The organism is Adlercreutzia sp. (genome assembly GCF_056795635.1).
Genome location: NZ_JBQIIT010000010.1, coordinates 1 through 57,371, shown reverse-complemented (window position 1 = coordinate 57,371; position 57,371 = coordinate 1). Strand labels below are relative to the sequence as shown.

The 57,371-nt window shown below is 64.4% G+C and carries 51 protein-coding genes and 4 tRNA genes (1 of these 55 running past the window's edge); 11 read left to right on the top strand and 44 right to left on the bottom strand.

Annotated features, from left to right (window positions below; genetic code table 11):
• From ACTOXK_RS07570 to ACTOXK_RS07555, 4 genes are all read right to left on the bottom strand, one after another.
• A protein-coding gene (locus tag ACTOXK_RS07570) for a peptidoglycan D,D-transpeptidase FtsI family protein (RefSeq protein ID WP_482278431.1) crosses the window boundary here: on the bottom strand, positions 1-1,091 show its 5' portion. Its footprint begins 673 nt before the window's first position; 1,091 of the gene's 1,764 nt are visible here — the first part of the coding sequence; the start codon lies at positions 1,089-1,091; the stop codon falls past the left edge of the window.
• Positions 1,092-1,100: 9 nt separating this feature from the next.
• Positions 1,101-1,655, bottom strand: coding sequence for a cell division protein FtsL (locus tag ACTOXK_RS07565; RefSeq protein WP_482278430.1), 555 nt, complete (start codon positions 1,653-1,655; stop codon positions 1,101-1,103).
• A 115-nt stretch (positions 1,656-1,770) separates the two neighbouring features.
• Positions 1,771-2,727 carry a 16S rRNA (cytosine(1402)-N(4))-methyltransferase RsmH gene (gene rsmH, locus ACTOXK_RS07560; protein ID WP_482278429.1) on the bottom strand — a complete coding sequence of 319 codons (957 nt, stop codon included), beginning with the start codon at positions 2,725-2,727 and terminating at the stop codon, positions 1,771-1,773.
• A 24-nt stretch (positions 2,728-2,751) separates the two neighbouring features.
• On the bottom strand, positions 2,752-3,228 hold the full coding sequence (locus ACTOXK_RS07555; RefSeq protein WP_482278428.1) for a division/cell wall cluster transcriptional repressor MraZ: 477 nt from the start codon (positions 3,226-3,228) through the stop codon (positions 2,752-2,754).
• A 485-nt stretch (positions 3,229-3,713) separates the two neighbouring features.
• Here ACTOXK_RS07555 and ACTOXK_RS07550 point away from each other — a divergent pair, with 485 nt between their 5' ends.
• On the top strand, positions 3,714-4,631 hold the full coding sequence (locus ACTOXK_RS07550) for a site-specific tyrosine recombinase (protein ID WP_482278427.1): 918 nt from the start codon (positions 3,714-3,716) through the stop codon (positions 4,629-4,631).
• A 3-nt stretch (positions 4,632-4,634) separates the two neighbouring features.
• Here ACTOXK_RS07550 and ACTOXK_RS07545 read toward each other — a convergent pair whose 3' ends face one another.
• The 4 genes from ACTOXK_RS07545 to ACTOXK_RS07530 all read right to left on the bottom strand — a co-directional run bounded on the left by ACTOXK_RS07545 (position 4,635) and on the right by ACTOXK_RS07530 (position 8,900).
• Complete coding sequence (locus ACTOXK_RS07545) at positions 4,635-5,687, bottom strand: asparaginase (protein ID WP_482278426.1); 1,053 nt, start codon at positions 5,685-5,687, stop codon at positions 4,635-4,637.
• Positions 5,688-5,823: 136 nt separating this feature from the next.
• Positions 5,824-6,588: a trimeric intracellular cation channel family protein gene (locus ACTOXK_RS07540; protein WP_482278425.1), complete on the bottom strand. Its 765-nt coding sequence runs from the start codon at positions 6,586-6,588 to the stop codon at positions 5,824-5,826.
• A gap of 17 nt (positions 6,589-6,605) precedes the next feature.
• Positions 6,606-8,087, bottom strand: a complete 1,482-nt coding sequence (locus ACTOXK_RS07535; RefSeq protein WP_482278424.1) for a DUF1846 domain-containing protein — start codon at positions 8,085-8,087, stop codon at positions 6,606-6,608.
• Between the two features lie 324 nt (positions 8,088-8,411).
• Positions 8,412-8,900: a DUF1269 domain-containing protein gene (locus ACTOXK_RS07530; RefSeq protein ID WP_482278423.1), complete on the bottom strand. Its 489-nt coding sequence runs from the start codon at positions 8,898-8,900 to the stop codon at positions 8,412-8,414.
• Positions 8,901-9,178: 278 nt separating this feature from the next.
• On the opposite strand from ACTOXK_RS07530, the gene pyrG reads away from it, so the two are divergent.
• Complete coding sequence (pyrG, locus tag ACTOXK_RS07525; protein ID WP_482278422.1) at positions 9,179-10,795, top strand: CTP synthase; 1,617 nt, start codon at positions 9,179-9,181, stop codon at positions 10,793-10,795.
• Positions 10,796-10,828: 33 nt separating this feature from the next.
• Here pyrG and map read toward each other — a convergent pair whose 3' ends face one another.
• A complete protein-coding gene (gene map, locus ACTOXK_RS07520) occupies positions 10,829-11,644 on the bottom strand; it encodes a type I methionyl aminopeptidase (RefSeq protein WP_482278434.1) in 816 nt (271 codons plus the stop codon).
• Between the two features lie 54 nt (positions 11,645-11,698).
• Complete coding sequence (murJ, locus tag ACTOXK_RS07515; protein ID WP_482278421.1) at positions 11,699-13,792, bottom strand: murein biosynthesis integral membrane protein MurJ; 2,094 nt, start codon at positions 13,790-13,792, stop codon at positions 11,699-11,701.
• A 66-nt stretch (positions 13,793-13,858) separates the two neighbouring features.
• Between murJ and ACTOXK_RS07510 the strand changes: the two genes are divergently transcribed.
• Positions 13,859-14,863 (top strand): NAD(+)/NADH kinase, encoded by a 1,005-nt coding sequence (locus ACTOXK_RS07510; protein ID WP_482278420.1) that lies wholly within the window; start codon positions 13,859-13,861, stop codon positions 14,861-14,863.
• 117 nt (positions 14,864-14,980) lie between these two features.
• Here ACTOXK_RS07510 and rplA read toward each other — a convergent pair whose 3' ends face one another.
• The 10 genes from rplA to ACTOXK_RS07460 all read right to left on the bottom strand — a co-directional run bounded on the left by rplA (position 14,981) and on the right by ACTOXK_RS07460 (position 19,301).
• Positions 14,981-15,691 (bottom strand): 50S ribosomal protein L1, encoded by a 711-nt coding sequence (gene rplA / locus ACTOXK_RS07505; RefSeq protein WP_482278419.1) that lies wholly within the window; start codon positions 15,689-15,691, stop codon positions 14,981-14,983.
• 82 nt (positions 15,692-15,773) lie between these two features.
• Complete coding sequence (gene rplK / locus ACTOXK_RS07500; RefSeq protein WP_326437330.1) at positions 15,774-16,271, bottom strand: 50S ribosomal protein L11; 498 nt, start codon at positions 16,269-16,271, stop codon at positions 15,774-15,776.
• Positions 16,272-16,386: 115 nt separating this feature from the next.
• Complete coding sequence (gene nusG, locus ACTOXK_RS07495; protein ID WP_135970660.1) at positions 16,387-16,917, bottom strand: transcription termination/antitermination protein NusG; 531 nt, start codon at positions 16,915-16,917, stop codon at positions 16,387-16,389.
• Positions 16,918-16,929: 12 nt separating this feature from the next.
• Positions 16,930-17,334 carry a preprotein translocase subunit SecE gene (gene secE, locus ACTOXK_RS07490; RefSeq protein ID WP_482278418.1) on the bottom strand — a complete coding sequence of 135 codons (405 nt, stop codon included), beginning with the start codon at positions 17,332-17,334 and terminating at the stop codon, positions 16,930-16,932.
• A gap of 73 nt (positions 17,335-17,407) precedes the next feature.
• A tRNA-Trp gene (locus tag ACTOXK_RS07485) sits at positions 17,408-17,484 on the bottom strand.
• 24 nt (positions 17,485-17,508) lie between these two features.
• Positions 17,509-17,658 (bottom strand): 50S ribosomal protein L33, encoded by a 150-nt coding sequence (rpmG, locus tag ACTOXK_RS07480; protein ID WP_016309183.1) that lies wholly within the window; start codon positions 17,656-17,658, stop codon positions 17,509-17,511.
• 119 nt (positions 17,659-17,777) lie between these two features.
• Positions 17,778-18,980 (bottom strand): elongation factor Tu, encoded by a 1,203-nt coding sequence (gene tuf / locus ACTOXK_RS07475; RefSeq protein WP_482278417.1) that lies wholly within the window; start codon positions 18,978-18,980, stop codon positions 17,778-17,780.
• Between the two features lie 76 nt (positions 18,981-19,056).
• A tRNA-Met gene (locus ACTOXK_RS07470) sits at positions 19,057-19,133 on the bottom strand.
• Positions 19,134-19,136: 3 nt separating this feature from the next.
• Positions 19,137-19,212 (bottom strand) — tRNA-Thr (locus ACTOXK_RS07465).
• Positions 19,213-19,216: 4 nt separating this feature from the next.
• Positions 19,217-19,301 (bottom strand) — tRNA-Tyr (locus ACTOXK_RS07460).
• Positions 19,302-19,641: 340 nt separating this feature from the next.
• Here ACTOXK_RS07460 and ACTOXK_RS07455 point away from each other — a divergent pair.
• Positions 19,642-20,805, top strand: coding sequence for a coiled-coil domain-containing protein (locus ACTOXK_RS07455; RefSeq protein ID WP_482278416.1), 1,164 nt, complete (start codon positions 19,642-19,644; stop codon positions 20,803-20,805).
• Positions 20,806-21,116: 311 nt separating this feature from the next.
• Here ACTOXK_RS07455 and ACTOXK_RS07450 read toward each other — a convergent pair whose 3' ends face one another.
• Entirely contained in the window at positions 21,117-22,559 is a 1,443-nt protein-coding gene (locus ACTOXK_RS07450; RefSeq protein ID WP_482278415.1) for a helix-turn-helix transcriptional regulator, read from the bottom strand.
• A gap of 411 nt (positions 22,560-22,970) precedes the next feature.
• On the opposite strand from ACTOXK_RS07450, the gene ACTOXK_RS07445 reads away from it, so the two are divergent.
• Positions 22,971-25,022, top strand: coding sequence for an FAD-binding protein (locus ACTOXK_RS07445; protein WP_482278414.1), 2,052 nt, complete (start codon positions 22,971-22,973; stop codon positions 25,020-25,022).
• Positions 25,023-25,205: 183 nt separating this feature from the next.
• Here ACTOXK_RS07445 and ACTOXK_RS07440 read toward each other — a convergent pair whose 3' ends face one another.
• Both ACTOXK_RS07440 and putP read right to left on the bottom strand, forming a co-directional pair.
• Positions 25,206-26,399 carry an FprA family A-type flavoprotein gene (locus ACTOXK_RS07440; protein ID WP_482278413.1) on the bottom strand — a complete coding sequence of 398 codons (1,194 nt, stop codon included), beginning with the start codon at positions 26,397-26,399 and terminating at the stop codon, positions 25,206-25,208.
• Between the two features lie 156 nt (positions 26,400-26,555).
• Positions 26,556-28,118, bottom strand: coding sequence for a sodium/proline symporter PutP (putP, locus tag ACTOXK_RS07435; protein WP_482278412.1), 1,563 nt, complete (start codon positions 28,116-28,118; stop codon positions 26,556-26,558).
• Between the two features lie 297 nt (positions 28,119-28,415).
• On the opposite strand from putP, the gene ACTOXK_RS07430 reads away from it, so the two are divergent.
• From ACTOXK_RS07430 to asnB, 4 genes are all read left to right on the top strand, one after another.
• A complete protein-coding gene (locus ACTOXK_RS07430; RefSeq protein WP_482278486.1) occupies positions 28,416-29,705 on the top strand; it encodes an aspartate aminotransferase type Ic in 1,290 nt (429 codons plus the stop codon).
• A 149-nt stretch (positions 29,706-29,854) separates the two neighbouring features.
• The gene (locus tag ACTOXK_RS07425; protein ID WP_482278485.1) at positions 29,855-31,285 is read left to right on the top strand and encodes a carboxylate--amine ligase; all 1,431 of its coding nucleotides are present in this window, start codon (positions 29,855-29,857) and stop codon (positions 31,283-31,285) included.
• The gene (cuyB, locus tag ACTOXK_RS07420) at positions 31,282-32,013 is read left to right on the top strand and encodes a cysteate racemase (RefSeq protein ID WP_482278484.1); all 732 of its coding nucleotides are present in this window, start codon (positions 31,282-31,284) and stop codon (positions 32,011-32,013) included. Before ACTOXK_RS07425 ends, cuyB begins: the two co-directional genes overlap by 4 nt.
• A 92-nt stretch (positions 32,014-32,105) precedes the next feature.
• Complete coding sequence (gene asnB / locus ACTOXK_RS07415) at positions 32,106-33,965, top strand: asparagine synthase (glutamine-hydrolyzing) (RefSeq protein WP_482278483.1); 1,860 nt, start codon at positions 32,106-32,108, stop codon at positions 33,963-33,965.
• A 57-nt stretch (positions 33,966-34,022) separates the two neighbouring features.
• Here asnB and ACTOXK_RS07410 read toward each other — a convergent pair whose 3' ends face one another.
• The 6 genes from ACTOXK_RS07410 to ACTOXK_RS07385 form a co-directional block, all read right to left on the bottom strand.
• Positions 34,023-34,982: a slipin family protein gene (locus ACTOXK_RS07410; protein WP_289636327.1), complete on the bottom strand. Its 960-nt coding sequence runs from the start codon at positions 34,980-34,982 to the stop codon at positions 34,023-34,025.
• 24 nt (positions 34,983-35,006) lie between these two features.
• Positions 35,007-35,393: a GntR family transcriptional regulator gene (locus tag ACTOXK_RS07405; protein ID WP_289636325.1), complete on the bottom strand. Its 387-nt coding sequence runs from the start codon at positions 35,391-35,393 to the stop codon at positions 35,007-35,009.
• Between the two features lie 68 nt (positions 35,394-35,461).
• Entirely contained in the window at positions 35,462-36,340 is an 879-nt protein-coding gene (nrfD, locus tag ACTOXK_RS07400) for an NrfD/PsrC family molybdoenzyme membrane anchor subunit (protein WP_369872893.1), read from the bottom strand.
• Positions 36,341-36,366: 26 nt separating this feature from the next.
• Positions 36,367-37,131, bottom strand: a complete 765-nt coding sequence (locus tag ACTOXK_RS07395) for a TorD/DmsD family molecular chaperone (RefSeq protein ID WP_135970817.1) — start codon at positions 37,129-37,131, stop codon at positions 36,367-36,369.
• A gap of 218 nt (positions 37,132-37,349) precedes the next feature.
• Entirely contained in the window at positions 37,350-37,976 is a 627-nt protein-coding gene (locus ACTOXK_RS07390) for a 4Fe-4S dicluster domain-containing protein (RefSeq protein ID WP_482278482.1), read from the bottom strand.
• A 12-nt stretch (positions 37,977-37,988) separates the two neighbouring features.
• Positions 37,989-40,640, bottom strand: coding sequence for a molybdopterin-dependent oxidoreductase (locus tag ACTOXK_RS07385; RefSeq protein WP_135970815.1), 2,652 nt, complete (start codon positions 40,638-40,640; stop codon positions 37,989-37,991).
• A gap of 427 nt (positions 40,641-41,067) precedes the next feature.
• Between ACTOXK_RS07385 and ACTOXK_RS07380 the strand changes: the two genes are divergently transcribed.
• Entirely contained in the window at positions 41,068-41,784 is a 717-nt protein-coding gene (locus ACTOXK_RS07380) for a ferric reductase-like transmembrane domain-containing protein (RefSeq protein WP_482278481.1), read from the top strand.
• Between the two features lie 325 nt (positions 41,785-42,109).
• Here ACTOXK_RS07380 and nifJ read toward each other — a convergent pair whose 3' ends face one another.
• The 6 genes from nifJ to ACTOXK_RS07350 form a co-directional block, all read right to left on the bottom strand.
• On the bottom strand, positions 42,110-45,661 hold the full coding sequence (nifJ, locus tag ACTOXK_RS07375) for a pyruvate:ferredoxin (flavodoxin) oxidoreductase (protein ID WP_482278480.1): 3,552 nt from the start codon (positions 45,659-45,661) through the stop codon (positions 42,110-42,112).
• A 410-nt stretch (positions 45,662-46,071) separates the two neighbouring features.
• On the bottom strand, positions 46,072-46,347 hold the full coding sequence (locus tag ACTOXK_RS07370) for a hypothetical protein (RefSeq protein WP_482278479.1): 276 nt from the start codon (positions 46,345-46,347) through the stop codon (positions 46,072-46,074).
• 8 nt (positions 46,348-46,355) lie between these two features.
• Positions 46,356-47,180, bottom strand: coding sequence for an N-acetylmuramoyl-L-alanine amidase family protein (locus tag ACTOXK_RS07365; RefSeq protein ID WP_482278478.1), 825 nt, complete (start codon positions 47,178-47,180; stop codon positions 46,356-46,358).
• Between the two features lie 317 nt (positions 47,181-47,497).
• On the bottom strand, positions 47,498-47,749 hold the full coding sequence (locus ACTOXK_RS07360; protein WP_482278477.1) for a hypothetical protein: 252 nt from the start codon (positions 47,747-47,749) through the stop codon (positions 47,498-47,500).
• A gap of 19 nt (positions 47,750-47,768) precedes the next feature.
• On the bottom strand, positions 47,769-47,999 hold the full coding sequence (locus ACTOXK_RS07355) for a helix-turn-helix domain-containing protein (protein WP_482278476.1): 231 nt from the start codon (positions 47,997-47,999) through the stop codon (positions 47,769-47,771).
• 6 nt (positions 48,000-48,005) lie between these two features.
• Positions 48,006-48,542: a hypothetical protein gene (locus ACTOXK_RS07350; protein WP_482278475.1), complete on the bottom strand. Its 537-nt coding sequence runs from the start codon at positions 48,540-48,542 to the stop codon at positions 48,006-48,008.
• A 257-nt stretch (positions 48,543-48,799) separates the two neighbouring features.
• Between ACTOXK_RS07350 and ACTOXK_RS07345 the strand changes: the two genes are divergently transcribed.
• Positions 48,800-50,479, top strand: a complete 1,680-nt coding sequence (locus ACTOXK_RS07345; protein WP_482278474.1) for an ABC transporter substrate-binding protein — start codon at positions 48,800-48,802, stop codon at positions 50,477-50,479.
• Between the two features lie 165 nt (positions 50,480-50,644).
• Here the strand turns inward: ACTOXK_RS07345 and ACTOXK_RS07340 are convergent, their stop codons facing one another.
• The 9 genes from ACTOXK_RS07340 to rpsH form a co-directional block, all read right to left on the bottom strand.
• Complete coding sequence (locus ACTOXK_RS07340) at positions 50,645-52,834, bottom strand: cytochrome C oxidase Cbb3 (protein WP_482278473.1); 2,190 nt, start codon at positions 52,832-52,834, stop codon at positions 50,645-50,647.
• A gap of 102 nt (positions 52,835-52,936) precedes the next feature.
• On the bottom strand, positions 52,937-53,563 hold the full coding sequence (locus ACTOXK_RS07335) for an adenylate kinase (RefSeq protein ID WP_135970807.1): 627 nt from the start codon (positions 53,561-53,563) through the stop codon (positions 52,937-52,939).
• A 35-nt stretch (positions 53,564-53,598) separates the two neighbouring features.
• Entirely contained in the window at positions 53,599-54,879 is a 1,281-nt protein-coding gene (gene secY / locus ACTOXK_RS07330) for a preprotein translocase subunit SecY (protein WP_135970806.1), read from the bottom strand.
• A complete protein-coding gene (gene rplO / locus ACTOXK_RS07325) occupies positions 54,873-55,322 on the bottom strand; it encodes a 50S ribosomal protein L15 (RefSeq protein ID WP_135970805.1) in 450 nt (149 codons plus the stop codon). The genes secY and rplO overlap by 7 nt, the downstream gene beginning before the upstream one ends.
• A gap of 154 nt (positions 55,323-55,476) precedes the next feature.
• Positions 55,477-55,668 (bottom strand): 50S ribosomal protein L30, encoded by a 192-nt coding sequence (rpmD, locus tag ACTOXK_RS07320; protein WP_482278472.1) that lies wholly within the window; start codon positions 55,666-55,668, stop codon positions 55,477-55,479.
• Complete coding sequence (gene rpsE / locus ACTOXK_RS07315; RefSeq protein WP_135970803.1) at positions 55,668-56,198, bottom strand: 30S ribosomal protein S5; 531 nt, start codon at positions 56,196-56,198, stop codon at positions 55,668-55,670. The genes rpmD and rpsE overlap by 1 nt, the downstream gene beginning before the upstream one ends.
• 14 nt (positions 56,199-56,212) lie before the next feature.
• Complete coding sequence (gene rplR / locus ACTOXK_RS07310; RefSeq protein ID WP_135970802.1) at positions 56,213-56,581, bottom strand: 50S ribosomal protein L18; 369 nt, start codon at positions 56,579-56,581, stop codon at positions 56,213-56,215.
• A 33-nt stretch (positions 56,582-56,614) separates the two neighbouring features.
• Entirely contained in the window at positions 56,615-57,154 is a 540-nt protein-coding gene (gene rplF, locus ACTOXK_RS07305; protein ID WP_482278471.1) for a 50S ribosomal protein L6, read from the bottom strand.
• A 19-nt stretch (positions 57,155-57,173) separates the two neighbouring features.
• Positions 57,174-57,371, bottom strand: a 198-nt coding sequence (gene rpsH / locus ACTOXK_RS07300; protein ID WP_482279889.1) for a 30S ribosomal protein S8, incomplete at its 5' end; no start/stop codon positions are given.

Here is a 57,371-nt window from a genome sequence, read left to right as displayed (position 1 = left end):
GCCCCCTCGCGCTCATGGGAGTCGGACACGTCGTAGTCGTTGGCCGAGATGGTGCTCGGGCAGAACATGGTGGTCTCGGGCCCCATGGCCTTCGATTCCAGAATGGCCATGGCCGACACCGATTTGAAGGTGGAGCCGGGCTCGTAGGGCTGGGTGATGGCCTTCACGTGCTCGCTGCCCACCTCCGATTCGGCCATGTTGTTGGGATCCATGTAGGGCAGCGAGCAGGCCGCGTACACCTCGCCGGTGGCCGCATCCATCACCAGGGCCGAGCCCTCATCGGTCTCCACTTCCTCCACGCCGTCCACCAGCGCCTGCTCCACGGTGTCCTGGAGCTTGATATCCAGCGAGATCATGATGTCCGTGCCGTCGATGGCGGCCACCTCCTCCTTCACCCCGCCGGGAATGGGGAAGCCCTGCTCGCCGCGCTCGCCGACGTAGCGGCCCGGCGTGCCGCAGAGAATGTCGTTGTACTGGAGTTCCAGGCCCGTGATGCCCTCGCCGTCGGCGTTGCAGAAGCCGATGACCTGGGCGCCCACCGAGCCGTGGGGGTACTCGCGCCGCGTGTCGGCGATGAAGTAGATGCCGTCGAGCTTGAGCTCCTTCACCTTGTCGGCCGCCTCCACGTCGGCCTGGCGCTTGATGTAGACGAAGGTGGTGCTCGGGGTGGAGAGCAGTTCCTGGTAATCGGCCGCCTCTCCCCCGAGGATGCCGGCCAGGGCCTGGGCCTCGGCCGCCGCGTCGGTCACCTCCACGGGGTTCGCGTAGATGGTGGTGGCGTCCACCGAGGTGGCGAGCACGATGCCGTTGCGATCGTAGATGGTGCCGCGGCGCGGCGTGGTGTCGAAACTCACGGTGCGCGATTCCTCGGCCTGGGCCGCGTACTGGTCGGCAACGATCACCTGGAGGAACACGAGCCGGAAGAAGAAGATGGCCACGAGGGCGGCGAAGGCCACGAGGAGCATCTGGGCCCGACTCGTGATGGGGGGCAGCGCCGCACCGATCGCCGCGGCGCCCCGGCGCAGCGGGTCGGAGGCGCTGAGACCGGCGCGCGATGAAGCGTCGCGATGATCGCGGGGAGCGCGGGCCATGGGAGGCGCCTAGCGGGCGGCCGCCGCGGCGGCGACGGAATCGGACAGGGACAGATTGCCCTCGGCGTCCACGGAGACGACGTCGTCGGGCAGGGTGATCTGGTCGGAGTACTCGGCCGTAGGAGCGGCCATGCCGAGAGAGGCGGCCTGGGCCTTGATGCGCGAGGGCTTGGAGAGCACGCTCTGGGCCACTTCCAAATCGCTGCCCTCGGTGCGGGCGGTCTCGATATCGTGCTCGATGGCCTTGGTCTCCAGGGCGCAGGCGGCCGTGGCCGAGGTGATGGCCACGCGGCCCACGGCGATGACGGCGATGACGATGCACACCACGGCGCAGATCTTCGCGAGGGAGAGGGCCGCCGCCGACAGGCCCTCCTCCACCGAGGCGCGGCGGCCGGCGCCGGGCACCACCGAGATGGAGGGGCCCTCCTCGTAGTCGGGCAGGGCCTCGGCGACCGAGGTGGCCACGTAGCGGGCGCCCCGGTAGCGGGAGGCCACCGAATCGGCCCCGCGGGAAGAACGGGAGGAGGGGCGGCCCGCGAGGCGGGACGAGCTTACGGCGCTCATGGGGCTCCTCCTTTCCGTCCTTGGGGCCTCTAGGCTATACAAGCCCGATGACTGCGTCCTCGGGCTTGTCGGTCAATCCATTCGTTTCAGCGGGTCTTCCCAGGTAGCAAGGCCCTTAGCGCTTCCGCGCCACACGCAGCTTCGCGCTGCGGGCCCGCGGATTCCGCTCAATCTCCCCAGCTTGGGGCAACTGGGGCTTTCGGGTGACGAGGTCGAGTATCGGCTCTTTGCCGCAGGCGCACACCGGCAGCTCCGGCGGGCAGGTGCAGCGGTGCGCGAAATGCGCGAACGTGTCCTTCACGATGCGGTCCTCAAGGGAGTGGTAGCTGATCACCACGATCATGCCGCCCGGATTAAGCCAGCGGACCGCCGCGTCCAAACCGCGACGCAGGACGGTCAGCTCCGAGTTGACTTCGATCCGGAGGGCCTGGAACGTGCGCTTGGCGGGGTGTCCGCCAGCGCGCCGGGCCGAGGCCGGGATGGCGGCCTTGATGAGGTCGACCAGCTGCCCACTCTCTTCGATGGGAGCCCCTTCGCGGGCCTTCACGATGAAGTCCGCGATGCGGCTCGCCCATTTCTCGTCCGAGTAGGCGCGAATGATCCGAGCGAGATCTGCTGCGTTGTAGGTGTTGACGATCTCTGCTGCGGTAAGGGTTTGTTTGCCCGGATCCATCCGCATGTCGAGCGGGCCGTTCTCCTTGAAGGAGAAGCCGCGTGATTGCGTGTCGATCTGCACCGAGGAGACACCGAGATCGAACAGAATGGCGTCGATGCCCGGAATCTCGCAGGAGCACAGAAGCTCGTCGAGGTCTCCGAAGTTGCCGCGCAGCAAGGCCAGCTCGGGACGGTCCGTCGCCGGAATCGATTCCAACTTCTCGGTGGCGCTTGCGAGGGCCACCTCGTCCTGGTCGATGCCGATGAGCAGTCCGTCGCGCCCCAGCTTGCGGGCGGCCTCGAAGGAGTGCCCCGCAAAGCCGAGCGTCGCATCGACGAAGACCGGATGATGGTCCAGGTCCAGGTAGTCGATGCACTCGGTCAGAAGAACAGGTATGTGCCGATATTCCCTTGTCATGGTTCTCTCGCCTTACGCCCTCACCTAGGTGAACAGCAGGCCCAGATCGACATCGTCCATCATGGCCTCGTAGCGTTCGGCATCCCAGATCTCGAAGCGCTTGCCGTTGCCCACGAGCACGATGTCCTTGGCGATGCCGCACTTGGCGCGCGTATCGGCCGAGAGCATGATGCGCCCCGCCGAATCCACCTCGACGCTGTCGGCCCGGCTCTTCAACTTGCGGTGGGTGCGCTCCTGCACGCGATCGTTCTCCCGACGCTCGGGGAACGCGCCGTCCATGAGCCGCTCCACCCACTGGTTGAAGTCCGGCGCCTCGAACGCGTAGACGCATTCGTCGGTAGGCTCCAGAGTAACCACGAGATCTTTGGAAAGAACCTTGCGGAACTTCGCGGGAAGGGTGACGCGCCCCTTGCCGTCGACCTTGAGATGAAACTCGCCGTTCAGGTCTACCTCGGTGCGAGGCAGCTCGTCGGCGGCTTCCATGTCGGTAGCTTGGGGCACTCACGTCCTTTCCCGTGCTGCGTTTTGAGTGGGATTTGAATTCGTGTGTGGTGCGTTACGAAATCCCGCTCGGTCGTTTTCCATGGACTGCATATTACCCCACAATGCCCCACATCGCAACATTTTGCTCCACTTTTGCCGTTATTTTGCCCCACTTGTTACCCGCAAGATATAGAGAGTGATCGCACGACATTCTGAATGAAATCAATATCTTGTATTCGTATTAGGGGAAACGAACAATGCACCACTAGATATGCCCAATCGGTGCAAGGACGGTGGATAACTTCGGAGCGAGCCGCTTGTCACGGTGCTGTGGGCGAGATTTGGAGAGGACGTGCAAACCGCGCCGCGAGCGGTGCGGCCCAACGGGTACAATGGCGATGCCGGATCAACCGCCGCCCTGGAAGAGACCCACGGCGGAACCGGAGGGGCTCCGCCGATGGCGGGGCGCCGGCGCAACGGGAGCCACCTTAAAGGAGAGAGCCGTGTTTGAATTCGAGAACGCCCTCGACGAATATATGTCGCACCTGCGCATCGAGCGGGGCGCCTCTCCCCGCACGGCCGAGGCCTACCGGCGCGATCTGGAGGGCTATCTCGCCTTCCTCGATGGCCAGGGCATAGGCTCCTTCGAGGCGGTCACACGGGAGGTCGTCGTCGCCTACGAGGGAAGCCTGGCCGAGGAGGGCCTGGCCGCCACGACGGTGCGGCGGCGCATCTCGGCGGTGCGCGGCTATCACAAGTTCCTCGTGCGGGAAGGGCTGGCCGCGGGCAACCCGGCCGAGGCCGTGGACGCCCCCCGGGCGGCCGAGCGACTGCCCGACGTGCTGTCCATCGAAGAGGTGGGGCGCATGCTGGATACCTACATCGACGAGCGCCCGAGCGGGCTGCGGGACCGCGCCCTGCTGGAGGTGCTCTACGGATGCGGACTGCGGGCCAGCGAGATATGCGGGCTCAACCTGGACAACCTGTACCTGGACGACGGCTTCCTCCGCGTATTCGGCAAGGGGGCCAAGGAGCGCATCGTGCCCATCGCCGGCGCCGCCGAGCGGGCCCTGCGCACCTACCTGGCCGACGGCCGGCCCTCCCTCGCCCGCGGCGCGTCCCGCGGCGACGGGGCCAGCGAGGGGGCGGTGTTCCTCAACCAGCGGGGCGGCCGCCTCGGGCGCCAGAGCGTGTTCAACCTCGTGCGCAAGGCCGGGGCCTCCATCGGCCGCTACAACCTGCACCCCCACACCCTGCGCCACTCCTTCGCCACCCACATGCTGAAGGGCGGCGCCGATCTGCGCGTGCTCCAGGAGATTCTCGGCCACGCCGACATGTCCACCCTACAGGTGTACACCCACTTGGATCGCACCCACCTCCACGAGGAATACGCCCACGCCCATCCCCGCGATAAGATGTAAGGACTACTCCCCCACAGTCATTTCGCCGGCGAGGGGCTTTACCATGGCGGCGGTCACTTCCGCGGCGGTGAGGCCCTGGCCGAACAGGTGCATGAGCTTGGTGAGGGCCGCCTCGCAGGTCATGTCGTAGCCCGACACGACGCCGGCCCGGGCCAGGGCATCGCCGGTGGCGTAGCGCTTCTCCTCCACACCCCCTGCGGGGCACTGGGTCACGTTCACCACCACTTTCCCCGCCTTTACGGCCTCGGCCACCAGATCGGTGAACCAGGTCTCGGTGGGGGCGTTGCCGGCGCCGAAGGTGCGCAGCAGCACGGCTTTGGTACCGGAAGCCAGAAGCTGGGGCCGCAGGGCCGCCTCGGTGATGCCCGGGTACAGGAAGGCCACGGCCACGGCATCGTCCATGGTGTAGAGCGGTGTCAGGGTTGCGCTCGCCGCGGGCCGGGCCAGCAGCCGCTCGCGGTACACGATATGCAGGTCCATGTCGGCCAGGGGCGGGTAGTTGTGTGAGGCGAAGGCGCCGAAGTTCGTGGAGCTCACCTTCATGGCCCGGTTGCCGCGCCACAGATGGCGCCCGAAGGAGATGGCCACCTCCTGCACCATGGGCGCCTCGTCCTCGGTACGGGCCGCAGCGATCTGCAAGGCCGTGATGAGGTTCTCGGTGCCGTCCTCGCGAATCTCGCCGATGGGCAGCTGGCTGCCCGTGAGAATGACCGGCTTGGCCAGGCCGCGCAGCATGAAGGACAGGGCCGAGGCCGTGTAGGCCATGGTATCGGTACCGTGCAGCACCACGAAACCGTCGAAATCGTCGTAGGCATCGGCGATCATCTTCGCCACCTGGGCCCAGTGGGTCGGGTTCATATTCGACGAATCAATGGGCGGGTCAATCTCCACGTGATCCAACGCGTAGCCGAGCCGGCCGATCTTCGGGACGTTCCTCATGAGGTGGTCGAAGCTGAAGGGCACGAGCGCCCCGGTGGCCAGATCCTCGGTCATGCCGATGGTGCCGCCGGTGTACACGATGAGAATGCGCGGCGTGGTAGCGGAATTCGCGGTCATAGTTCGCTCCTCGGAACGGGGTTTTCGCCCAGTATGCCACGATGGCGCGCCTGAGGCGCCGTCGTTGCCGCGCGCGTCACGCTTCCGTAGGGCAAGGGACGCGCCGCGAACGCCGGCCACGCGCGTCGGCAATCCCCTATTCCCCGCGCTTGCGGAAGAAGGGCACCTTTATCGCCGACTCGCGCTTGCGGTGCAGGGTGGCGCGGCGGAACAGCTCGCCGCAGAAGTCCTTGGCCGCGTGGGCCCCGCGGGACACCTTCGGCGTGAGATCGGCCTCGTCGGCCGTCTTCCAATCGAAGTACACCGACAGGTAGCGCAGGAATACCACGGTGAACACGCAGGCCAGGGCCGCCAGTACGAGCGGTGCGCCGGCGAAGGCCATGGCCCCGAACACGAGCGCTCCGCCGAAGCCGGCCACGGCGTAGAAGTTCGAGCGCTGGAACACTCCCGGCGTCTCCCCCACGGCGATGTCGCGCAGGGCGCCGCCGCCCACGCTGGTGAGCGCCCCAAGGATGACCACCATGACGAAACCCTCTCCGCAGGCGAAGGCCTTGTTGGCCCCGGCCAGGGCGAACAGGGCCACCGACAGGGCGTCGGCGAAGAACAGCAGCTGGCCCGAATGGCGGAACAGCCCGCGGAAGTAGAACACGAACACGGCCAGGCCGATGCAGATGAGGATGACGCTCGGATGCTCCATGAAGTACACGCCGTCGTCCTGTAGCAGCAGGTCGCGGATGATGCCGCCGCCGTAGGCGGTCATGAGCCCGAGCACGATGGTGCCCACGATATCCAGCTTGCGGTCGCAGGCGAACATGGCGCCGGTGATCACGCCCACGGCCACCGAGAAGAAGTCGGCGCCGAAGGGCACCGTGAGCGCCCCGTCCGCAAACAACGGCTCCATGGTCGCGTTCCCGCGGCCTATTTGTGGTAGTAGCGGTGCTGCTCGTACTTCGGCTCGCAGCACACGTTGATGCCGAGCGTGCGGTACAACTTCTCGTCGGCCGCCGAGATGATGACCGAGAAGTAGGCATCGCAGCCGCGCAGCTTGTCCGCGTTGTCGATGAGCTCGGCCGCCAGGGGATTGTGCACCGAGGAGATGGACAGAGCCAGCAGCGTCTCGTCGGAGTGCAGGCGCGGATTGTGGCTGCGCAGGTGGGCCGTCTTCAGGTGGCAGATGGGCTCCAGCACCTCGTCGGAGATGACGTAGAGCTCGTCATCCACCCCCGAGACGCCCTTGAGCGCGTTCATGAGCAGGGCCGAGGCAGCGCCCAGAAGGTTACCGGTCTTGCCCGTGACTACGCGCCCGTCGGGCAGCACCATGGCGCCGGCCGGACCGCCCGTGGTCTCCTCTTTCAGCAGCGCCGCCGAACGGGCCGGGGACAGGTTCTGGTTGATACCAGCCTGGTTCATGAGCAGCTCGATCTTCTTCAGGGCCTCTTCGCCGGTACCCGTGCGTTTGATCTCCTCGGCGGTCTGGAAGTAGCGGCGCACGATCTCGTTGTTGCCGGCATCGCGGCAGGCCTCGTCGTCGGAGATGGCCACGCCGGCCATGTTCACGCCCATGTCCGTGGGCGACTGGTAGGGGCACGCCCCCGCGATGCGCTCCATGGTGGCCCGCAGCACAGGGAAGATTTCCACGTCGCGGTTGTAGTTCACCGTGGTCTCGCCGTAGGCTTCCAAATGGAAGGGATCGATGATGTTGTCGTCGTCCAGATCGGCCGTGGCCGCCTCGTAGGCGATGTTCACCGGATGGGTGAGCGGCAGGTTCCAAATGGGGAAGGTCTCGTACTTGGCGTAGCCGGCCGTGACCCCGCGCTTGTGCTCGTGGTACAGCTGCGAGAGGCAGGTGGCCATCTTGCCGGAGCCGGGGCCGGGCGCGGTCACCACCACGAGGGGCCGCTCGGTCTCGATGTAGTCGTTCTTGCCGAAGCCCTCGTCGGACACGATGTGGTCGATGTCGTTGGGGTAACCGGCGATGGGGTAATGCAGGTAGCTCGTGATGCCCATGGCCGTGAGCCGCTTGCGGAACAGATCGGCGTTGGGCTGGTTCGCGTAGCGGGTGATGACGACGGAGCCCACCTTGAAGCCCATGGAGCGGAAGATGTCCATGAGGCGCAGCACGTCCTCATCGTAGGTGATGCCCAAGTCGCCGCGCACCTTCGAGCGCTCGATGTCATTGGCGTTAATGGCGATGACGATCTCCGCCTCGTCCTTCATGGACTGGAGCATCGAGATCTTCGTGTCGGGCTTGAAGCCCGGCAGCACACGGGAGGCGTGGTAGTCGTCGAAGAGCTTGCCGCCGAATTCGAGGTAGAGCTTGCCGCCGAACTGGTCGATGCGCTCGCGAATGCGCTCCGCCTGCAGCTCGATGTACTTGTCGTTGTCGAATCCTTCGCGCATAGGTGGCACTCCTTCGATGGGCGATCGAACTTCGGCAGCGCTGGCGCAGGCCCGCGCTGATAACCGATTCAGTATAGCGCAGGGGCTCGTTTCGCCTCCGTTAAATCATCGCGTTCGCGGCTTCTGCACAGAGCCGTTGCCGCTCCGGGGCCGTCGCCATCGTGCGCCGCCGGAGCTGCAAACCGCTCCAGCAGGGTGCGCTATAACGGTCCGGGAAAGTGGGATCCAGCACAAAAAGGGCGCCGGCCGAAGCCGACGCCCTGAAGTGGCGAGACGAAGGACGGGGCCTCAGGCCCGCACCTATCGAGCGAAGCGCTCAGCGAGCTAGCACTTGCCGAGCTCGCACTTGAGCTCTTCCTCGTCCTTGATGGACAGCGAGGTCTGGAGCACGTCGCCGCCGAAGGGGCGCATGGCGGCCACGAACTTGTCCTCGGTCATCTCGTTGACCACCATGAACACGGCGGCGGAATCCCGGTCGTTCAGCAGACCGCGCACACGGTCCTGGAAGTCCTCGTCCACGCCGCGCTTCACGAAGAAGCCGGTGATGGCGCCCAGGCCCGCGCCCAGGGCAGCGCCCCAGAAGGGGATGAGGAAGATGAGCCCGAAGAGCATGCCCCAGAACAGGCCCCATACCGTGGAGTTGCCGATGGGGGCGCCGGGGGTCACGACGTCGAACTTGCCGTTGTCGCGACGGGCTACCACGGCGACGGACTGGATGTTCACGATGAAATCGTTGCCGAGATTCAGAATCTCGTTGTAGGCGGCCTTGGCCTTATCCTCGGTGGGATAGCCGAGCACGAGCAGCGTAGACATAGGGGGTTCCTTTCTCGGGGTGTAACTGCGTGGCCCCTACTCTAAAGATGACCCTCCCGCAAAGAGCTGGGCACGCCCTATCTGTCACCACGCGATGAATGCCCCGTTGTCGGAATGTCACGCTTCCCACGCGCCTCTGTTTCGAGCCCGTTACATTCCTCGCGCGTTTCCCATTGGAAACATTGGCGGCCCATCATGGAACGACGTTGGAAGAGGGCAGTGCCCACTCCGACGTATTTTTATGCCCGAGCGCGGGCGACACGGCGAAAGGAGCGTTTATGGCCAAGCACATCTTCGTAACCGGAGGCGTCGTCTCGTCGCTGGGCAAGGGCATCACCGCCGCGTCCCTCGGCCAACTGTTGAAGGCGCGCGGCTATAAGGTGACCATGCAGAAGATGGATCCGTACCTGAACGTGGACCCGGGCACCATGAGCCCGTTCCAGCACGGCGAGGTATTCGTCACCGAGGACGGTCATGAGGGAGATTTGGACCTGGGCCACTACGAGCGATTCATCGACGAGAACCTCACCCGCGAGAGCAACTTCACCCAAGGCTCCATCTACCAGACGCTGATCGCCCGCGAGCGGCGCGGCGACTTCCTCGGCGGCACCGTGCAGGTCATCCCGCACGTGACCGAGGCCATCAAGGAGCGCATCCGTCGGGCCGCCGAGCAGTCAGGCGCCGACATCGTCATCTCGGAAATCGGCGGCACCATCGGCGACATCGAGGGCCTGCCCTTCATCGAGGCGGCCCGCCAGTTCAAGAAGGAGGCGGGACCCGGCAACGTGCTCTTCGTGCACGTGACGCTCGTACCCTACATCGCGGCGGCCCACGAGGTGAAGACCAAGCCCACCCAGCACTCGGTGAAAGAGCTGCGCTCCTTAGGCGTGCAGCCCGACTTCATTGTGTGCCGCAGCGATCATGCCATCGAAGACGGCGTGCGCGAGAAGATCGCCCTGTTCTGCGATGTGGATGCCGACGATGTGCTCGCCTGTCCCGATGCGCCCTCCATCTACGAGGTGCCCATCGCCCTATACGAGCAGGGCTTCGACATCTCGGCCCTCGCGAAGATGGGCCTGGCCCCGCGCAAGATAAAGCTGGCGCCGTGGCGGGCCTTCCTGAAAGCGAAGGACGCTTGCTCAGGCGAGCTGGACATCGCCGTGGTGGGCAAGTACGTGAGCCTGCCCGACGCCTACCTGTCGGTGAACGAGGCACTCGGGCACGCCGGCATCGCGGTGGGGCGCAAGGTGAACGTGCACCTCATCGACGGGGAGGAGCTTACCGACAAGAACGCGGAGAAGGTGCTCGGCGCCATGGACGGCATCCTCGTGCCGGGCGGCTTCGGGCAGCGAGCCTTCGAGGGCAAGATCGCCGCGGCCCGCTACGCCCGCGAGCACGGCGTGCCCTTCCTCGGCATCTGCCTGGGGCTGCAGGCGGCCGTCTGCGCATTCGCCCGCGACGTGTGCGGCCTTGAGGGCGCCACCTCGGCCGAGTTCGCCGACGAGGCCGCCGAAGGGGCGCCCTTCGTCATCGACCTCATGCCCGAGCAGGAGGACGTGGAGGACAAGGGCGGCACCATGCGCCTGGGGGCCTACCCCTGCAAGGTGGCGCCCGGCACGCGGGCTGCGGAGGCCTATGGCGAGCCGGTGGTCTACGAGCGGCACCGCCACCGCTACGAGGTGAACAACGCCTACCGCGACCGGCTCGCGGAAGCGGGCCTCGTGGTCTCGGGCCTCTCCCCCGACGAGCGGCTGGTGGAGATGGTAGAGTTGCCCGACCATCCCTTCTTCATGGCCAGCCAGGCCCACCCCGAGTTCAAGAGCCGCCCCGGCAAGCCCCACCCTCTCTTCAAGGCATTCGTAGAAGCCGTGAACGAGCGCAAAAGCGGCGATTAGGAGAGAGCGACACAGCGTCAGGCGTCGGCAGCCCTACACCGGGCGCTCGTGGCCTTCCTCGGTCGTCAGAATGACCGGACCGTCCTCGGTGATGGCGACGGTCTTCTCGAAGTGCACCGAGGGGCGCCCGTCCCGGGTGCGCACGAGCCAGCCGTCGGGGCCCTGCACGGTCTTGCGGGTGCCGGCGTTCACCATGGGCTCGATGGCCAGCACCATGCCGGGCAGCAGCTTCAACCCCGTGCGGCGCCGGCCGAAGTTCGGTACATTGGGATCCTCGTGCATATCCCGGCCGATGCCGTGGCCCACGTACTCGCGCACCACAGAGAACCCGGCCGCCTCGGCCAGGGACTGCACTGTATGCCCGATATCCCCCAGGCGCTTCTTGGGGCACGCCGCCGCGAGCCCCTCCCACAGGCACTGCTCCCCCACGGCCAGAAGCCGCGCCGTCTCGGGCGCCACCTCTCCCACCGGGTAGGTCCAGGCGTTGTCGCCCACCCAGCCGTCCACGATGGCCCCCGTGTCGATGGAGATGATATCGCCCGCGCGCAGGCGCACCTTCTTCGAGGGAATGCCGTGCACCACCGCGTCGTTCACCGAGGCACAGATGGAGCCCGGGAAACCGCCGTAGCCCTTGAAGGCGGGGATGCCGCCCTCGGCGCGGATGACCCGCTCGGCAATGGCGTCCAGCTCGGCCGTGGTGACGCCCGGCTCCACCGCCTCCCCCACCCGGCGCAGGGCCAGGGCCGACACGCGGCCGGCCTCCCTCATGGCCTCGATCTGGGCCGGGGACTTCAACTTCACGGCCACGGGCCGCCTCCTCTCGCATAGGCGCGGCGGCCATCGGGGCATCGCGCTCCATCGGCCGCCGCGCCGCAGGTTTCGGGTCATCGCGCCCTGCTGCTCCTAGCGCCGCAGCCTCCGGGCGACCTTGCGCACGGCTCCGGCAATGAACGATGCCTCGGGCCAGTTCCAGTGCACCGCAGGACCGTAAGTCACGGCCAGGGCCGCCACGCCGCCGACGACGATATAGGCAAAGGCCTGCCCCACACTGCCGTTCAGCGGGCCGAAGCCCAGCGACAGCCCTACGAGCACCCCATAGCCCACGGCCGCCCCGGCCCCGCCGAGGGCCACGGCCAGCAGCAGCGAGCGCACCACGCCCCCCAGGCCCATGGGGCCGTAGTGCCAGCGCAGATAGATGAAGGCCACTCCGTCGCCGATCACGTAGGACACGATGGTCGATGCGGCAATGGCCTCCAGGGTGACGGCGTAGCCGGCCTGGTAGGCCGCCGCGGCCCCCACGGTCACGGCCACCTGGGCCGCCACGGCGACGAAATTGATGACCGAAAACACGCCCATGCGCCGGATGGAGCTGAATATCTTGTTCAGGTAGGCGTTCACCCCGTAGAACGGCAGGGCCACGGCCATGACCGCCAGATAGTGGGCAATCTGGGCGATGGCGTCCTCGGTGAAGGCGCCGATATGGTACAGGGTCACGAGCGGCGTGGCGAACACCATGAGGTACAGCGCCATGGGCACCATGAGGAACAGGATCTGCCGCGTGCCGTCGATGATGCCGGCCACCACGCCCCGCACGTTCCCATCGGCCTGCATCTCCGACAACTCAGTAAACAGCGTGGTGGTCACCGGCACCGCCAGAAACGAGTACGGGAAGGTGAACCACAGCCGCGCGTAGGCGATGACCGACGGACCGTTGTCGGCGAACACATAGGAGGCGGCGTTCTGGGCCGATACCGTGGCAAAGGAGCACACGGTCACGAAGATGGCCGGCGCCCCCAGGCGCAGCGTGTCCACCAAAGCCGGGTCGTGCAGGTCGATGCGCGGGCGCAGGCGAATGCCCACCTTCCTAAGGGCGGGAATCTGGAAGGCCATCTGCACGAACACGCCAAGCGGGTTGCCGATGGCAATGGCGAAGTAGGCCAGGTTCTGGTCATGGGAGGCCAGCACTGCGTACAGGATGAACGAGGCGATGACGATGACGTTGTTGAACACCGGGGCGAACGACGACCAGAAGTACTCCCGGTTGGCGTTCAGCAGCCCCGACACGATGGAAGAGGCCCCATAGAACACCACCTGCACGGCGAAGAACTGGAAGAAGAAGGTAGCGAGCGCCATCTCGTCCTGGTTCGAGTAGAAGCTCTGGGTGTAGATGACCTGCCCGGCGAAGACGATGCAGAGCACCGACACTACGGCGAGCAGGGCCACCACGATGGTGAGCAAATTCGAGGCGTAGGCGTTGCCCCGCTCGTGGCCGAGCTGCTTTTTCACCGACAGGTACACCGGCAGAAACGCCGTGATGAGCATGCCGCCCATGACCAGCTCGTAGAGCATGTTCGGCAGGTTGTTGGCCACCTGGTAGGAACTGGACACGAAGGTGGAGCCCAGCGCGAAGGCCATGGCCCAGGTGCGGGCGAAGCCGGTGATGCGGGAGACGATGACGCAGATGGAGATGAGGGCCGCGCTGGCCCCCACCGATTCGGCTCGGGCCATCTCGTCGGGCACGGCGGTCTCGGCGGCCAGGGCGCCGGGGGCGGCCGCCTCCTCGACGGCCAGCACCTCCTGCTGGCGGATGGACTGTTCCATCACCGCCGAGGGAATGGTACGGTCGAGCCCGGCATGGGCCCCCACCACGGGAATGAGCCCCGTGGCCCCGGGATCGGTCGGCGGGTTCACGAGCGTCTTGTCGGAGCCGCGATGGCGGCCGCGGGCCGGCAGCTCACGGGCCTCTTTCAGCCAACGGGGATTGTTGGTATTGGGCAGGGGCGCTGCGGGCGCGCCCGCCTCCGGGGCGTCGTTCCGAGCTGCGGCCCTGCGCGCATCCGTCGCGGGCCCCACGGCCCCGTCGGCCCCGGCCCCGGGCCGCGCGGCTTCCGCAGCCCCGCCGTTGCGGCGGGACCGCGCCACGGGCGCAGAGGCCCCTGCGGAGGCGGAGACCGGGCGGGACTTGATGTGTCGTGCTCGTTGGAGCTTATCTGGCATGAACGCGCCTTAGGGAACCATCGGGTATAATCGACAATCATAGCAAAGTTGGGAAAGTGAAGCCCTATGCAGATACTTGTTGTGCGCAATAACTCCAATCCGCAGGCCGTGGACGCCTCGCTGCTGCTGACCGCCTACCTGGGCGAGCAGGGCGTGCGGGCCCTCGTGGCCGATTCCGCCTCCCTCGGCAACGACCAGGGCCGCGCCGCCATCCGCGCCCAGTTACCCGAGAACCTCGACATGGCCATCGTGCTCGGCGGCGACGGCACGGTGCTCCACACGGTGCACCTCCTGAACGACCGCCAGGTGCCCATCCTGCCCGTGAACTTCGGCCGCCTGGGCTTTCTCGCCAACGCCGAAGACGGCGGCCTTGTGCCCCTCGTGGCCGAGGCCCTGGCCGGGGAACTGGTGGCCGAGCGCCGCAGCCTCTTGGCCGTGCGCGTGGTCTGCGAGGGCGAGGCCGACCCCTACGGCGACGGCGACGGGGGCCTCTTGGCGCCCCAGGAAATCAGCGAAGAGGCCTATGCCGCCTCCATCGATCCCGACGCGGTCTCCATCGGGGGCACCATGATGCCGCCGGACAAGTTCGGCGTGAACCTGCGCGGCATGGCCGGCATCCGCCACTTCATCGCCTTGAACGAGGTGGCCATCACCCGCGGCGCCCTCGGCCGCATCATCGAGCTGTCCCTCGATATCTCCGGCATCCACGTCGCCCGCATGCGCGGGGACGGCCTCGTCGTCTCCACGGCCACCGGTTCCACCGCCTACGCCCTCTCGGCCGGCGGCCCCCTCGTCTCGCCCCGCTTCACCGGCATGGTGGCTGTGCCCCTGGCCCCCCACACCCTCCATTCCCGGGCCATCGTCACCGATGCCAGCGACGTCATCGAGGTCACCTTCGACGACACCGAGGACTACCGCGACGCCACCCTGTTCGTCGACGGCGAGATCGTCCCCTTCGAGCACTCCCTCGAGAAGCTCTACGTGCAGTGCGCCCCCTATCCGGTCACGCTCCTGCGCGCCGGCGGTGCCACCTTCTACGAGCGCATCTCCCACGACTTCTTCGGCGAATAAGGGCCGCACAGAAGGGAGCGACCGCGCCCTCAGGCCCCTCCCCCATCCCGAAACGCAAAAGAGCCCCGCGACCGGAACAGTCGCGGGGCTCTTCTTACTGATAGAGAAGCGTGTCGGCTACTCGGCAGCCTGGGTGTAGGCGCGGGTCACGGAGGAGTCCACGGCCACGCCCGGGGTCATGGTGCCCGAGACGGTGACGGACTTCACGTACTTGCCCTTGGCCGCGGCCGGCTTCATGCGCAGGATCTCGTCGTAGACGGCGCCGTAGTTCTCGGCCAACTGCTCGGCGGTGAAGGACACCTTGCCGAGGATGACGTGGGCGATGCCGTAACGGTCGGCGCGGTACTCCACGCGGCCGCCCTTCAGCTCGTTGATGGCCTTGGCCACGTCGTTGGTGACGGTGCCCAGCTTCGGGTTCGGCATGAGGCCGCGGGGGCCGAGGATCTTGCCGAGACGGCCGACCTTGCCCATCTGATCCGGGGTAGCCACGGCGGCGTCGAAGTTGAACTCGCCGGCCTGGATCTGCTCCATGAGGATGTCGGTGCCCACGATGTCGGCGCCCGCCTCCTCGGCGGCCTGGGCGGCAGCGCCCTCGGCGAACACGGCCACGCGCACGGTCTTGCCGGAGCCGTTGGGCAGGCTCACGGTGCCGCGCAGCTGCTGGTCGGCCTGACGGGTATCAATGCCCAGGCGGAAGTCGCCGGTCACGGTCTCGTCGAAGTTGGCCGTGGAGATCTCCTTCAGCAGCTCCATGGCCGCCAGCGGGGACACCGGCTCGGCCGGAATCTGCGCCTCAGCGGCAACGTACTTCTTGGACTTCTTGCTCATTGCAATTCCTTTCGTGGTAATGGCGGGCGCTTCTAGCCCTTCCACTGGTTCAGCTTGCACAGAGGCAAGCCCTGCTTACAAACTAGTCGACGGCCTTGCCCTGAAGCATCGCGGCCACCTTGCGGCTGGGCACGTACTTCTTCTTCATCTCGCGGCCCTCGATGCGCACGCCCATGGAGCGGGCGGTGCCGGCCACGATCTCCATGGCGGCCTCAATGGTGTTGGCGTTCAGGTCGGGCATCTTGATCTCGGCGATCTCGCGGAGCTGGTCCTCGGTGAGGGTGCCGGCCACCTGAATCTGCGGAATGGCGGCGCCGCTCTTGATGCCGAGCTTCTCCTTGATGAGCACGGCCGCCGGAGGGGTCTTGCACACGAAGGTGAAGGACTTGTCCTCGTAGACGGTGATCTCAACGGGGATGATGGTGCCGGCCTGGTCCTGCGTCTGGGCGTTGAACGCCTGGCAGAACTGCATGATGTTGACGCCCTGGGCGCCAAGGGCGGGACCAACCGGGGGAGCCGGGTTAGCGGCACCGGCGGGGATTTGCAGCTTTACAAATCCGGTGACTTTCTTGTCAGCCATCTGTGACTACCTTTCAGATGAATCGACTACTACTTCTCTATCACTATAAACTCGAGGTTCGTGAGAAGCCCCGGTCCACGCGGGCACAACCCCTCAAGTCAAAGTGCTTGCACAATTAAATCTTGGCCACCTGGTCGAACGACAGCTCGACGGGGGTTTCGCGACCGAAGATGGAGACCATGACCTTGACCTTGCCGGCCTCGGGCATAACCTCGGACACCGTGCCGTCGAACTCGGCAAGGGGGCCGTGGGTGACCTTCACCGACTGGCCGACCTCCAGGTTGGAGGAGGTCTTCTTCGGAGCCTCGCGGCTCGTGCGCTTCATGATCTTGTTGTACTCCTCACGGGTGAGCGCCTGGGGGTTGCCCTGGCTGCCCACGAAGCCGGTGACGCCGGGAGTGTTGCGCACCGCAGCCCAGCTGCGATCGTCGAGCTCCATGCGCACGAGCACGTAGCCCGGGAACACCTTCTTCTCGCTCTCGACGCGACGGCCGCCCTCTTTGATCTCGGTGACCATCTCGGTGGGGATCTCAATGCCGAAGACGTTGTTCTCGAGGCCCATGACCTCGATACGCTGCTCCAGGTTGCTCTTCACCTTGTTCTCGTAACCGGAATAGGTGTGCAGCACGTACCACTTCTTAGCCATTGGTTCTAGCTCCTATCCCAGAGAGATGCCGGAGATCAGCACGAGCAACGGCGTGATGATCGCGTTGTCGAGAATCGCCACGAAGATACCGAAGAACAGCAGGGCCACCACGACCACGCCGCTCCAACGCAGGACGTCGGTGCGAGTCGGCCAGGTGACGCGCTTCATCTCGGCCTTCACATCGCGAAGGAACTGGAAGCGCTTCTTCTTCGGCTTCTCCTCGGCCTTCTTTGCGGGCTTGCCGCTATCGGAGGACGCAGAGGCATCGGGGCTCTTCTTGAACAGCCCCTTCTTCTCGGGAGCTGCCTCCTCGGCCTTGGCCGGCTGAAGGTTGGCGGCCTCGAGCTCACGCTCGATCTTGCGCTGCTGGCGAGCAGCGGAAGCCTTTGCCTTCTGTGTCTTTGATTTCTTAGCCATGGGGTTCCTTACGGAAATAATCTTTTCTCTAATCGCCAAAAAAGCAGCCTCTAGGCTGCTCACGTAAACAAGCTGGCAGGCCAGGAGGGACTCGAACCCCCAACATGCGGTTTTGGAGACCGCCGCTCTACCAATTGGAGCTACTGGCCTATGCCTGTTTCAGAACCTAACCTCTTATCGGGTTTCCTTGTGCAGGGTGTGCTTGTTGCACCACTTGCAGTACTTCTTGAACTCGATGCGGTCAGGATTGTTCTGCTTGTTCTTCTTGGTCGTGTAGTTACGGCGCTTGCACTCGGTGCAGGCCAGGGTGACCAGAGTACGCATGAATTCTCCTTTTACCTATAAAACCAAAATGCAGATTGGATTATACACATGAAGCGCGGGGGAAGCAGGGCCCGCTCGGTGAAGAGCAGGCCCTGCAAACAAACTTCAGATAAGCGAGCTTACTTGAAGATCTTGGTCACGCGGCCGGAGCCAACGGTGCGGCCACCCTCGCGGATAGCGAACTTGAGGCCTTCCTCCATGGCGATGGGGTGAATGAGCTCGCCCTTGATCGTCACGTTGTCGCCAGGCATAACCATCTCGGTGCCCTCGGGCAGGTGAGCCACGCCGGTCACGTCGGTGGTGCGGAAGTAGAACTGCGGACGATAGCCATCGAAGAACGGGGTGTGACGGCCGCCCTCTTCCTTGGTCAGGATGTAGACCTGGCCCTCGAACTCAGTGTGCGGGGTCACGCTACCGGGCTTGCAGAGAACCTGGCCGCGCACGATCTCCTCGCGCTTGATGCCGCGGAGCAGGCAGCCGATGTTGTCGCCGGCCTGAGCCTCGTCCAGCAGCTTGCGGAACATCTCGATACCGGTGCAGACCGTGTTCTGGGTCTCCTTGATACCGACGATCTCCAGCGGGTCGTTCACGTGCAGAACGCCGCGCTCCACACGACCAGTGGCAACAGTGCCGCGGCCGGTGATGGTCATGGTGTCCTCGACAGCCATCAGGAACGGCTTGTCGACGTCGCGCTCGGGGGTGGGGATGTAGGAGTCCACGGCATCCATGAGCTCCCAAACCTTCTCCTGCCACTCCTTGTCGCCCTCGAGGGCCTTCAGAGCAGAACCGCGGATGATGGGGGTGTCGTCGCCCGGGAACTCGTAGGAGTCGAGCAGCTCGCGCACTTCCATCTCGACGAGCTCGATGAGCTCCTCGTCGTCGACCATATCGCACTTGTTCAGGAAGACCACGATGTAGGGCACGCCGACCTGACGGGCGAGCAGGATGTGCTCGCGAGTCTGGGCCATGGGGCCGTCGGTGGCAGCGATGACCAGGATAGCGCCGTCCATCTGAGCAGCACCGGTGATCATGTTCTTCACGTAGTCGGCGTGACCGGGGCAGTCCACGTGAGCGTAGTGACGGGTATCGGTCTCGTACTCAATGTGAGCAATGGAGATGGTGATGCCGCGCTCGCGCTCCTCGGGGGCCTTGTCGATCATGTCGAAGGCGGTGAAGTCGGCATTAGCGGTGCCGTGGGAGCCATCATTGTCAGACAGGGTCTTGGAGATGGCAGCGGTGAGCGTCGTCTTGCCATGGTCGACGTGACCGATGGTACCGATGTTAACATGCGGCTTGGAACGCTCGAACTTCTCCTTAGCCATGTTTCATCCTCCTTCAAGGGTGGTGGCGATTCGATTTCAACAAAATAAACGCGCCCGGAGGGCGCGGTAAATCTAATGGTAGCGGTGACTGGATTTGAACCAGTGACGCCACGGGTATGAACCGTGTGCTCTGACCAACTGAGCTACACCGCCAGGTGGAGCCTGCGACCGGACTTGAACCGGTGACCTCTTCGTTACCAACGAAGTGCTCTACCGACTGAGCTACGCAGGCGAAATGGTGGGCGCGCTAGGATTCGAACCTAGGTAGGCATAACCAACGGGTTTACAGCCCGTCCCCTTTAACCACTCGGGCACACGCCCATTTCGGCGCTGAATTCATGTGTACTTTTCAAGCTGCCGCTCGTTTGCATCCGTCGCCGGAACAAGCGAGCGAACGGAATAATACGCTACGGCAACGAACGTGTCAACCGTTTACACGCCCCCGGGCGTGTCTCCATCATTCCTCCCCAAAATCCCGTCCCCCCCCTCGTCTTACTATATATATGGTAGAAACGACCATCGAGACCCGCGGGGGCGCCTTCAGGGGATTTCCCTATTGTGAATCCCTTCTGGAAGGGACGTGAAGATGGCCGTGGCGTGCTATGATACACGAACTAGTTTGCACTGAACGCACCAGATGCTCCCCAGGAGGTCACACTATATGAGTGAGCATACACGCCCTTTTAGCAGACGTGCCTTTGTCGGCGGCGCCGCTGTCTTCGGCATTTCCCTGTGCCTGCCGACGCTGACCCCCACTCCGGCTCTCGCCGTCACGGCCGCTGAGAAGCAGGCCGAGGCGAACGCTGCTCTTGAGAAACTCAACGCCATGCAGGAGAAGCTCGATCGGGCCTCCGATGCCTACTTCGACGCCTGCACCGAGCGCGATAACGCCCAGGCCCGTATGGACGAGGCTCAGGGTCGCATCGACACCGCTTCCTCCCGCATCAGCGAGCTGCAGGACCACCTGGGCAACCGCGCCCGGTCCATGTACCGCTCCGGATCGTCCACGTTCCTCGATCTGCTGCTGGGCGCCACCACGTTCCAGGCCTTCGCCTCGAACTGGGACCTGCTCAACGACATGAACCAGAACGATGCGGACATGGTGGAAGAGACCAAGACGCTGCGCGCCGAGGTGGAGTCCGAGAAGGCCGTCTACGCCGAGCAGCGCGATGTCGCTGACCAGAAGGCCAAGGAGGCCGAGGCCGTGCAGGCCGAGGCCGAGGTCCTGGTGGACCAGATGGCCGAGACCTACAACTCCCTGTCCGCCGAGGCCGCCGAGCTGCTGCGCCAGGAGGAGGAGGCCCGCGAGGCCGCCGCTCGCGCTGCCGCCCAGGCTGCCGAGGAGGAGGCCCGTCGCCAAGCCGAGGCCGAGGAGGCCGCCCGCCGCGAGCAGCAGAATTCCAACTCCGGCAACAACGGCGGTGGCAGCGACGACGATGACGACAACGGTGGCGGCTCCAGCGGCGGTGGCGGCGGTTCCAGCTCCAACAACAATCGCCCGCAGTCCGTCTCCGGCAACACCGTGGTGGATCGCGCCTACGGCGAGCTGGGTAAGCCCTACGCCTGGGGTGCCGTGGGCCCGAGCTCCTATGACTGCTCCGGCCTCGTGAGCTACTGCCTCTCCGGCAGCCACACCCGCCTGGGCACCACCGGCACCTTCATGGGCTGGCCCCACGTGTCGAACCCGAAGCCGGGCGACATCTGCGTGAACAGCCACCACTGCGGCGTCTACATCGGCGACGGTCAGATGATCCACGCCCCCCGCTCCGGCGATGTGGTGAAGGTCTCCGGCGTCCACTCCGGCATGGTGTACGTGCGCTACTAGGCACGACAAACATACGCTGAAGTCAGAGAGGGCTCCCCGCGGGGAGCCCTCTCTTGTGCGTGATGCGGTGAACTGCTGCGCAGAAGCCGGTCGCATCCCTTCCCGAGTGCGCCTTGTCGTGGAATAGGGAGACGAAATCGACCACGGCATCGTGCAGGTGGTCGAGGCATCCGGACGACCCCAACAGGCGAATGGCCTTGCCTGCTCGGGCATTCGGGAACGACAAGACGCACCTCCGTCGCCACCAGTCGGCCAGCCACCCCCTCCCGTGGTTCTGCCGAGCGATGGAGCCCCCCAACGGAACCGTGGGCCTACCCCAAATTGTCCTCGATGAGAGAGAGCAGTTCCTGCTGCGTGTGGATGCCCAGTTTGCGATAGAGGTTCTTGCGATGGGTGTTCACCGTGTTGCGGGAGATGAAGAGCGTCTTCTCGATATAGCCCACATCGCGCCCGCGCGCCAGCAGCATGAATATCTCGGTCTCCCGCTCGGTGAGACCGAAGGCGGCGGCCGCATCGCGACAGCGGTCATCGAGGGACTCGTGGGATAGCTTCAGAAGGCGCGGCGAGAGCAACAGCAGCACGCGCTCGGGCAAGAGGAACACATAGGCGACCACCAGCACCGCAACGGCGGCGAACCCCACATAAGGCAACAGGTCTGCGCCTGTATGGGACACGGCATACCACTGCATAGACTTGGCAGCGGCAAATCCGCAGGGCAACGCGAGGAACTGGAGGCCGAACACGTATCCGATAACCCGACGAGGCGCCAATTTCCGCATGAACATCACCGCCCACGCGAGCATCCACATGGTGGTGGAGATGAGCGCGTAGGCCACATAGACGACAGCATAGGAGAAGAACAGGTGGTGGTAGGACAGGGGCAGCGCCACCGACCCCACCACAGCCAGGGCGAAGGCCGCCCGGTAGAACAGCTCCATGCGATAGGTCCGCCAGTGCTCCATGAACCCCAAGATCACGCCCATGACGAGCGCTGCCGCACCCAGCACGCAGACATACACGAGCCAGAACAAACTCTCGTCGAGCGGCTCGGCGGCCATCACCACGTTACAGGTCCAGACGAACTCGATGGTAAACGCAAAGCAGAACAGCGCCCCGCACAAGCGCGGAAGGACTCCATCTCGATGTTCGGGCCCCTTGCCGGCCGCGGCGGCGGCAACCCGCGGCAGACCCTCTTCGGCACCCCCATTGCCCAAACCCCGCAGGCACGCCCACGATAGCAGCGGCAGCGCTCCGGCGAGGACGGCCTTGGCCGCAGGCCCGAAAAAGACCACCGGCACAAAGGGCGCCCACTGCAAGCAAAGCGCCGCGCAGAGCACGAACAAGATGTCGCGCATATCGAAAGCGGAGATAGCCGAACCCCATGCCAGGGTGAAGCAGGCGATGAAGCATCCGGCACCCACGCCGAGAAGCGTCGCCAAGAACCACAGGTGGGGGCCGTTGGAAACGGCTACGACGCTTACCACCACGGCGGCCGCGGCGCACACCGCTCCCAAGACGGCAACGGCAGCGAGAAACCTATGGGGAGAACGGAAGGGACGGGGCTCCTTCCCTTCCCGCAGACCCGGGCGCCAAAGCGCAGCGGCGACGAGTAGCAGGGCGGCCGCAACGCAGGCTCCCACGAGAAAGGGATCGTGCACCACCCCACCGCCATAGATAACACTGTCGCGCAGAAGCCCCTCGAAGCACATGAGCAGATTGGTCCAGGAGACGAAGGCCGCGAAGCCGAGGAGCATGCGCCCCTTGGCACCGCAGAGGGAGACGGAGAGAAAGGGCTCTCGAACCGACGAGGCATTCGGAACGCCAACGGATCGCGGGCCGTCTCCCCCTTCAATTCTACGCTCCCCAACTTCCGCGTCCCCAGAGACGTCGCCAGCCCTCTCATCTACCACGACCCACTCCCCTCCCGTTTCCACGGACTGTTTCCCATCGATATTATACGTCGGCCGTGCCGTCGGCACCGAAAATGCCCCGCGGTCTCCATCAGGGAAAACAGTGAATTCACCTTCTCGTGGTGAGGCGTTTTCCCCTCTTTTCACCTCCCTATCGGTATGGATCGGGGGCCGAGGACGGGACATAGTTGCCCCAGGCCGTCCCGAGGCGGCCACGAGAAAGCAATGAGAGAACCGAAGGAAAGGGGATGGGGTATGACGAACCATCGCAACGGCGACATCGCCGATCGGCGCGGGCGCATTCCGCTTAGCCGCCGCAACTTCCTGACCGGTGCCGGGGCTATCGCCCTGGGCGCTGCCAGTGCCGGCATGATCGCCGGATGCAGCCCCCAGGAACCAGCGGCGGCAACGGCCGCGGCCGACGATCCGGCCATGGCGGCCACCGGAGCGGCAGCGCCCACGGGCAACGAGGGTAAGACCATGGGCGAGGTGCTCGGTGCCGGATGGCTCGGCGAGGAGCCTGCCATCGCCGATGACTCCATCGCCAGCGTAACCGATGCGGATATCGTCGTCTGCGGCGCGGGCCATGCGGGCACCGCCGTGGCCCGACGCGCGAGCGAGCTGGGCAAGAACGTGGTTGTCGTGGAAATGCAGCCGGAAGACACCTTCAGCGCCCTGGGCAACGATATCGGCCACCTGAACTCTTCCTGGCAGCTCGATCGTGTGGGCATTCCGGAGTACAGCGTCGTCGACTTCATGAACGAGTACCAGATGTACGCCGCCGGCCGTGCACAACCGACGCTGATCTCCCAATTCGCGAACCGTTCCGGCGAGGCCCTCGACTGGTTCATTGACGGCTACACTGAGCAGGAGAAGGACGAGCTCATCCCCCTCAACTGGCCCGTGATTGACGGTTACAGCTACAAGAAGAACGGCTTCACCTCCTACGTGGGCACCTGCCAGTTCGGCGGCAGCGTCGGCATGACCGATGCCGTCAAGCGCTCCCAGGAGAAGGCGAAGGCCGCCGGGGCCCAGTTCATCTACGGCCAGGCCGCCGTGCGCCTCGTGCACAACGAGGACGGCACCGAGGTAACGGGCGTCATCGCCCAGGATTCCAGCACGGGCGAATACCACCAGTACAACGGCGGCGCCGTGGTGCTGGCCTGCGGCGACATCGGAAGCAACTCGGCCATGTACAACGCCATCTGCCGTGAGAACTACGAGCTGGGCGAGTACAAGGACTGCGCCGCCATGTCCGGTCGCGATGGCAGCGGCATCGCCATGGCCATGCGCATCGGCGCCAAGGTGGAGATCGCCACCGGCGGCGACATGGGTAGCCACGCCTTCATCCCCCTGTCCCCCATGGAGGGCATCGAGTGCCTGTGGCTGAACAAGTACGGCGAGCGCTACTGCAACGAGGCCTTCGGCGGTCCGCTCCTATCCGGCTGCGCCGGGGCCCGCGAGCCCGGCGACCGCGCCTACCTCATCTGGGGCGCCGACTGGAAGGAAGTGTTCCTCAATCAGCTGGCGGGACATCTTGCTCCCAAGGAGTGGGACGAGGAGACCGTGGCCAAGGTGCAGTCCTACATGGACGCCGTCCAGGGCACCGGCGAGGCCGGCGACGACACCTCCGGCAAATTCCTCTACTGCGCTGACACCCTGGAGGAGCTGTGCGACTTCATGGGCATGGAAGAGGGCGTGAAAGCCAATGCCCTGGCAGCTGTGGAGAAGTGGAACGCCGCCCACAACAGCGGCGAGGACACCGAGTTCGGCCGCGACCCCGAGACCATGTGGCCCATCAGCCAAGGCCCCTTCTACGGATACCCCTGCGGTAAGCGCGTGGGCGGCGGATCGCTCGTGGCCACCTCGGGCCTGCTCGTCACCGGTCGCCAGCAGGTGCAGGGCCAGGGCTTCGAGCCCATCAAGGGCCTATTCGCCTGCGGTAACACCTCGGGCGGTCGCTTCCCCATGGGCTACAACGGCATCATGAACGGCGTGTCCATCGGCATGTGCCTGTGCTTGGGCTACACCCTGGGCGAGTTCCTGGCCACCGAGGACTTCAACCGCTACTGCACCCTGGGTGCCGGCAACGCCGACATCAAGCAGTCCGACAAGGGCATGCAAGGACCCCCTCCGGGCGAAGGCGGCGACGGCGGTTCCGCCGGCGCCCCCGGCGGCGGTGCTCCGGCCGGCGACGGCGAGGGTGCCGGCGCCCCCGGCGGCGGTGCTCCGGCCGGCGACGGCGAGGGTGCCGGTGGTCCCGGCGGCGACGGACCGGGAGGCGCCCCGACCGGGGCGCCGGCCTAAGTCGCACACCCCGATAGGCTCGGGAGCCGGTTCCTCCCTCCCTCCCCTCTGCCGGCTCCCCGAGCTTCTTAGGTCCGATGGGCCCTTAGCAAAAAGGAACTCCCCGCGGGGAGTTCCTTTTTGCTTACCGCATTCTTGACACCCTCGGCGAACTGCGTCACAGAAGCCGGTCGCATCCCTTCCCTAGTGCGCCCTGTCGTGGAACAGGGAGACGAAATCGATGACGGCATCGTGCAGATGGTTCAGGCCCTCTCCGTCTTCCACCCACTGATGGGTGAAGGGGGCCTCGGGCAGGGTGAACTTGCAGCTCTCCAGCTGCTGGTACACCTCGTTGGGACCCATGGGCGCCCAGCCGTAGCTGCCGAAGGGCAGGCCCACGCGCCCGGCCGGGGCCAAGCCCCGCATGTAGCAGAGGAAGGCCGCCACCGTGGGCATCATGGTCTTGTTCAGGGTGGGCGACCCCACGGCGATGTAGCGGGCGACGAGCACCTCAGCCATGATATCGGAGATGTGGTTCACCTTCAGATCGAGCAGGCGCGCCGGAATGCCCATCTCCACGAAGGCCTCGGTGATCTCCACGGCCATGGCCTCGGTGCTGTGCCACATGGAGTCGTACACCACGAGCGCGTACTCCTCGGGCTCGCCGGTGCTCCATTTCTTGTACATGGCCAGGATCTCGGGCACGTGGCTGCGCCAGATAATGCCGTGGGCCGGGGCGATCATGTCGAAAGTGAGGGGCGCAATGGCCTTCAAGGCCGCCTCCACGTTCTTTCCGTAGGGCATCACGATGTTCGCGTAGTACTTCTGGGCCTGGACGAGCACCTCGGGCAGCCCCACCTCGTCGTCGAAGCGCTTCGAGGAGGCGTAGTGCTGGCCGAAGGAATCGTTGGAGAACAGGATGCGGTCGTACTCGTCGTAGGTGACCATGGAATCGGGCCAGTGCACCATAGGGGTTTGGACGAACGTGAGGGTGCGCTTGCCGATGCTCAGCGTGTCGCCGGTCTTCACGCCCATGAGATTCAGCCCCTCGCCGTAATGGGCCGCAAGGCCCGCCACCCCCTTTGGAGCACCGGTGACGATGGTGGCGTCCGGAGCGATCTCGGCTAAGGCCGGCAGCCCGCCGGAATGGTCCATCTCCACGTGGTTCGACACGATGTAGTCGATGGAGGCCGGATCCACGATGGTACCGATGCGCTCGATGAGCTCGCCCACGAAGGGGCGCTTGCAGGTGTCGATGAGGGTGATCTTCTCGTCGAGAATGAGGTAGGCGTTGTAGGTGCTGCCGCGCTCGGTGGTGTAGCCGTGGAAGTTGCGCTCGTTCCAATCCACGCCGCCCACCCAGAACACGTCCGGTTTGATTTCAACTGCTTTCAGCATGGGTTCCCCTTTGCTCGTTGGTAACGGTGCCATGGTAGCCCAGATATCGTCCGCTGTCCTGCCACACGGTCGCTTGTTGGGGAACTGTTTGGGGAGGATGGCGCGAAAAAAGAGCCGCCCGAAGGCGGCTCGGTAAAGCACGGTGCGAATACGCTGCTACACGTCCAGCTCCATGTAGGTGTCGAAGTCGTCGGTGACTTCCTTGCTCGGCTCCTTCGTGAGCTTGGAGACCACCACGATCACGAGCAGCGCCAGCAAAAAGCCGGGAAGCAGCTCGTAGACGGCGAACCAGCCGCCCAGAGGCGCGATGAGGTTCTTCCAGGCCACCACCGTGATGGCACCGGTGAGCATGCCGGCCACGGCACCGGGCAGCGTGGTGCGGCGCCAGTAGAGCGAGCACAGCATGAGCGGGCCGAAGGAGGCGCCGAAGCCGGCCCAGGCGTAGGACACGATATCGAAGATAGAAGAGTTCTGGTCCATGGCCAGGGCGATGCCCAGCAGCAGGATGGCCGTGAGCGTGATGCGGGCCACGATCATGACCTGGTTGTCGGTGGCGTCGCGCTTGATGAGGCCCTTGAAGATGTTGGTGGCCACCGCCGAGCCGGAGATGAGCAGGTAGCTGGACGAGGAGCTCATGGCCGCGGCGAAGATGCCCGAGACTACCAGACCGCAGAAGAAGCTCGGCAACAGCATCTTCGACAGCACGATGAACACCGATTCGGCCGCCGACTGGGTGAGGAACTCCGTGGGAATGACCGCACGGCCGATAAGGCCGATGCACACGGCCGAGGACAGGGAGACCACGAGCCAGACCATGGCGATCATGCGAGACTTCTTGATCTCGTCGGAATGGCGGATGGACATGAAGCGGATGAGCACCTGGGGCATGCCGAAGTAGCCGAGGCCCCAGGCCAGGCCGCTCACGATGGTGATGATGCCGTAGGTGCCGGCCTCACCGAACAGCGGGGCGCCCCCTTCGATCAACTGATTGCCGGCCTCGTCGAGCAGGGGCGTGGCGATCTCGGTGCCGGAGAGGAAGCCGGGAATGCCCTGGAGGAAGGTGACGGTGTTCTCCACGCCGCCGGCCGCGGTGACCGAGCCGATGAAGACCGTGGCCAGGGCCAGGAACATGAGGGTGCCCTGCACGAGGTCGGTGGTGCACACCGACAAGTAGCCGCCCATGAACGTGTAGAGGAACACGATGATGGCGCCGATGACCATCATCACGCCGTAGTCCCAGCCGAACAGCGTCGCGAACAGCTTGCCCACGGTAACGAAGCACGAGGCCGTGTAGATGGTGAAGAACAGCAGGATGATGACCGCGGCGATGGTCATGAGGATGTGCTTCGTGTCATGGAAGCGGTTGGAGAAGAAGTCGGGCACCGTGATGGCGTTGCCGGCCTTCTCGGAGTACTTGCGCAGGCGCTTGGCCACGAACTTCCAGTTCAGATAGGTGCCGATGGCCAGGCCGATGGCCGTCCACATGGCATCCGACGCACCGGTGAAGTAGGCCACGCCGGGCAGGCCCATGAGGAGCCACCCCGACATGTCCGAGGCCTCGGCCGACAGGGCCGTGAGCCACGGGCCCAAGCCACGACCGCCGAGGAAGTACTCCTCGCTCGACGAGTTCGAGCGCTTCGCGTAGACGAAGCCGATGACGACCACGACCACGAAGTACAGCAGCATGGCGAGGACGACTTGCATATCGCTTTCGATCATGTTTCCCCCTTCTGCGAGAACCTTTTCAACACGCTTGGAACTCCCCAGGGGTCGGTTTCGGCAGGGGGCGCCGTGCTCGGGCAGTCCTCGCTTTGGAGAACAGTCCACCGGACTGTTCTCGTCGCTGCGGAATCTGCGCGCGGACCCCCTGCCGAAACCGACACCGTATGGCCAGCCATTCTTGCGAAGTGCCATATTCCGTGCCGATAATCTTACCGTTGGGATTATACTTTACCGGAGTGGAGTGACGGGCTCCATCTTGTGCAGACGAGCAGTTTTACGGCGAAAGGACGGAAGATGCCGCGCTACGCAGCCATGACGAAGGCGGAATTGGAGACCGAGCTCGCGGCCGTGCGGGCCCGCTACGACGAGATGGTCGCCCGGGGACTCGCGCTCAACATGGCCCGGGGCAAACCCTCGGCGGCTCAGTTGGAGCTGTCGCTGCCTCTGCTGGACGTACTGGACGCCGAGGCCGATCTGACCGCCGAGGACGGCACCGACTGCCGCAACTACGGAGTGCTCGACGGCATTCCCGAGGCGAAGCGGCTCATGGCCACCCTGCTGGACGACGAGCCCGACAGCGTCATCGTGCTGGGCAATGCCTCGCTCACAGCCATGTACGACGCCCTGGTGCGCCTCATGCTGTTCGGCACTCAGGGCTCCGCGCCCTGGGGCCAACTGCCCGCGGTGAAGTGGCTGTGCCCCGTGCCCGGCTACGATCGGCACTTCACCATCTGCGAGGCTCTGGGCATCGAGATGATCCCCGTGCCCATGGACGAGCACGGCCCGGACATGGACGAGGTGGAGCGCCTTGCGGGTGCCGACGATGCCGTGAAGGGCATCTGGTGCGTGCCGAAGTACTCGAACCCCACGGGTGTCACCTACTCCGACGAGGTGGTGCGCCGCCTGGCCTCCATGGCCTGCGCCGCGCCGGACTTCCGCATCTTCTGGGACAATGCCTATGCCGTGCACCATTTCTCCGCCGAAGCCGCCGAGCAGGACCGTGTGCTCGACATTGCCGCGGCCTGCGCTGCGGCGGGCAACCCCGAGCGCTACCTGAAGTTCGGCTCCACCTCCAAGATCACCTTCCCCGGGGCCGGCGTGGCCGCCGTGGCGGCGAGCCCGGCCAACGTGGCCGAGATCAAGCGCCACATGAACGCCCAGGCCATCGGCCACGACAAGCTGAACCAGCTGCGCCACGCCCGCTTTCTGGACGAGGGCCGCGGGCTCGCGTCCCACATGGCGGCCCACGGGGCGCTTATGGGGCCGAAGTTCGAGCTCGTGTGCCGACGCCTCGATGAGGAGCTGGGCGAGGCCGGCATTGCTACGTGGACGAACCCCCGGGGCGGCTACTTCGTGAGTTTCGAGGGGCCAGCAGGTACAGCTCGGCGCATCGTGGCGTTGGCGAAAGAGGCCGGCGTGACCATGACTGGCGCCGGCGCTACCTGGCCCTATGGCGACGACCCGAACGATTCCAACATCCGCATCGCCCCGTCGCTGCCGCCGCTCGAGGAACTGGATGCGGCCATGGACGTGTTCTGCTGCTGCGTGAAGCGCGCTGCCTTGGAGAAGATGCTCGCAGACTAAACAATCTGTCCGCGCGGGAGGGGCCGGCATCGTAAGGAAAAGTTACGGGGGTCTTACCATTTCTTCAGCTTTTGCTATGGGAAGCGTAATGGGGGCGGCCCCTACCATGGAACCTGGACGGAACGATACGAGTTCAGGAGTTGAGCGCCATGGAGAAGACGGACGCCCCCGATGTGCTGCCGGTGATACTGGGAGGCGATATCGGTGCCTACAGCCTGGCCCGGGCCTTCCACGAGGCCTACGGCATCGTATCCCTCGTTCTGTCCCAGAGTCACAGCCATATGTGCGGCGACTCCTCCATTCTGGTGAACCGCACTATCCCCTATCTCGAGCGGCGCGAGGTGCTGCTGTCAGCCCTGGCCGACGTGGCCGAGTGCTTCGATCACCGCCCGTTGCTGCTACTCGGCTGCGGCGACTGGTACGTGCGGGCCATCGTGGAGAACCGTGCGGCCCTGGAGCCATCGTTCATCATCCCCTATATCGGCGAGGATCTGCTGAACCGGCTCACGGATAAGGACCGCTTCTACGAGCTGTGCGCCTCGGTGGGCGTGCCGACGCCCCGCACGGTCGTAGTGGATGCGGACGACCCGCAGCTCGACCCCGCCGGCCTGGCCCTTCCCTTCCCCTTCCCCGTCGTGGCCAAGCCCGCCTCTTCGGCGGCCTACCACTATGCCGACTTCCCTGAGAAGGAGAAGGTGTTCTTCCTGCGCGACAACACGGAGCTCGCGACTGCGTTGGAGGCCGTCCGACGCAGCTCCTATCAGGGAAAGTTCCTCATCCAGGAGACCATCCCGGGGGACGACACCCACATGCGCATCCTCACCACCTATTCCGACCAGACGGGAAAGGTACGCTTCGCCGCCTTCGGCCAGACGCTTTTGGAAGACATGCGGCCCATGGGCGTGGGCAACCCCCTGGCCATCGTGAGCCGTGTGGACGAGACCGTCGTGGCCGAGGCGACGCGGCTTTTAGAGGCCGTGGGCTACACCGGCTTCGCGAACTTCGACATCAAGGTTGACCCGCGCGACGGCAGCCATGTGTTCTTCGAGATAAACACGCGGCTCGGCCGCAGCAACTACTACGTTACGGCCGCGGGCCATAACGTGGGCCGCCTGCTCGTAGAAGACCTGGTGGAAGGGCGCCCCTTCCCCGATGAGGTGCAGATCGCCCGCGGGCGCGACGCGCTGTACACCGTCGTGCCGAAGCCCATCCTGATGGACTACATCCGGGATGCGGCTCTGCGTCGCGAGGTAGCGGGTCTCTACGCCCTCGGCTGCGATGCCGATCCCCTCGATTACGACGGAGAGCGCCGCTGGCGCCGGCGCCTGTACCCCGCGGTATTTGCCCTCAAGCAGTGGCGCACCTGCCGCCGCGCCCTGGCCGCCAAGCGAGCGCGGGAAGAGAGCGGAGAGACCTCTTTCGGGTGCGGGGTTACCCCGCACCCGGCCCGTGCCGAGCACGGGCCGGCGGCCGGCGAGGACCGCAGCGGCGCACAGGAGCATGCTGCGCCTTCCGCCGGCATTCCTGAGCCCACCACGCTCAAGGGAGCCGAGGACTGCTGTGCGGGAGCGGCCCTGTGACCGCGCACTTGGTGGGCGTGCTCGGCGGGGTAGGACCGGGCGCGACGGCCCACTTCCTGCAGCGCCTCGTCGAGCGCACCGACGCCCGCTGCGACCAGGACCACGTGCGCACCCTGGCCTTCAACGACACGGCCATCCCCGATCGCACGGCGTTCCTCACGGGCGCGAGCTCCCGGTCCCCGGTAGCGGCGCTCATCGAGGACGGGCAGCTGCTCGCCGCCTGCGGGTGCGATCTTCTGGCCCTGCCCTGCAACACGGCCCACTCGTTCTTCGACGAGGTGCAGAGCGCCCTCTCTGTCCCCCTCATCCACATGGTGCGCGAGGCCATGGCCGCAACGGCCGCGGCGGGCCTGCGCCAGGTGGGCGTGCTGGCCACAGCCGGCACCGTGCTCGCCGACGTCTACGGTCGCGCGGGCGCCGAGGCGGGCGTGGCGTGCCGCTACCCCGATCGCGCGGGACAGCGGGCCGTAAGCTCGGTCATCTTCGACCAGGTGAAAGCGGGACTGCCCGTTGACCCGACCGCCCTGGACGGGCTGGCCGCGCCCTTTTGCGCCATGGGCTGCGACGGCGTGGTGCTCGGCTGCACCGAGCTGTCGCTGGCCTTCGGCGGTCGCAGCGAGGCGGCGGGGCTGCCTGTGGTAGACGCCCTGGACGTGTTGGCCGATCGCGTCATCGAGCACGCCGGACGCCCGTTGAAGAACTCCGAAATCTTGCCACTTTACAACTAGTCATTTTACCTGCGGATTCTTCTTGTTTTACCAGGTCAATGGCTTGGCAAGTTTTCCGCGATTTGCAACACGACCATGCAGGAAGGAGCCCCATGTGCGGCTTTGTAGGATTCGCCGGAGAGGACGGCACCCTGGACCACCGGGCGGTGGTTCGCGCCATGGCCGACGCCATCGCCCACCGCGGCCCCGATGATGCGGGCTACTTCGCCGACGGGCGGGCGGCCCTGGGCTTCCGGCGCCTGGCCATCATCGATCTGGAGGGGGCCCATCAGCCCCTGCGCAACGAGGACGGATCCCTCGTGCTCGTCTTCAACGGCGAGATCTACAACTATCGAGAATTGCGGGAAACCCTCATCCGAGCCGGCCATCGCTTTTCCACGAACGGCGACGGCGAGGTGGTGCTCCATGGCTTCGAGCAGTGGGGGCCGGCGGTGCTCGATCGGCTGCGGGGCATGTTCGCCCTCGCCCTGTACCGCCCCGCCGACGGCGAGCTCTTCTTAGCCCGGGATGCCTTCGGCATCAAGCCCTTGTACTACGCGGAAGTCGGCCGGCGCATCGTGTTCGGCTCCGAGATCAAGGGACTGCTCCCCTACCCGCGCCTGGAGCGGCGCCTGAACGAGCGACGGCTGCCCCACTACCTGTGCCTGGAGTACCTGCCCGACGAGGAGACCCTGTTCGCCGGCGTGCGCAAGTTGCCGGCCGGCCACTGGCTACGCTGGCGGGACGGCCGCACCGAATGCCGCCGCTGGTTTTCCCCGTCCTTCGCCCCCGACGAGAGTCGCAGCCTCGATGAGAGCGCCGAGGCCATCGCCGCGGTGCTGCACGAATCGGTGGCCGCCCATGCCGTGGCCGACGTGGAGGTGGGCTGCTTCCTGTCGGCCGGGGTGGATTCCAGCCTGGTAGCCCACGAGGCCGCACGGCTCATGGATGCCCGCACCTTCTCCATCGGCTACGGCGACGAGCGCTTCTCGGAACTGGGGGCGGCGGCCTCCTTCGCCCAGGCCGTCGGCTTGGCCAACGAGGGAAGCACCCTTGGCGCCGAGGAGTTCTTCGCCTCGGTGCCTGCCGTGCAGTACGCCCTGGACGAGCCCTTGCCCAACCCCTCGGCCGTGCCGCTGTACCACCTGTGCGCCCATGCCGCCCAGTCGGTGAAGGTGGTGCTGTCCGGCGAGGGGGCTGACGAGCTGTTCGGCGGCTATCCCTACTACCAGGAATGCCTCGCCTTCGAGCCCTACATGGCCGTGCCCGCGCCCCTGCGCCGCGGCCTCGGGGCCGCGGCGGCCCATCTGCCGGCCGGCGTGCGAGGGCGCCGCTTCCTCATGCGGGGCGCCCGCCCCCTCTCCGAGCGCTACATCCGCCTGGAGTACAACTTTCCCTGGGCCGAGGCCCTCGGTCTGCTCACGGCGGAACGGGGCGCCTGCGGGGCGGCGGCTCCGGCCCCGTGGGAGGCCACAGCCCCCTTGTTCGCCGAGATCGGCGCCTCAGGCCCCGACGAGGTCTCCGCCATGCAGACCGCCGACATTATCACCTGGATGCAACAGGACATTCTCCTGAAGGCGGACAAGATGTCCATGGCCGCCTCCCTGGAGCTGCGCGTGCCCTTCCTCGATCGGGAGGTGTTCGCCGTGGCCCGCACGCTGCCTGCGGCCCTGCGGGTAACCCGGGGCGAGACGAAAGTGGCCCTGCGCCGCGCCGCCGCCCGCACCCTGCCGGCCGTCACGGCCGCCATGCCCAAGAAGGGCTTTCTCACCCCGCTTGCCCAGTGGCTGCGGGAAGAGCCCTGGGCCACCTCGGTGCGCGAGGCGTTCCACAGCGAGCGGGCCCGGGAGTTCTTCCGCACCGAACGCTTAGATGGGCTGTTGGACGAGCACCGGCGCGGCACGCGTTCGAACATGAAGAAGATCTGGTCGGCCTACTGCTTCCTCATCTGGCACGAGCAGTACTTCAGATAACGCGCGCGGAGGAAGCGCGGGGTGCTCCGAACGCAGCCGCGCCCGGCTGTCCCGCCCCTACTTCCCCGATTTCAACCCGTCGATGACCTTGTCCAGCGCCGCATCGGAGAAGCCCTCGGAGTAGGCCGAGGGAATGACCACGGTGCCGCCGCTGCCCTTCACCGACTCGTAGAGCAGGTGCATGGTGCGCAAGCGCACGGCCAGCTCGTTCTCCTCATACACGTTGGCCGCATCCACGAGCATGGCCGAGATGTCCTTCTCCACTTCGGCCAGCACCATGCGGGCGTTCTTCTCCCGCTCGGCCTGGGCCTCGGCCGACATGACCTCCTGCAGCTCGGCGGGAATGACGATGTCGCGGATTTCCACAGATAGCACCGTGATGCCCCACACGCTCGTGCGCTCCTCGATGACCTCCTGAAGCTCTTGGTCGAGCTGGTTGCGGCGGATGGCCACCTCCGACACGCTGGCCCGGCCGATGGCGTCGCGCAGGGCCGTCTGGGCCGCCAGCGACACGGAGTTGTAGTAGTTCTCCACCTCCAGGCACGCCTTCTTCGCGTCCCACACCATCCAGAACAGCACCGCATCCACGTTGATGGGCACCAAATCGCTCGTCAGCGTCTCCTCGGCGCCGAAGCCGGTGACCATGATGCGCTGGTCGGCCTTCAGGGCCGTCTGCTCGATGAAGGGGATGGTGAAGTAGAGTCCCGGTCCCTTCACGCGGGAGAACTTACCGAGGCGAAACACCACCACCTTCTCCCACTCCATGGCGATGTGCACCGCCATGGTAGCGGCCCAGGCCGCCGCCAGCGCGCCAAAAAGCCACCAGACATCGAGCTTTCCCCCCAGTGCGAACCCGAGACCCAGCACGCAGGCGAACACCGTCACAGCGATGAAGACCGCGAAAACGAGCGGTCCGTTCTGAGATGTGCGACGATCGACGTTGGAATTGTATTTCTCGATGCCGGCAACGCGTCGGGCGCGACCCTCGCGCTCGGTCTTCTCAGTACGATTCAGCATGGAACTCTCCCCCCTCTTCGAGGATCAGGACCTCTCATCCTTCAACCGATGAGCCACATCCATCATGCACAGCGTGACTTCATCGATGGTCATTCCCAGGGCCAGGCAGCGCCGGATGCAGCCCTCTATTTCCGTGTCGGCAATGGAACACACATCATCGGCCTTCCCGCCGATGTCGCGCACGAAAACGCCCCGGCCGCGCACGGACTCGACATAGCCGCCGCTCTCCAGGTTGACGTATACCTTGCTCACGGTGTTGTAGTTGATGGCGGCCTCGGCGGCCAAGGTGCGCACGCTGGGCAGCTGATCGCCAGGCCGGTAATAGCCGGTCTTGATGAGGTAAACGAACCGATTGCGCAGCTGCACCCATACGGGCAGTCCGCTCGACTCGTCTATCTCGAACAGGGCCATGGGCTCTCCGCAGCCTTCCTGCTTGGGCGCCTGCCGGGCGCTTCTGTTTCATATCGGCTCGCATTGTATCACCCGAGCCAATGACTTCCGGCCAACACCAGGCAGAACCGCAGAATTAGCCCTCCGAAGAGGCACGAGGCCTCAGCTGCTGCGACCGGTGCGACACGACCCGCGAAGGGACGCAGCGCCTCGATGCCAAAGGGCACGACAATGCCGCCTAGCACGAAACCCCCGAAGAACCAGGAACCTTGGCCCTCAGGCGAAATCAGCTGCGCGAGGCCCGGGCCCGCGAACAAGTTCGCTGCAGCCAGGACGATGAAGGCGGCAAGCGCTACGAACTCGAGTCCCAAGGTTATCAGATGAACCCGATGCAGACCGTCTACCCAGCCGGCCAGAAGCGCCCAATCGTGGCCGAAGGGCGCAAGCAGAAGCACGATCGCCGAGCCGGAGGAAAGCGATGAGAGGGCAAGCAGCGCCGGAAGCGCCGCGTTGTTCCACAGGGGTACCGCCTCCATCCACGCCAGGTACAGGCCGGTGTAGACCATGAGCACCGCCGCCAGCAGCGCGCCGAGCACTTCCAGCCCCTTGCGAGCCATGGAGGGCAGCGGCCAACCGAGGACGTGGGCCGCAGCCACGCAAGCCGAGACGAGCAGCGACGCCAGCAGGACGAACGAGCCCACCGATAGCAGCGATACCGTCGGTCGGAGGAACAGCAAAAAGAAACGATGGGGACTGCCCAAGTCCGCCAGCAAGCAGAATGCCGAGAGGGCCAGAAGCCCGAAGCTGGCGAGGTACAGCTTGCCCGCCAGGCCCCAAAAGGCACGGCTCTGCCGAAAGGTGCGCGATTTCGTGCAGTGGAACAGGAGCGACCAGGCGGTTGTCACAAGTAGTGTGCCGGCACCGCAACCGCCCAGAAACAGGTAGAGAACCACGAACGTCCCCAGCATACGCACCTCCCCTCAAGGCACCGACGTTACTTCCTGCGCCAAAACGCGCGGGCCTCTCCGTCGAAGCAAATGCCGAAGCGCTCGGCGTAGCAAGCGATCAGGCCGAAAACGAACGCTCCGACACCACGGTAGTACCCGGTACGTGCATGCCTCTCGACAGCATAGCGCCAGGGGGCCAACCAGGGAAGGACATGCTCCGTCAGGAAAGCGTCCCCTTCGCCGGCCAACGCGGCAGCTCGCTGACCTTCGCCGGCATCCAAGGCCTCGCGTTCCTCGGCAATCAGGCGAGAGAGGAAGCCGAGCATGAGCCCCAAATGGTCGTCGGGCTCCCGATGCAGTCGTTCGACCTCAAGGCCGTGACGACGGTAGACCTCGCGCACAGCAATGACGTTCTTGCCGAACACGTGTCGGTTCGGCTCCACGTAGAATGACTCCAAGCACGATGCCTCAGGCGTGCCCAGGCCCACGAACAGACGCAGCCATTCGCGACGCAATTCAGCCACGGCCTCGGCGAACGCAGGGCTTTCCCCAAGGAAGGCGGCCGCACTATCAGTGCTTGCGCCCTCGGGCACCTCAGATGCGCGCAGAGCGGCGGCACACCAGCCGTCCAGAAAACGAAGGCCCTGCCGCGCGTCATCGCTTTCCTCGCCGAAGGGGGCGCTGGCGAACTGACGGCTTGCAACCTGCTCGGCCACCGATGAAATGTCCGGCTCGACATACAGCAGCCGAGAGGCGACAGCGAAGCAGACCTCGGCCGCAGCCAGCGTATCGGAAGAAAGGGGAGCGATCATAGGACACCTCTAAAAAGAACAGGCGGGGCACCGGGCAAATCGGGAGGGAGGGGGGGGTGAATCTGTCCGGTGCCCGCCTTAACGTGGGATTATACAGGGTTGAAAGGTATTCTCCTCGGTATTGGAAAGGTTCATGAAAGGGGCACAGATCTTGCCGTTTCGCGCAGCGACCCGCACCCCGCAATTCCCCCGAGACAGCGGAGCACCCTCCGAGAACGCTACAGCTCCTCTTGGAGGTTGACCACCGAACCGGTACCGACACCAGACTTCTGGGCGTTGCGATGAGGAGTCAGGATCAGATTGGGGCCCGTGGTGTCTTGGGGCAGCGGCTCGACTTCGATATCGCCCTCGCCGTACCTCTCAACAAGTTCCTCGCGGGGCCCGAAGTCCAATGCTCGCATGGGGCAGCCAATTACGCAGATGGGCTTGCCGCCCGTGGCCACCTCGCCACGGCACATGTCGCACTTGAGCATGTAGCCCTCTTCCTCGTTGAAGGTGGGGGCTTTATAGGGGCAGGCGGTCTGACAGGTCTTGCACCCGATGCACACTTCATGATCGGTCCACACAATACCCGTATCAGGGTCTTTCTGCATAGCGCCCGTCGGGCAATTCTCCACACAGGCGGCGTTCGTGCAGTGATTGCACGCCAGAGAGATGAAATAGCCGAACACCCCATTAGGGACGTAATGACCCGCCGCTGTTGCATCCCAGCTGCCACCCTGATAGCTGTACACCTTGCGATAGAGATTAGTCGCCGGCAGCCTATAAGTTTCCTTGCACGCGACCTGACAGGTCTTGCAGCCCGTGCACTTGCCGCCATCCAAATGAAATGCGTACTGAGCCATAGCGCACCTCCCCTATTCCTCGATGCCCACGGGCGTAACGATGGGCGTGTTCTTGTCGGGCTCAAGCGTCAGCGGCCCGTCGTATTTCTCCACCTGCACCAGCGTGCCCGTCCACGACTGGGAAGCTTGCCCCGAGGCCTTCGGAGCCTGCAAGATGTTCGGGTCGCCGCCCAAGTCGATGCCGGTCTCCTCGTCGATGCGGATCCACGCGCCGTCCTGGAGCGCCACCGCACCCGGAACGATGGTAGGCAGCACCTTGGCCGGACGCAGCACCTTGCCGTGGGGACTCGTCATGAGCACCAAGTCGCCGTTCTTGATGCCCCGTGCCTCGGCATCCACGGTGCTCATGAAGCATTCCTGGGGGAACGCCTCGCGCAGCGAGACGACGTTGTCGTTCACCGTATGGGAGCGACGCAGGGAATGGGGCGTCCACAGCAGCAGCGGATACTCCTCAGTCTGGGTACCGGCGCCCTGGTCGGGATCACCGATCTGCCACTTCGCGATGGGCGGAATGACGGAGTAACCGAGCGAGCTCACGACCGCCGAGAGTGTGGCACTATGGATCTCGAACTTACCCGACGCCGTGGCCGCCGGATTGCCCTCGGGATCGGCGATGAACGCCGCGAAGGGCCGATAGGTAAGGGCGTCGCCCTTGGATCGCTGGGTCTTGTAGCAACCCTTCTCCTTGAATTCTGCGATGGTGATGCTGCCCTCCTGAGGCTTGCCCTCCACACCCAGGGCATCGATGTCTTCCTGAGTGATGGTGAACAGCGGCTCATAGGCCGCCGTGGCCTGATCAGTCATCTTAATGGCGCCGGCGAAGGAGTGATAGGTGCGCTCGGCATCGGTCATGGTGTTCACCGTCTTCGGATCCAGGCCAAGACGGCTTGCCAGCTCTTCGGCGATCTCAGTCTCGGGGCGCGCCTCGTACAGCGGCTCCATAATGCGATCAGCCCAATACACGGTCTCGGCATTCACGCTCCAGGCGATATTGCCCTTCTCCCACCACGTGGCCGCAGGCAATACCACGTCGCAGTACTGCCGCGAGGCATCGAAGAACGGCCCGACACCCCACACGAAATCAACCTTGCGGAACACCTTGATGCCGGCATTCGCATTGGGCAGCGAGTTGAGGCTGTTCTGATAACCGCCCGTGTAAATGACGTGAATGTCGATGGGCTTTTTCCCGCCAGGCCAGGAATCGCGCCCGTAGGCGCCATCGAGAATCGACTGCCAGCACTCGGTGTAGTCCACCTTTTCCCAAGAATCCTTGTCAGTTATCTCGCCCCAATTGGGCACGAGCACAATGACAGGAGGCGCCAGCGGATTGACGGGGTTCTTGCCGGCCCCGTTGGAGGCATCTCCCGCAAAGCAATAGGGCGTGGTGGAATAGCCGTGCTCGTGCATGCCGAGCCAGCCGACATAGTTGCCCGGCGTTCCCACCCCATGCATGAAGGCCAAGGTGTAGAAGGCCTGACCGAACATCTCACCGGCGGGAATCTTGGTCGTAGACTGGCCGGCGAAGAAATCGACTTTTTCGGTCTTCGCGATTTCCTCAGCCAGGCGGCGCGTTGTTGCTGCAGGCACACCGCAGATGGCCTCGGCCCACTCCGGCGTCTTGGGCTCGCCGTCGTAGGTACCCAGCAAGTAGTCCTTGAAATTTTCCTTGGGGTCGGCGCCCTCGGGCATATGCTCGGCATCGAATCCCACGCAGTAGGTGTCCAAGAACTCCTGATTCTGCAGATTGTTCTCCACCTGGTGATACATCATACCGAGGCAGAACGCCGTATCGGTGCCGGGCAGGATGGGCACCCACTCATCGGCAATGGCGGCGGCCGTCTGATTGAGCCACGGATCCACAATAACGAGGCGACCCCCCTCGGACTGCGCGTAGCTCAACTGAAGCGGTGTGTTGCCCGCCTTGTTGGCTGCCCAGTTGTTGCCGAAATGGAAGTGGAGCTGGCTCTCGGCGAGACTCAGGGCGTCGGGAGCCTCGAAGATGCTGCCCGTCATGAACAGCTCGACGCAAGGCCATGCTCCAAGCGATACGGTGCCCAGATCGTGATGCACCGCACCGCCCTTGGCATTCAGCAAGCACACGATGGGGTCGAAGTACTCCTCGCCAATATCGGAGTAGGCCGCGGCAAGAATAGATTTCGGACCCCAGTTGTCGTAGGCCTTCTGCATCTCGCTCGCTATGATATCCAGCGCCTCATCCCAGCTGATGCGCTCCCACTCATCGCGGCCGCGCATCTCGCCGTTGGGATTATCGGGGCTCCAGCCCTTGCGCTTCATGGGATATTTGATGCGCGCCGGTGACATCATATTACTAATTTGCGCTCGTCCGCGCGGGCAAGCGCGGCGCTGGGGCACCTCGATAGAGTCCTCCTCCTCATCGGTGCGGATGCGCAGCGGCACGCCGTCCTCCACATACACCCTCAAAAGGCAGCGGGAGTGCTCGCAACTGCAGTTGTTCATGCATGCGCCCGTCAGCCATTGGCCATCGCCCTTCTCCCCCGGATAGGATTCGATGCCGGTGTCGCCCAATGAGATCTCGGACGATGCTGGTGAATTCGCGCAGGCAGTCAAGCCCGCGAGGGTTGCGGCGCCAGCAGTGGCCGTGCCCCACTTGACGAAGCTGCGTCGAGTCAATTCGTTGCTCATTCTTGACCCTCCCTCTTCTAGTCGTGCGGGAAAGCGCCCGGACACGGTCGCCTCCCCTTCTCTCTCGATACGACCCATGCATAGGTGAAACCGTCCTAAACTTGTATGACGGTTACGGCGCCTATACTATCATGCATGAGTAGGACAGTCAACGGGATCGCTGGTTTCATGCTATCTTTCTTGAGGACAACCTTATGGCAAGGCAATACGCTTGCCACCCATTCTGCACCACCCCTTTGCTTTCCGCCTCTTCTTTCTCTGTTGTAATCTGACTGCACGACTATGCCTCCTCAAGGGATGCGATCGAAACCCCCACAACTCCCTGTATATGTCCAATGTTGGGCTGACAGGTCATCTATCCTATGCTATTGTGACAACAAGGGAGAAAGCTCGCGAAGGGGCCTGGAGGAGGCCCGGAGGAGGCACTATGAGATTCGTCATCGCACTGATCCTATCGTTTGCCCTGATGTGGGTATGCGCAAAACCCCTGAAAAAGCACCCCGCTCCCTTCTACCTGGGTGCCATGGCCCTTTTGGCCCTGTACTTCTGGGGCACCGCGGTGAATATCCGCGGCGAGGCGTGGTCTTACTTTCAGCCGCTCATGCAGCGCTGCGCTTTGGCGTTTCTGCTCTTCTCCATCGTCATGTTCGTAGGCGTTCTGAACGAGCGAAACCCTTTGCGCGCCCACCTCATGCCCATTCGCCGGCAGCTGTCCATCCTCGCCTGTATCTTTGCCGTAGGGCACATCGTCTTCTACAGCGCCTCCTATATCCCGCGCATCACGAGTGCCTTTTCCGGGAACCTGGCCTTCTCGCTGGGCTTGGCCGCGCTCATCACGGCGCTCATGGCGGTGCTGTGGATCACTTCGTTCCAGGTGGTGAAGCACGGCATGAAGGCCCTCACCTGGAAGCGCATTCAGCGTCTGGCCTACCCCTTCTACGTGCTGACCTATGTGCATTTGGCGCTGCTGCTCATGCCGAGCGCCCTGGTGGGCAACACCGTGGCCGTCGTGTCCATCGCTGTGTACTCGGCGGTCATGGGCGCCTACGTGGTGCTGCGCTCGGCCAAGGCACTGGCAGACCGGCGCGCCGAGGCAACCGCCCCCGCCACCGAGCTCGACCTGGAGACCGCCGCGACCGCTTAAGCCGCCTCGAGAGCAATCTTGACGCGAACGCGGAAGCGACGCAGTTGTCTACGCCGTCTCTGACAATGCCCTGCACATCCCATCTTGTAAGAATCATTACCAAAAGAGGAGGACGGGGCATCTCGTTGCGCTCATGATCTGGAGTTTGTCGCTAATACGGAAAGAACATCACGTTATGTGTGTCTAAAACGGAGATGTGTCTAACGCAGAAAAATCGCGCTTCTGACGCTGAGCGATTTGCGCAGACGAATGAAAAGGGAGCCCGAAGGCTCCCTTTTCGGTTGCGGTCCAGGGTTGGGCCGGCAAGCTTTGGCGTTCGCTCGCCCTACTCGGCGGCGTAGAGGTCCTTGAGCTTCTGCAGATGATCCCAGCGATCCATGGCGGCGCGCTCGTTCTCGGCGAAGAGCTCGCCGGCGCGCTCGGGGAACTCGCGGGTCAGACGGCTGTAGCGGGCCTCGTTCATGAGGAAGTTCTGGTACTCCCCCTCCACCGGCTCCTTGGAGTCGATGACGAGCTTCTTGCCCGGGGCACCTTGCGGGTTGAAGCGCAGCAGGTTCCAGTAGCCGCAGTCCACGGCCTTCTTCATCTCGGTCTGGCAGTTGGTCATGCCGCCCTTGATGGAGTGCATCTCGCAGGGGCTGTAGCCGATGATGAGCGAGGGGCCCGGATAGGCCTCGGCCTCGGTGATGGCCTTGATGGTCTGGTTCAGGTTCGCGCCCATGGCGATCTGCGCCACGTACACGTAGCCGTAGGTCATGGCGATCTCGGCGAGGCTCTTCTTCTTCACGTCCTTGCCGGCCGCGGCGAACTGCGCCACCTGGCCGAGGTTGGAGGCCTTGGAGGCCTGGCCGCCGGTGTTGGAGTACACCTCGGTGTCGAACACGAACACGTTCACGTCCTTGCCGGAGGCGAGCACATGATCCAGACCGCCGTAGCCGATGTCGTAGGCCCAGCCGTCGCCACCAAAGATCCAGACGGACTTCTTGGTCAGGTAGCTCTTGTTGGCCAGGATGCCGGCGGCCAGCGCCGCCAGGTCGCCCTCGCCTGCAGCGGCGGTCTCCAGGGCCGCGATGTAGGCCGCCGCGGCCGCCTTGGAGGCCTCGGCGTCAGTGCGGGCCTCAAGCCACGCGGAGGCGGCATCGGCCAGATCCCCGGCCGCACCCTCGCAGGCCAGCAGGGCCTCGGTGTCGGTCACGACCTTGTCCTGCACGGCCTCGTAGCCGAGCAGCATGCCCATGCCGTGCTCGGCGTTGTCCTCGAACAGGGAGTTGGACCAGGCCGGACCGTGGCCGTCGGCGTTCACCGTGTAGGGCGAGGTGGCCGCCGGACCGCCCCAAATGGAGGAGCAGCCCGTGGCGTTGGCGATGTACATGCGGTCGCCGAACAGCTGGGTGACCAGACGGGCGTAGGAGGTCTGGGCGCAGCCGGCGCAGGAACCGGAGAACTCCAGCAGAGGCTGCTTGAACTGGCTGGCCTTCACCGAAGTGCCCTCCAGCTCCTCCTTGCGGGCCACTTCCTTCACGCAGTAATCGAACACCGGCTGCTCGTTCAGCTCATCGGCGATGGGCATCATGGTCAGCGAGTCGGTGGGGCACTGGATGGCGCACAGGCCGCAGCCCATGCAGTCGAGCGGCGAGACGGCCAGCACGTACTGCATATCGGCGCCCACCTTGCCCTTCACGGGAATATGCTTGGTCTGGGCCGGGGCCGCGGCCATTTCGGCCTCAGTCAGGGCGAAGGGACGGATGGTGGCATGCGGGCACACGAACGCGCACTGGTTGCACTGGATGCAGGTGTCGGCGTTCCACTCGGGCACCTGCACGGCCACGCCGCGCTTCTCGTAGGCCGAGGCGCCCAGCGGGAACTGACCATCCTCGTAGCCCATGAAGGCGGACACGGGCAGGGAGTCGCCGTCCATGCGGCCCACGGGGAACATGATGTTCTCCACGAGGCTCACGGTCTCGGGACGGCCCTCGGCCGCGGCGGCCTTCGCCGTACCCGTGGCATCCTTCCAGGAAGCAGGCACCTCCACGGCCACGAAGGCGGTGGCGCCGGCATCGATGGCCTTGTGGTTCATGTCCACGATATCCTGGCCCTTCTTGGCGTAGGAGGCCGTGGCCGCGTCCTTCATGTAGCGGATGGCCTCCTCCTGGGGCATAACGCCGGCCAGGGTGAAGAAGGCGGACTGGAGAATGGTGTTGGTGCGCTTGCCCATGCCGATTTCCATGGCCAAGTCGATGGCGTTGATGAGGTACAGCTTGATGTCGTTCTCGGCGATGTAGCGCTTCGCGTCGGCCGACAGGTGCTGCTCCAGCTCCTCGGGGGTCCACTGGCAGTTGATGAGGAAGGCGCCGCCCGGCTTCACATCGCGCACAATGGGGAAGTCCTTGGTGATGTAGGACGGGTTGTGGCAGGCCACAAAGTCGGCCTTGTTCACGTAGTAGGGGCTGCGGATGGGGGCGTCGCCGAAGCGCAGGTGCGAGATGGTCACGCCGCCGGTCTTCTTCGAGTCGTACTGGAAGTAGGCCTGCACGTACTTGTCGGTGTGGTCGCCGATGATCTTGATGGAGTTCTTGTTCGCGCCCACGGTGCCGTCGCCGCCGAGGCCCCAGAACTTGCACTCGATGGTGCCGGGGGCGGCGGTGTTGGGGGCGGGAACCTCGGGCAGGGACAGGCCCGTCACGTCGTCCACGATGCCGATGGTGAACTGGCGGCGCGGCTCGTCCTTCTCGAGCTCGGTGAAGATGGCGAACACCGAGGAGGGCGGGGTGTCCTTGGAGCCGAGGCCGTAGCGGCCGCCGGTCACGGTGATGCCCTCGCGGCCTTCCACGGCCAGCGCGTTCACCACGTCCATGTACAGGGGCTCGCCGATGCTTCCGGGCTCCTTGGTGCGGTCGAGCACGGCGATCTTCTTGCAGCTGGCAGGCAGGGCGGCCACGAACTTCTCGGTCACGAAGGGGCGGTACAGGCGCACCTTCACGAGGCCCACCTTCTCGCCGGCAGCGGTGAGGTAATCGATGACCTCCTCGGCCACGTCGCAGATACTTCCCATGGCCACGATGACGCGCTCGGCATCGGGGGCGCCATAGTAGTTGAACAGCTGGTAGTTGGTGCCCAGCTTCGCGTTCACCTTGTTCATGTACTCCTCCACCACGGCCGGCAGGTCGTTGTAGATGGAGTTGCAGGCCTCGCGGTGCTGGAAGAAGATGTCGCCGTTCTCATGGGAGCCGCGCATGGCCGGGCGCTCCGGGTTCAGGGAGTGCTCGCGGAAGGCATTCACCGCGTCCATGTCGCACAGCTCGGCCAGATCCTCGTAGTCCCACACCTGGATCTTCTGCACCTCGTGGGACGTGCGGAAGCCGTCGAAGAAGTTGAGGAACGGCACGCGGCCCTTGATGGCGGCCAAGTGGGCCACGGCAGAGAGGTCCATGACCTCCTGGACGTTGCCCTCGGCGAGCATGGCGAAGCCGGTCTGGCGGCAGGCCATGACGTCGGAGTGGTCGCCGAAGATGTTGAGCGCCTGGGTGGACACGGTACGGGCCGACACGTGGAAGACCGTGGGCAGCTGCTCGGCGGCGATCTTGTACATGTTGGGGATCATGAGCAGCAGGCCCTGGCTGGCCGTGTAGGTGGTGGTGAGGGCACCGGTGGCCAGGGAGCCGTGCACGGCGCCGGCGGCACCGCCCTCGGACTGCATCTCGCACACCTTCACCGTGGTGCCGAAGATGTTCTTGCGGCCCTGGGCGGCCCAGATGTCGACGAAGTCGGCCATGGGGCTTGAGGGAGTGATCGGGTAGATGCCGGCAACTTCGGTGAACGCGTAGGACACGTGCGCCGCGGCGTTGTTGCCGTCCATCGACTTGAGAACTCTCGTCATGTTCCTCTCCTTTGCATCTGCCCCGCACGGATTCGGCCGGCTTGCGGCCTCGCGAACATCCGCGGGGTGGTACTGTCGCGGAGAGGTCGAGAGGACGAAGCGCGTCCGACCAGCGAGTCGGATTTGCTCTGCGAACAGAAATACCTGTCCGATAATAGCAGTCTCCCACCGCTGACGAGCCGTCAACGTTTCCCCTCCCCCGCCACAGCCCTGACCAGTCGGTCGGCGGGAGGGACGGACGCAAGCGCCCGCGCCCCACCCCCCCCCGGCAGAGCGAGCGATCCGAGGACTCCCAAGAAGAAGAGGGGGCGCCTCTTGAGGCACCCCCCCCCGCATCAGTGCTGACGGTTAGCGCCTGGCCCTTTCCAAACGCCGTTCGCTTGCCCGGCGGCGCAATCGAAACCCAAATGCTAATCCCCCTTGAGCGCCTCGGCCTCCCTTTTGCCCACATAGCGAACAATTTTTGGCAGCGCAATGGCGAGGGCCAAGCACGTAAGGGGACTCAAGAGCACCCCGGCCACGAAGAATACCCAGAAGTTGTAGCCCTTCTTCTTTGCATAGTACGCAACAGGCCAAGCGATAAGAGCCCTGATCAGCCAAACATACACTTCCGCTGGTACCCCGGGAATCGCTGGCAACCCAAGTCCTATCATCATCTTGCTCGCTTTCTCCAGGAATCGGTTCATTTATGCGATTAGAGATCCTTATCTGCGGCATCAAACGACTCAGAGGCAGAGAGCGCCACATGACGGCTTACGTGACCCTGCTTGTTGATCGATATGACAACGGCACGACCATCCGGCCCAAAAACTCTCACGCCAATAGCATCCGTAACCATAGAGCCATCCGGAACATCGATCCCGGGAAAATACTCACCTTTGACATAAAAATAGTACTCGTAGAGACCAACTTTGCGTATGCCTTTGAGCATCTTGCCGAGATCGGGACTGTTTTCCCCAATGCCACACTCGCTACCAGCCAGGCAGTACCAGTAGCCCCCAACGTATGCCCAGTTCACCACCATTGCGCCCTCCGGCCCTGTAGTGGGCTTATTCGTTGCCGTCCTCAAATAGTACCAATTGCTCCCTATCCATTGCCAACCCTTGAGCATCTTTCCGGAGCTGTTGAAGTAATACCAATAGCCGCTGATTTTCTTCCAGCCGGTCACCCACTTGCCATCAACAAAGTAAAACCAATCCCCGGCATTCGTTTTATACCAGCCGTTATGAGCCGCGGCCAGAGCAATAAGAACTTCTTCGGACTCGGCCATCTCGCTATCCGTCGGAATGACCCTCCCATCCACCTCAAACTCCTGGATCTCAAGCACGCCAGAATCATCAATTTGGGCAATTACCGTTAAGTCCCCATCCGGCCCCACGGCAAGCTCTAAATCAATAGAGTCCGCATAGGCCTCCCCACGAAAACACAGCGTGCAGGCAATGGAAAAGATGACGATCGGAACCAACTTCCAAAAGTATCCAGCAAGACTCGAGTCTTTCCTAATGTGGTGATTATCCATACTGCTCACCTCTCTCAATTGTTTGAGTATACGACCCACTCAAGCTATCTTCCTACGCCCCACCAATCACCCCCTTCTCTCCGTGCTCCTTTATGAACATCCGAAACGACAACGACAGACAGTCCCCTGAAGAAACACCAGTACCTCCAACTGTCTCCCGTTCCAGCAAATCGAGGTCTTTGATCCATCTCAAGGCAGCGACTCTCCTGCACCGCCTCTCATCCTCGCCACTCGGCAACGGAGCATCATCGATTCACAATCCGTGTGGGCGAAAAAACAATCCGAACAAAACAATCCCCATCTCCCAGGCCCAAACGCTAATCCTCCTTGAGCGCCTCGGCCTCTCTTTTATCCACATAGCGGACGATTTTCGGCAGCGCTATGGCGAGGGCCAGGCACGTAAGAGGGCTGAGCAGGGTGCCGGCAATGAGAAAGCTCCAGAAGTTGTATCCTTTTCGCTTGGCATAGTAGGCGATGGGCCATGCTATGAGCGCACGGATGGCGAGACCCCACGCCCAATAGGGAACGCCCGGGATATTCGGCAAGGCAAATCCGATCACTGCGGCCACCGTCCTCCCTCAACTGAATCTAATCTTCGTCCCAATCGTCCGATCCATCCCGTTCATAGTCGAGCAGATCGCCTGGCTTGCAATCCAATTCACGGCAGAGAGCCCCGAGAGTCGAGAAGCGAATGGCCTTGATATGTCCCTTCTTGATGCGTGACAGATTGTTCTCGGACAACCCAATGCGCTCCGCCAACACATTCGAAGCCATCTTGCGCTTCGCGAGCATGACATCGAGATTCACGATAATACCCACGATGACCTACCCCGTTTCATCCACGAGCATCTGCAGCGTCTTGCCGTAGTTGAGAACCATGGCGAACAGCAACATCGCCAGCGTCACCACGATCATCCAAAAGAGCATGGATATATCGGGAATCATGGCATACTCACTGAACTGGGCAGCCCGCGTCGGCCCTAACCTTTCCTGAATACTGGAGATGAGGGGCTGCCAAAGAAAACACGAGACCGTGTAGACGGCAATGGCACACGCCGAGAAGAAAACGCGCTTTGCCTGCTTGCCGGCGAAGGGGCTTTCCCCATTGGCGACATCTCGCGCCAACAGCGCGCAACACAGGCAAGGACACAGCAGAGCCAGCCGGCCCAACGTTCCACTGATGATCTCGGCGCCAGCAGCATCGCTCGATTGCATAATCTCTCCCCATACGCGGGGATAGAAGACGAGGCTCATCAGCGCGATGACCGTGGCAATAACGAAGAGGACGTAGAGGACGCGGCCCATTGCCGGAATCTGGCCAGATGCCTCTCTCAGAAGTTCCGTCTCGCGATTCTTCCCCATCCGAGCACCACCTCCGCTCTCTCCTGGATGCCAACGTATCGGCATCCATCAAGATCCACGCTTTTAGCTGGTTTGATTATCCTACTTTCCATGCTATTCGTCAAGTGATTGCCGAATAGCTTTGAGTTATTCTAGTCTATTGAAGAAGTCGAAAACCCCGAAGCCCCGTTCGCCTCCTTGGCTTTGCTGTGGGATTTCCGAACGGGGGCGCGGCGCCCTTCTATAATGGTGGGGAATCACGACGAGAAAGGATGCCCGTGGCCCCCTCTCCGCTCTCTGCACTCCTCACGACGCCCCCGGCTGCCGCCCTCCCCCTCACCCGTCGGGCCTTTGTGGCCGGGGCCGCCTCGGCTGCGGTGGCCGTGGCCCTGGGCGGCTGCTCGGTGGAGCAGCCCCTCGAGCCGGCCGACGACGTCCCCGCCGATGAGGAGGGCCCGCTGCCCACGGTAGAGAGCGGCGTGGCCGGCACGCTGACGGCAGCCGTGGCCTACGAGGACGGCACCCCCAACCCCATCGGCTGCGCCTCGGGGCTGTTTCTGGCCGCGAACTGGCATGTGTTCGAGGGGCTCTACGAGCTGAACATGCACACCTACCGCGCCGAGCTCGGCCTGGCCGCCACCGATCCGGTGCAGATCGACGACCTCGCCTTCGAAGTGACCCTGCGAGAGAACACGGTGTTCTCCGACGGCACGCCCCTCACCGTGGACGACGTGGTGAACGCCTTCAACCGCAACATGGCCGATGAACTCTACGGCCCCTTCCTCTCGTTCATCCGTTCTGTGGCCGCTACCGATGACCGCACCCTGCGCTTCGCCCTGACCGCCCCCATGGGCTCGCTTCTGCGGGAACGCCTCGCCCTCGTGCGCATCTTCCCCGCCACCGCCACCGACGAGGAGCTGGAGAGCCGTCCCATCGGAAGCGGCCCCTGGTGCTATGATACGGTGGACGCCACCGACGGCGGTACCATCACCTTCACCCCCAACCGCCGCTACGAGGGCCCCTATCCCGCCACCTGCAACCGCATGGCCTGGTCGGTCATCCTCGATGACGAAGAGCGCACCCGTGCCCTCACCGAGAAGCGCGTGCTGGCCATGGAGGCGGCGCCCGAGGTGCTCACCGATGCCATCGCCGAGGCGGGAGCATCGGTGGACTACGTGCCCGGCTGCAACCTGCCCTTCCTCATGTTCAACTGCGCCCGGCCGCCCTTCGACGATACCCGCGTGCGCCAGGCACTCCTGTACGCCCTGGACGTGGACTCTATGATCGGCCAGGTCATGGCCGGCCACGCCCGTCCGGCCACCTCGCTTCTGCCCGACTACTTCCGCGGCTACCACCGCGCCTCCACGGTGTACAGCTACGACCCGGAGAAGGCCCGCAAGCTTCTGGCAGAGGCGGGCGCAGAAGAGCTCGCCCTCACCCTGCGCGTGAACGACAACTGGGTGAGCGCGCTGGCACCGATGATCATCGCGGACTGGAAGGCCGTGGGCGTGACCGCTGAGCTAGTGCCGCTGGATGCCGCAGCGCTGTTCGCGGACATCTCCACGCCACCAGAGGCCGCCACGCTGCTTCCCTTCGATGTGGCGCTCTCCCCCGGCGACCCGTCCTGCCTCGGCAACGACCCCGATCTCATCATGAGCTGGTGGTACGGCGACAATACCTGGACGCGGGCCCGCACCTGCTGGGCCGCCACGCCCCAGTTCGCCGAGTTGTCCGAGCTCATGGCCGAGGCGCGGGCCAGCATCGATGAGGCCGCCCAGCAGGATCTGTGGAACCAGTGCTTCGATATCATCGCGGCCGAGGCGCCGCTCTACCCCCTGTTCCACCGCGAGACGGCCACGGCCTACTACGACGGCCAGCTGGACGGCTACGACCCCATCGGGGCCACGGGGCTGCTGTTCCTCGACACGACCCCCATGAAGGAAGCACAGCCGATATAGAGGTGGTATCCGGCATTCTCACCAGGTGCAGGCTGCTCAAGCAGACCAGAGAGCCGGGCGAAAGCCACTGGGGCAAACCGGAGCACCCCCTCTAGCCCAGGGCGACTCGGTGCGCCCCGGTTGGGCGCCCCCTCCGGCCGCGCCATTCCCGCGCCCCGGCGCGCCCTACTTCCAGAACAGCACGGTCTGGAGCAGATCCTGATAGGCCCAGGGGTACACGTCCGAGTACCAGCCGGTCTCGGGCACGAGGCACAGCAGCAGGCTGTAGGTGACGCTCGCCGCCGCCAGGACCAGAAGCACTTTCAGCATGAGATCGTAGCCGGTCCGCGCGTGGGAGAGCTGCTCGTTCACGACGAAGCACAGCAGCACCGAGGCCGCCAGGAACATGAAGCTGAAATCGGCATAATAGCGCTGGAGGATGCCCGCCAGCTCCGCATCGGCCAAAGCCACGACCACACCGGAGGCCAACAGCACCACGATCACGCCCATGATAGTGCGCGTCGAGCGCTGCCGTACCCGCATGCCCAGAATGCGCTTCGAGAATGCGAGCACCCACAAAAGCGGCAGGCAGGCGAAGATACCGCCGAAGGTGACCTCCTTGATGGTCTGGCCCATGTAGGTGGTGTCGAAGGGAGCCGGCTGGAGGAAGGGGAACACCCCCACCATGGAAGGCGGCTGCAGGAAGTAGGTGAAGAAGGCCGGAGCCAGGCGCCCCAGGTTCATGCCGCGCTTGGTCATGTCGTTCACCGTGAGGTTGTAGTTGGCTCCGAAATCGGTCAGCGAGCCGAACCGCGCGTAGTTGTAGCCCATGATGCCGGCGGCCACCAGCAGGTAGGGCGCCACCAGGCAGGCGAACTCCCCCACGCCCGCTCGGGTGCGCAGCCGCCCCTCGGTAATGTAGGTGCGCCAGAACAGCGGGAAGGCCAGAAACGACAGCACCAGCAGCTGCGGGCGGCACCCGGCCACGAGGGCCATGCACAGCGATCCGGCGAACAGCCACACACCGCGGTGGCGCCCCATGCTCCCCCGGTTCCAGCAGTACAGGCCCCACACCGAGAAGGCGAGCCCGCACATGATGGGCAGCGAGTAGAAGGTGGGGAACTTCACCAGGTACAGGATGCCGCTACAGGCCACGAGCGGTATCTGCAACAGCAGGTACACGCCGAGGGAAACGGAGCGGAAGTGGTAACGGGCGAAGCGGTCGAGCAGGGCCGTGGCCCCCAGCACGAAGGCAATGGCCATGACGAGCACACCGATGGCCGTGGGGAAATTCGCCCCCGTGAGCAGGTAGAAAGGCAGGTAGAACAGCAGCACTGGCACGACGCCGAAGTACACGTAGTAGTGGCCCTCGTAGTAGGCCACATCGAACAGATAGGGCTCGCCGGTGGCCTTCTGGGCCTCATCCCGGGCGCCCTTGTCGTAGGGATCTTCCATAGCCTGGAGCCACTGGGGCGGCTCCTCGTCCAGATACAGCCGGCCCTCGGCCATGGCCCGGGCCAGCTCGGCGTACTGCTGGGCGTTGTCGCCGCCCACCTCGAAGGTGTTCACCACCGACGCGCCGTCCCAGGAACCGTAGTTGTAGCTTGAGGTGGCCACGCCCACCAGGTTCGAGCCGTAGAACAGAAACCCGGTCAGCAGCGCCACTTCCACCAGCACCGCGAAGATGATGCCCGCCTTGGATTTGCGGGGGTTCTCCACGATGCGGATGCGGTAGATGGCCGATTTCGGCCGGAAGCCGTAGCCCACGAGCATGACCATGAGCACGGCCGCGAAGCGCCAGCCGTTGAAGACAAAGGGGCGATGGGCGTTCAGGTACACCCCGTCGAGCAGGATGGGGTAGGACACCTCGGCCCCCAGCTCCTCCCCCGCGATCTCGATGCGCAGATTGTCCACGCGACCGGCGGTCTGGAGGTTCACGAACTTGCTCTGCTCCACCTTGGTGGATATGTCGGCCAGGGGCACCCCCACGGTGTACTCGGTGGAGTCGAAGTAGGTCTGGTGGGCCCCGTCGGTGAACTGGATCTTCACCGAGACCAGCTGGGCCGGCTGGTTCGCGGCGAAGTCCAGCTTGATGTTGTGCACCTCGGTGTTGAGGTTCGAGAACTCCATGACGTGGTCCACGTCCGTGAGGCTGTAGGTGCCGTCCTCGTTCTGGGCCAGGGCCAGGCGATCGGTGAGGTTGATGGTCTGGTAGCCGGCGCTGGCGAAGTAGTTCATATTGAAGACGAACACCTCGCAGGCCGCGGCCAACAGCACGATGAACGCCACGGCTCGGGCCACCCGCAGCAGGGTGCCGCGGTAGATGAGCATGAAATGCTCGAAGGTGTAGGCTATGTTCTCGCGCACAGTAGGCATGGGCCTATTATATAGAGAAAACCCGCACCCCTTCGCGGGATGCGGGTTTCAGAGGTTAAACGCCTTACCTCACGGGACGATAAACGCCGGCGAGGCCGCAACCTAGGCGAGCGCTTCCTTCACGTCCGCGTAAACGACCTCCGGGTCGCGGTCGCCGTCGATGGTGACGAGCAGCTCGCAGCCGCGGTAGTAGTCGATGAGCGGGCTCGTGGCGGTCTCGTACACATCCAGGCGGTTGCGCACGGTAGCCTCGTTGTCGTCGTCGCGCTGGTACATCTCGCCGCCGCACTTCGGGCAGGTGTCGCCATCGGCGGCGCTGCCGATGTAGCCGCAGTCGCGGCACATGCGACGGGAGGTGAGGCGACCGACGATGACCTCGGGGTCAACGTCGATGAGCAGGGCGGCATCCAGGGGACGGCCCAGCTTGGAGAGCTCGGCGTCCAGCGCCACGGCCTGGGCCGAGGTGCGCGGGAAGCCGTCGAGGATGAAGCCGTTGGCGGTGTCGCCGTCCTGGAGGCGCTCGGTCACCAGGCCGATGATGACGTCATCGGGCACCAGATCGCCGGCGTCCATATAGGACTTGGCCTTCTGGCCGAGCGGCGTGCCCGCCTTCACCGCCGCGCGCAGCATGTCGCCGGTGGAGATGTGGGGCAGCTCGAACTCCGCTACCAGCTTGGCTGCCTGGGTGCCCTTGCCAGCACCGGGAGCCCCAAGAAGCACGATGTTCATGGAAAACATCCTTTCGTTTCTACCTGCGAATCTTCTTACTTGAAGAAGCCTTCGTAGTTGTACATCTTCAGCTGACTCTCGATCTTGCTCATGGTGTCCAGGGCCACGCCGATCATGATGAGGATGGACGTGCCGCCGAACGCCTGGATGAGCTGGTTGTTCGTGAAGAAGAAGATGATGGTGGGCACCACGGCGATGGCCGCGATGAAGATGCCACCGGGCAGCGTCACGCGATTGATGACGTTCTTGATGTACTGCACCGTGGCCGTGCCGGGACGCACGCCGGGAATGAAGCCGCCCTGCTTGCGGATGTTGTCAGCGGTCTCCTCGGGATTGAACACCATGGAGGTGTAGAAATACGCGAAGAACACGATGAGCAGCACTGTGAGCACCCAGTTCAGCCAACCGGTGGAGCACCAGTTCGCGAACTCCGTCAGCCAACCCACGTTGAAGATGGCCGCCAGCTGGGCCGGGAAGTAGATGAGACAGCTCGCGAAGATGATCGGGATAACGCCGGCCGCGTTCACCTTCAGCGGAATGTAGGTGGACTGACCGCCCATCATCTTGCGACCCTGCACGCGCTTGGCGTAGTTCACCGGGATGCGGCGCTGGGCGCGCTCAACGAAGATGATGAGCGGGATGCACACCAGCACCACGGCCAGGATGACCAGGGTGAGGGCGATGCCCGTGCCCAAGTCGCTCGTGAGGTTCACCGACGAGAAGATGGCGGAGGGCACCCGCGACACGATGCTCACGAAGATGATGAGCGACATGCCGTTGCCGATGCCGCGCTGCGTGATCAGCTCGCCCATCCACATGATGAACGCCGTGCCGGCCACGAGGGTGAACACGATAATGGCATCCGTGAGCAGCTCGGGCACCTCGGTGGAGAACTGCACGCCGTAGGCCGGCGACTTGAACAGCAGCAAGTAGCCGACCGCGTTGATGAGGCCCAGGCCCAGCGTGAGATAGCGGGTGACCTGGGTGATCTTACGGCGCCCGGTGTCGCCCTCGCGGGCCCAGCGGCCCACGGCGGGAATGACGCCCTGCATCAGCTGCATGATGATGGATGCGGTGATGTAGGGCATGATGCCCAGGGAAAACACCGAGAAGTTCGACAGCGCGCCGCCGGTGAACAGGTCCAGCATAGTCATAGCCACGCCGGTGTCCTGGAAGGCCGTGGCAAACTCATGAAAGGGAATGCCCGGGACCGGCACATAGGCCCCGAAGCGGTAGAGCGCGAGAATCGCCAGCGTGAAGAGGATCTTCTTGCGCAGCTCCGGAACCTTGAATGCGTCAAGAATTGACCTTAGCAAGGCTCTTCGACCTTTCCTCCGGCCGCCTCGATCTTCGCCTTGGCGGTAGCGGACACCTTATCCACGCGCACGGTGAGGGGCTTGGTAATCTCGCCGTCGCCGAGCACCTTCACGAGGGCGTCGGCGTGCTTGATGATGCCCTTGGCCTTCAGGGAGTCGCCGTCCACCACGTCGCCGGCCTCGAACTTGGCGTCTAGGCGGCTCACGTTGACGGGCAGGTACTCAACACGGTTGAAGTTGCGGAAGCCGGGCAGCTTCGGCAGACGACGGGCCAGCGGGGTCTGGCCGCCCTCGAAGCCGGCGCCCTTGCCGCCGCCAGCGCGGGACTTCTGGCCGTTCATGCCGCGACCGGCGGTCTTGCCGGTGCCGGAAGCGGGACCGCGACCCACGCGCTTGCGATTCTTGGTGGAGCCAGCAGCCGGCTTCAGATCCTTGAGTTCCATATTGTTCTTTCTCCTTTGTTTCGCTTTCCGACCAGGTATTTCCTTAATCCCGATCAGTGCTGGCAGCTCGCCGCCAGCAAACTTCCTTCTATCATGGCAACGGCGCACCCGTTTTCGAGTGCGCCGGAAACCATCAAATGGGGTGCGAGAAGATTTAGATCTCCTCGACGGTGATGAGGTGCTTCACGGTGAAGATCATGCCGCGCACGCTCTCGTTGTCGACCTGGTCGACGGTGTCGCCGATGCGGTGCAGGCCCAGGGCGCGCAGGGTGCGGCCCTGATTCGGCTTGCGGCCGATGGGGCTCTTGACCTGGGTCAGACGCAGGGTCTTCTTCGTCTCAGCCATTAGTTCTCCTTCCCGCCGAACATCTCGGCCACGGAGATACCGCGGCGAGCGGCAACCTCGGCCGGGCTCTCCATGTTCTTGAGACCCTCGGCAGCGGCCTTCACGATGTTCATGGCGTTGTTGGTGCCGAGCGACTTGGTGATGACGTTCTGCACGCCCGCGAGCTCCATGATGGCACGGACCGGGCCGCCGGCCAGCACACCGGTACCGGGAACGGCCGGCTTGATGAGCACACGGCCGGCGCCGTACTCGCCCATGATCTCATGGGGCACGGAACCCTCGGCGGTGACGGGCACCGTGAACATGTTCTTCTTCGCGTCCTCGACGCCCTTCTTGATGGCGGTGGGCACTTCCTGGGACTTGCCCATGCCCACGCCCACGCGGCCGTTGCCGTCGCCCACGACCACGAGCGCGGTCAGGCCGAAGCGGCGGCCGCCCTTGACGACCTTGGACACGCGGTTGATGAAAACGACGCGCTCCTGCAGCTCGGGAGTAGTGCTCTCCTGCTGACGGTTGTTGTTACGAGCCATATGCCAAACCCCTTCTAGAATTTCAATCCGGCTTCGCGGGCAGCGTCGGCCAGAGCCTTGATGCGCCCGTGATACAGGTTGCCGCCACGGTCGAACACAACTTCCGTCACGCCCTTCTCCTGGGCCAGCTTGCCGACGATGGCGCCGAGCTCGGCTGCGCCCTCGACGGTGGCGCCGGACTTGCCGGTGGCCTTGAAGTCGGGGCCGAGGGTGGACACGCCGCAGATGGTGACATGGGCCACGTCATCGATGACCTGGGCGTAGATGTTGCTGTTGCTGCGCGTCACGCAGAGGCGCGGACGAGCTGCAGTGCCGGAGATCTTACCGCGGACGCGACGATGGCGACGGGCGAGACCGGCCTGCTTCTTCTGTTGCTTATTCATAGGTTAATCCCTTCAATCAGCTACCGAGTAGGCTTAGTCTTTGCCGGCCTTGCCAGCCTTGCGGCGGACATGCTCGCCCTCGTAGCGAATGCCCTTGCCCTTGTAGGGCTCCGGCTTGCGCCACTTGCGGATGTTCGCGGCAACCTGGCCGACCTGCTCCTTGCTCGGGCCGGAGACCACGATCTCGGTCTGAGAGGGAACCTCGAAGGTGATGCCCTCGGGGGCCTCCACCAGCACCGGGTGGGAGTAGCCGAGCTGCATCTCAAGGTCCTTGCCCTTGAGAGCGGCACGGTAGCCGACGCCGACGAGCTGCAGCTTCTTGGAGAAGCCGGCGGACACGCCCTCCACCATGTTGGCGAGCAGCGTGCGGGTCAGGCCGTGAGCGCTCTTGGACTCACGGGTGTCGTCGGGGCGGGTCACGATGAGCTCATCGCCCTCGCGGACAACGATCATGGACGGAAGGAACGTGCGGGTCAGTTCACCCTTGGGGCCCTTCACCGTCACCGTCTGGCCATCGATGGTCACATCGACGCCGGCAGGAACGGGAATGGGCATCTTACCGATACGAGACATAGGTCAATCCCTTCCTTTCCTACCACAGATAGGCGATAACCTCGCCGCCGATGCCCTCTTTGCGGGCATCGCGGTCGGTCATCACGCCGCGGGACGTCGAAATAATGGCGCAGCCGAGACCGCCGAGCACGCGGGGCAGCTCGTCCTTGCCGGCGTAGATACGCAGGCCGGGCTTGGAGATGCGCTTGATGCCGCGGATGGTCTTGGCCTTCTTCGG

Bases quoted from the DNA above. Each gene is read 5' to 3' on its own strand.
- ACTOXK_RS07565 (WP_482278430.1), bottom strand. From the start codon at position 1,655: ATGAGCGCCGTAAGCTCGTCCCGCCTCGCGGGCCGCCCCTCCTCCCGT.
- rsmH (WP_482278429.1), bottom strand. From the start codon at position 2,727: ATGACAAGGGAATATCGGCACATACCTGTTCTTCTGACCGAGTGCATC.
- ACTOXK_RS07545 (WP_482278426.1), bottom strand. From the start codon at position 5,687: ATGACCGCGAATTCCGCTACCACGCCGCGCATTCTCATCGTGTACACC.
- ACTOXK_RS07540 (WP_482278425.1), bottom strand. From the start codon at position 6,588: ATGGAGCCGTTGTTTGCGGACGGGGCGCTCACGGTGCCCTTCGGCGCC.
- ACTOXK_RS07535 (WP_482278424.1), bottom strand. From the start codon at position 8,087: ATGCGCGAAGGATTCGACAACGACAAGTACATCGAGCTGCAGGCGGAG.
- ACTOXK_RS07530 (WP_482278423.1), bottom strand. From the start codon at position 8,900: ATGTCTACGCTGCTCGTGCTCGGCTATCCCACCGAGGATAAGGCCAAG.
- pyrG (WP_482278422.1), top strand. From the start codon at position 9,179: ATGGCCAAGCACATCTTCGTAACCGGAGGCGTCGTCTCGTCGCTGGGC.
- map (WP_482278434.1), bottom strand. From the start codon at position 11,644: ATGCCCCGATGGCCGCCGCGCCTATGCGAGAGGAGGCGGCCCGTGGCC.
- murJ (WP_482278421.1), bottom strand. From the start codon at position 13,792: ATGCCAGATAAGCTCCAACGAGCACGACACATCAAGTCCCGCCCGGTC.
- ACTOXK_RS07510 (WP_482278420.1), top strand. From the start codon at position 13,859: ATGCAGATACTTGTTGTGCGCAATAACTCCAATCCGCAGGCCGTGGAC.
- rplA (WP_482278419.1), bottom strand. From the start codon at position 15,691: ATGAGCAAGAAGTCCAAGAAGTACGTTGCCGCTGAGGCGCAGATTCCG.
- rplK (WP_326437330.1), bottom strand. From the start codon at position 16,271: ATGGCTGACAAGAAAGTCACCGGATTTGTAAAGCTGCAAATCCCCGCC.
- nusG (WP_135970660.1), bottom strand. From the start codon at position 16,917: ATGGCTAAGAAGTGGTACGTGCTGCACACCTATTCCGGTTACGAGAAC.
- secE (WP_482278418.1), bottom strand. From the start codon at position 17,334: ATGGCTAAGAAATCAAAGACACAGAAGGCAAAGGCTTCCGCTGCTCGC.
- rpmG (WP_016309183.1), bottom strand. From the start codon at position 17,658: ATGCGTACTCTGGTCACCCTGGCCTGCACCGAGTGCAAGCGCCGTAAC.
- tuf (WP_482278417.1), bottom strand. From the start codon at position 18,980: ATGGCTAAGGAGAAGTTCGAGCGTTCCAAGCCGCATGTTAACATCGGT.
- ACTOXK_RS07455 (WP_482278416.1), top strand. From the start codon at position 19,642: ATGAGTGAGCATACACGCCCTTTTAGCAGACGTGCCTTTGTCGGCGGC.
- ACTOXK_RS07450 (WP_482278415.1), bottom strand. From the start codon at position 22,559: ATGCTCCTCGGCTTCGCGGCCTTCGTCTCCTGGACCAATCTGCTCATG.
- ACTOXK_RS07445 (WP_482278414.1), top strand. From the start codon at position 22,971: ATGACGAACCATCGCAACGGCGACATCGCCGATCGGCGCGGGCGCATT.
- ACTOXK_RS07440 (WP_482278413.1), bottom strand. From the start codon at position 26,399: ATGCTGAAAGCAGTTGAAATCAAACCGGACGTGTTCTGGGTGGGCGGC.
- putP (WP_482278412.1), bottom strand. From the start codon at position 28,118: ATGATCGAAAGCGATATGCAAGTCGTCCTCGCCATGCTGCTGTACTTC.
- ACTOXK_RS07430 (WP_482278486.1), top strand. From the start codon at position 28,416: ATGCCGCGCTACGCAGCCATGACGAAGGCGGAATTGGAGACCGAGCTC.
- ACTOXK_RS07425 (WP_482278485.1), top strand. From the start codon at position 29,855: ATGGAGAAGACGGACGCCCCCGATGTGCTGCCGGTGATACTGGGAGGC.
- asnB (WP_482278483.1), top strand. From the start codon at position 32,106: ATGTGCGGCTTTGTAGGATTCGCCGGAGAGGACGGCACCCTGGACCAC.
- ACTOXK_RS07410 (WP_289636327.1), bottom strand. From the start codon at position 34,982: ATGCTGAATCGTACTGAGAAGACCGAGCGCGAGGGTCGCGCCCGACGC.
- ACTOXK_RS07405 (WP_289636325.1), bottom strand. From the start codon at position 35,393: ATGGCCCTGTTCGAGATAGACGAGTCGAGCGGACTGCCCGTATGGGTG.
- nrfD (WP_369872893.1), bottom strand. From the start codon at position 36,340: ATGCTGGGGACGTTCGTGGTTCTCTACCTGTTTCTGGGCGGTTGCGGT.
- ACTOXK_RS07395 (WP_135970817.1), bottom strand. From the start codon at position 37,131: ATGATCGCTCCCCTTTCTTCCGATACGCTGGCTGCGGCCGAGGTCTGC.
- ACTOXK_RS07390 (WP_482278482.1), bottom strand. From the start codon at position 37,976: ATGGCTCAGTACGCATTTCATTTGGATGGCGGCAAGTGCACGGGCTGC.
- ACTOXK_RS07385 (WP_135970815.1), bottom strand. From the start codon at position 40,640: ATGAGCAACGAATTGACTCGACGCAGCTTCGTCAAGTGGGGCACGGCC.
- ACTOXK_RS07380 (WP_482278481.1), top strand. From the start codon at position 41,068: ATGAGATTCGTCATCGCACTGATCCTATCGTTTGCCCTGATGTGGGTA.
- nifJ (WP_482278480.1), bottom strand. From the start codon at position 45,661: ATGACGAGAGTTCTCAAGTCGATGGACGGCAACAACGCCGCGGCGCAC.
- ACTOXK_RS07370 (WP_482278479.1), bottom strand. From the start codon at position 46,347: ATGAACCGATTCCTGGAGAAAGCGAGCAAGATGATGATAGGACTTGGG.
- ACTOXK_RS07365 (WP_482278478.1), bottom strand. From the start codon at position 47,180: ATGGATAATCACCACATTAGGAAAGACTCGAGTCTTGCTGGATACTTT.
- ACTOXK_RS07350 (WP_482278475.1), bottom strand. From the start codon at position 48,542: ATGGGGAAGAATCGCGAGACGGAACTTCTGAGAGAGGCATCTGGCCAG.
- ACTOXK_RS07340 (WP_482278473.1), bottom strand. From the start codon at position 52,834: ATGCCTACTGTGCGCGAGAACATAGCCTACACCTTCGAGCATTTCATG.
- ACTOXK_RS07335 (WP_135970807.1), bottom strand. From the start codon at position 53,563: ATGAACATCGTGCTTCTTGGGGCTCCCGGTGCTGGCAAGGGCACCCAG.
- rplO (WP_135970805.1), bottom strand. From the start codon at position 55,322: ATGGAACTCAAGGATCTGAAGCCGGCTGCTGGCTCCACCAAGAATCGC.
- rpmD (WP_482278472.1), bottom strand. From the start codon at position 55,668: ATGGCTGAGACGAAGAAGACCCTGCGTCTGACCCAGGTCAAGAGCCCC.
- rpsE (WP_135970803.1), bottom strand. From the start codon at position 56,198: ATGGCTCGTAACAACAACCGTCAGCAGGAGAGCACTACTCCCGAGCTG.
- rplR (WP_135970802.1), bottom strand. From the start codon at position 56,581: ATGAATAAGCAACAGAAGAAGCAGGCCGGTCTCGCCCGTCGCCATCGT.
- rplF (WP_482278471.1), bottom strand. From the start codon at position 57,154: ATGTCTCGTATCGGTAAGATGCCCATTCCCGTTCCTGCCGGCGTCGAT.